Origin of the sequence: Streptomyces sp. NPDC005955 (assembly GCF_042871255.1) — a bacterium.
GTDB lineage: Bacteria > Actinomycetota > Actinomycetes > Streptomycetales > Streptomycetaceae > Streptomyces.
In genome coordinates this window covers 1-56451 of sequence record NZ_JBIAIF010000007.1, presented here as the reverse complement: position 1 = coordinate 56451, position 56451 = coordinate 1, and the positions used below count along the sequence as shown (strand labels likewise).

The 56451-nt window shown below is 72.3% G+C and carries 54 protein-coding genes and 1 pseudogene (1 of these 55 only partly in view); 21 read left to right on the top strand and 34 right to left on the bottom strand.

Going from position 1 to position 56451, the window contains the following annotated elements:
• The 5 genes from ccsB to ACFYOU_RS18630 all read right to left on the bottom strand — a co-directional run.
• On the bottom strand, window positions 1-262 hold the beginning of the coding sequence (gene ccsB, locus ACFYOU_RS18650) for a c-type cytochrome biogenesis protein CcsB (protein WP_385494946.1). It extends 818 nt beyond the left edge of the window; 262 of the gene's 1080 nt are visible here — the first part of the coding sequence; the start codon lies at window positions 260-262; its stop codon lies off the left edge, out of view.
• Window positions 259-2154 carry a cytochrome c biogenesis protein ResB gene (locus ACFYOU_RS18645; RefSeq protein WP_391306889.1) on the bottom strand — a complete coding sequence of 632 codons (1896 nt, stop codon included), beginning with the start codon at window positions 2152-2154 and terminating at the stop codon, window positions 259-261. The genes ccsB and ACFYOU_RS18645 overlap by 4 nt, the downstream gene beginning before the upstream one ends.
• A gap of 4 nt (window positions 2155-2158) precedes the next feature.
• Window positions 2159-2905, bottom strand: a complete 747-nt coding sequence (locus ACFYOU_RS18640; RefSeq protein WP_391307235.1) for a cytochrome c biogenesis protein CcdA — start codon at window positions 2903-2905, stop codon at window positions 2159-2161.
• A gap of 80 nt (window positions 2906-2985) precedes the next feature.
• The gene (locus tag ACFYOU_RS18635) at window positions 2986-3678 is read right to left on the bottom strand and encodes a TlpA family protein disulfide reductase (RefSeq protein WP_389768586.1); all 693 of its coding nucleotides are present in this window, start codon (window positions 3676-3678) and stop codon (window positions 2986-2988) included.
• Between the two features lie 144 nt (window positions 3679-3822).
• Window positions 3823-5145 carry a hypothetical protein gene (locus tag ACFYOU_RS18630; RefSeq protein ID WP_391306887.1) on the bottom strand — a complete coding sequence of 441 codons (1323 nt, stop codon included), beginning with the start codon at window positions 5143-5145 and terminating at the stop codon, window positions 3823-3825.
• 423 nt (window positions 5146-5568) lie between these two features.
• Here ACFYOU_RS18630 and ACFYOU_RS18625 point away from each other — a divergent pair.
• Window positions 5569-5778: pseudogene (locus ACFYOU_RS18625) on the top strand (IS5/IS1182 family transposase); the annotation flags it as partial.
• A gap of 86 nt (window positions 5779-5864) precedes the next feature.
• Here ACFYOU_RS18625 and ACFYOU_RS18620 read toward each other — a convergent pair.
• Both ACFYOU_RS18620 and hemL read right to left on the bottom strand, forming a co-directional pair.
• Window positions 5865-6563, bottom strand: a complete 699-nt coding sequence (locus ACFYOU_RS18620) for a histidine phosphatase family protein (protein ID WP_391306885.1) — start codon at window positions 6561-6563, stop codon at window positions 5865-5867.
• Window positions 6560-7900, bottom strand: a complete 1341-nt coding sequence (gene hemL, locus ACFYOU_RS18615) for a glutamate-1-semialdehyde 2,1-aminomutase (RefSeq protein ID WP_389768592.1) — start codon at window positions 7898-7900, stop codon at window positions 6560-6562. Before hemL ends, ACFYOU_RS18620 begins: the two co-directional genes overlap by 4 nt.
• Before the next feature lie 1425 nt (window positions 7901-9325).
• Between hemL and ACFYOU_RS18610 the strand changes: the two genes are divergently transcribed.
• Both ACFYOU_RS18610 and ACFYOU_RS18605 read left to right on the top strand, forming a co-directional pair.
• The gene (locus tag ACFYOU_RS18610; RefSeq protein WP_389768595.1) at window positions 9326-9943 is read left to right on the top strand and encodes a hypothetical protein; all 618 of its coding nucleotides are present in this window, start codon (window positions 9326-9328) and stop codon (window positions 9941-9943) included.
• A 341-nt stretch (window positions 9944-10284) separates the two neighbouring features.
• On the top strand, window positions 10285-11577 hold the full coding sequence (locus ACFYOU_RS18605; RefSeq protein WP_389768598.1) for a glycosyltransferase family 4 protein: 1293 nt from the start codon (window positions 10285-10287) through the stop codon (window positions 11575-11577).
• A gap of 124 nt (window positions 11578-11701) precedes the next feature.
• Here the strand turns inward: ACFYOU_RS18605 and ACFYOU_RS18600 are convergent, their stop codons facing one another.
• The 3 genes from ACFYOU_RS18600 to ACFYOU_RS18590 all read right to left on the bottom strand — a co-directional run bounded on the left by ACFYOU_RS18600 (window position 11702) and on the right by ACFYOU_RS18590 (window position 14350).
• Window positions 11702-12391 (bottom strand): CE1759 family FMN reductase, encoded by a 690-nt coding sequence (locus ACFYOU_RS18600; protein ID WP_391306883.1) that lies wholly within the window; start codon window positions 12389-12391, stop codon window positions 11702-11704.
• The gene (locus ACFYOU_RS18595) at window positions 12388-13527 is read right to left on the bottom strand and encodes a CE1758 family FMN-dependent luciferase-like monooxygenase (RefSeq protein WP_391306881.1); all 1140 of its coding nucleotides are present in this window, start codon (window positions 13525-13527) and stop codon (window positions 12388-12390) included. Before ACFYOU_RS18595 ends, ACFYOU_RS18600 begins: the two co-directional genes overlap by 4 nt.
• A 181-nt stretch (window positions 13528-13708) precedes the next feature.
• A complete protein-coding gene (locus tag ACFYOU_RS18590) occupies window positions 13709-14350 on the bottom strand; it encodes a TIGR03086 family metal-binding protein (RefSeq protein ID WP_389768605.1) in 642 nt (213 codons plus the stop codon).
• Window positions 14351-14433: 83 nt separating this feature from the next.
• Between ACFYOU_RS18590 and ACFYOU_RS18585 the strand changes: the two genes are divergently transcribed.
• On the top strand, window positions 14434-15270 hold the full coding sequence (locus ACFYOU_RS18585) for a DUF6597 domain-containing transcriptional factor (protein WP_391306880.1): 837 nt from the start codon (window positions 14434-14436) through the stop codon (window positions 15268-15270).
• Between the two features lie 121 nt (window positions 15271-15391).
• Here ACFYOU_RS18585 and ACFYOU_RS18580 read toward each other — a convergent pair whose 3' ends face one another.
• Complete coding sequence (locus ACFYOU_RS18580; RefSeq protein ID WP_391306879.1) at window positions 15392-15994, bottom strand: hypothetical protein; 603 nt, start codon at window positions 15992-15994, stop codon at window positions 15392-15394.
• 177 nt (window positions 15995-16171) lie between these two features.
• Between ACFYOU_RS18580 and ACFYOU_RS18575 the strand changes: the two genes are divergently transcribed.
• The 3 genes from ACFYOU_RS18575 to ACFYOU_RS18565 all read left to right on the top strand — a co-directional run bounded on the left by ACFYOU_RS18575 (window position 16172) and on the right by ACFYOU_RS18565 (window position 17688).
• Window positions 16172-16510 carry a YnfA family protein gene (locus tag ACFYOU_RS18575; RefSeq protein ID WP_389768614.1) on the top strand — a complete coding sequence of 113 codons (339 nt, stop codon included), beginning with the start codon at window positions 16172-16174 and terminating at the stop codon, window positions 16508-16510.
• 141 nt (window positions 16511-16651) lie between these two features.
• Window positions 16652-17449 carry an SDR family NAD(P)-dependent oxidoreductase gene (locus tag ACFYOU_RS18570; RefSeq protein ID WP_391306877.1) on the top strand — a complete coding sequence of 266 codons (798 nt, stop codon included), beginning with the start codon at window positions 16652-16654 and terminating at the stop codon, window positions 17447-17449.
• The gene (locus ACFYOU_RS18565) at window positions 17446-17688 is read left to right on the top strand and encodes a hypothetical protein (RefSeq protein WP_391306875.1); all 243 of its coding nucleotides are present in this window, start codon (window positions 17446-17448) and stop codon (window positions 17686-17688) included. Before ACFYOU_RS18570 ends, ACFYOU_RS18565 begins: the two co-directional genes overlap by 4 nt.
• A gap of 31 nt (window positions 17689-17719) precedes the next feature.
• On the opposite strand, the gene ACFYOU_RS18560 is transcribed toward ACFYOU_RS18565, so the two are convergent.
• Window positions 17720-18913, bottom strand: coding sequence for an RtcB family protein (locus ACFYOU_RS18560; RefSeq protein ID WP_389768622.1), 1194 nt, complete (start codon window positions 18911-18913; stop codon window positions 17720-17722).
• 216 nt (window positions 18914-19129) lie between these two features.
• On the opposite strand from ACFYOU_RS18560, the gene ACFYOU_RS18555 reads away from it, so the two are divergent.
• From ACFYOU_RS18555 to ACFYOU_RS18545, 3 genes are all read left to right on the top strand, one after another.
• Window positions 19130-20008, top strand: coding sequence for a DUF3558 domain-containing protein (locus ACFYOU_RS18555; protein WP_389768624.1), 879 nt, complete (start codon window positions 19130-19132; stop codon window positions 20006-20008).
• Between the two features lie 122 nt (window positions 20009-20130).
• Window positions 20131-21012: a DUF3558 domain-containing protein gene (locus tag ACFYOU_RS18550; RefSeq protein ID WP_391306872.1), complete on the top strand. Its 882-nt coding sequence runs from the start codon at window positions 20131-20133 to the stop codon at window positions 21010-21012.
• Window positions 21013-21157: 145 nt separating this feature from the next.
• Window positions 21158-22738, top strand: a complete 1581-nt coding sequence (locus tag ACFYOU_RS18545) for a DUF2637 domain-containing protein (RefSeq protein ID WP_391306870.1) — start codon at window positions 21158-21160, stop codon at window positions 22736-22738.
• A gap of 14 nt (window positions 22739-22752) precedes the next feature.
• Here ACFYOU_RS18545 and ACFYOU_RS18540 read toward each other — a convergent pair whose 3' ends face one another.
• The gene (locus ACFYOU_RS18540) at window positions 22753-22968 is read right to left on the bottom strand and encodes a hypothetical protein (protein WP_387003779.1); all 216 of its coding nucleotides are present in this window, start codon (window positions 22966-22968) and stop codon (window positions 22753-22755) included.
• Window positions 22969-23106: 138 nt separating this feature from the next.
• On the bottom strand, window positions 23107-24840 hold the full coding sequence (gene lysS, locus ACFYOU_RS18535; protein WP_389768633.1) for a lysine--tRNA ligase: 1734 nt from the start codon (window positions 24838-24840) through the stop codon (window positions 23107-23109).
• 272 nt (window positions 24841-25112) lie between these two features.
• Here lysS and argS point away from each other — a divergent pair, with 272 nt between their 5' ends.
• Together argS and ACFYOU_RS18525 are read left to right on the top strand one after the other, a co-directional pair.
• On the top strand, window positions 25113-26894 hold the full coding sequence (argS, locus tag ACFYOU_RS18530; RefSeq protein WP_391306868.1) for an arginine--tRNA ligase: 1782 nt from the start codon (window positions 25113-25115) through the stop codon (window positions 26892-26894).
• Between the two features lie 385 nt (window positions 26895-27279).
• A complete protein-coding gene (locus ACFYOU_RS18525) occupies window positions 27280-27765 on the top strand; it encodes a beta-class carbonic anhydrase (protein WP_385494918.1) in 486 nt (161 codons plus the stop codon).
• Here the strand turns inward: ACFYOU_RS18525 and ACFYOU_RS18520 are convergent.
• The 7 genes from ACFYOU_RS18520 to ACFYOU_RS18490 all read right to left on the bottom strand — a co-directional run bounded on the left by ACFYOU_RS18520 (window position 27749) and on the right by ACFYOU_RS18490 (window position 34935).
• Window positions 27749-28960, bottom strand: a complete 1212-nt coding sequence (locus ACFYOU_RS18520; RefSeq protein WP_391306866.1) for an aminotransferase class I/II-fold pyridoxal phosphate-dependent enzyme — start codon at window positions 28958-28960, stop codon at window positions 27749-27751. The genes ACFYOU_RS18525 and ACFYOU_RS18520 overlap by 17 nt on opposite strands.
• Window positions 28961-29120: 160 nt before the next feature.
• A complete protein-coding gene (locus tag ACFYOU_RS18515; protein ID WP_391306864.1) occupies window positions 29121-29870 on the bottom strand; it encodes a hypothetical protein in 750 nt (249 codons plus the stop codon).
• A 176-nt stretch (window positions 29871-30046) separates the two neighbouring features.
• A complete protein-coding gene (locus ACFYOU_RS18510; RefSeq protein WP_391306862.1) occupies window positions 30047-30928 on the bottom strand; it encodes a DUF3592 domain-containing protein in 882 nt (293 codons plus the stop codon).
• A gap of 218 nt (window positions 30929-31146) precedes the next feature.
• Window positions 31147-32337: an ABC transporter permease gene (locus ACFYOU_RS18505; RefSeq protein ID WP_389768716.1), complete on the bottom strand. Its 1191-nt coding sequence runs from the start codon at window positions 32335-32337 to the stop codon at window positions 31147-31149.
• 89 nt (window positions 32338-32426) lie between these two features.
• A complete protein-coding gene (locus tag ACFYOU_RS18500) occupies window positions 32427-33125 on the bottom strand; it encodes an ABC transporter ATP-binding protein (protein ID WP_385494913.1) in 699 nt (232 codons plus the stop codon).
• Window positions 33122-34378: a peptidoglycan-binding protein gene (locus ACFYOU_RS18495; protein WP_391306860.1), complete on the bottom strand. Its 1257-nt coding sequence runs from the start codon at window positions 34376-34378 to the stop codon at window positions 33122-33124. The genes ACFYOU_RS18500 and ACFYOU_RS18495 overlap by 4 nt, the downstream gene beginning before the upstream one ends.
• A gap of 20 nt (window positions 34379-34398) precedes the next feature.
• Window positions 34399-34935, bottom strand: coding sequence for a hypothetical protein (locus ACFYOU_RS18490; RefSeq protein WP_391306858.1), 537 nt, complete (start codon window positions 34933-34935; stop codon window positions 34399-34401).
• Between the two features lie 276 nt (window positions 34936-35211).
• On the opposite strand from ACFYOU_RS18490, the gene ACFYOU_RS18485 reads away from it, so the two are divergent.
• The 5 genes from ACFYOU_RS18485 to ACFYOU_RS18465 all read left to right on the top strand — a co-directional run bounded on the left by ACFYOU_RS18485 (window position 35212) and on the right by ACFYOU_RS18465 (window position 38706).
• Window positions 35212-35868, top strand: a complete 657-nt coding sequence (locus ACFYOU_RS18485; protein ID WP_389768655.1) for a response regulator transcription factor — start codon at window positions 35212-35214, stop codon at window positions 35866-35868.
• Window positions 35865-37247 (top strand): ATP-binding protein, encoded by a 1383-nt coding sequence (locus ACFYOU_RS18480; RefSeq protein WP_391306857.1) that lies wholly within the window; start codon window positions 35865-35867, stop codon window positions 37245-37247. Before ACFYOU_RS18485 ends, ACFYOU_RS18480 begins: the two co-directional genes overlap by 4 nt.
• Before the next feature lie 86 nt (window positions 37248-37333).
• A complete protein-coding gene (locus ACFYOU_RS18475) occupies window positions 37334-38227 on the top strand; it encodes an NAD(P)-binding domain-containing protein (RefSeq protein WP_391306855.1) in 894 nt (297 codons plus the stop codon).
• A 63-nt stretch (window positions 38228-38290) separates the two neighbouring features.
• Entirely contained in the window at window positions 38291-38554 is a 264-nt protein-coding gene (locus ACFYOU_RS18470) for a hypothetical protein (RefSeq protein WP_391306853.1), read from the top strand.
• Entirely contained in the window at window positions 38551-38706 is a 156-nt protein-coding gene (locus ACFYOU_RS18465) for a hypothetical protein (protein ID WP_391306851.1), read from the top strand. Before ACFYOU_RS18470 ends, ACFYOU_RS18465 begins: the two co-directional genes overlap by 4 nt.
• 73 nt (window positions 38707-38779) lie before the next feature.
• Here the strand turns inward: ACFYOU_RS18465 and hemB are convergent, their stop codons facing one another.
• From hemB to ACFYOU_RS18435, 6 genes are all read right to left on the bottom strand, one after another.
• The gene (hemB, locus tag ACFYOU_RS18460; protein ID WP_389768665.1) at window positions 38780-39775 is read right to left on the bottom strand and encodes a porphobilinogen synthase; all 996 of its coding nucleotides are present in this window, start codon (window positions 39773-39775) and stop codon (window positions 38780-38782) included.
• Window positions 39776-39961: 186 nt separating this feature from the next.
• Complete coding sequence (locus ACFYOU_RS18455) at window positions 39962-41656, bottom strand: uroporphyrinogen-III synthase (RefSeq protein WP_389768667.1); 1695 nt, start codon at window positions 41654-41656, stop codon at window positions 39962-39964.
• Window positions 41653-42612 (bottom strand): hydroxymethylbilane synthase, encoded by a 960-nt coding sequence (hemC, locus tag ACFYOU_RS18450; protein WP_389768669.1) that lies wholly within the window; start codon window positions 42610-42612, stop codon window positions 41653-41655. The genes ACFYOU_RS18455 and hemC overlap by 4 nt, the downstream gene beginning before the upstream one ends.
• Entirely contained in the window at window positions 42609-44168 is a 1560-nt protein-coding gene (locus tag ACFYOU_RS18445; protein ID WP_391306848.1) for a glutamyl-tRNA reductase, read from the bottom strand. Before ACFYOU_RS18445 ends, hemC begins: the two co-directional genes overlap by 4 nt.
• Window positions 44165-44959, bottom strand: a complete 795-nt coding sequence (locus ACFYOU_RS18440) for a redox-sensing transcriptional repressor Rex (protein ID WP_389768674.1) — start codon at window positions 44957-44959, stop codon at window positions 44165-44167. Before ACFYOU_RS18440 ends, ACFYOU_RS18445 begins: the two co-directional genes overlap by 4 nt.
• 520 nt (window positions 44960-45479) lie before the next feature.
• On the bottom strand, window positions 45480-45767 hold the full coding sequence (locus ACFYOU_RS18435) for a glutaredoxin family protein (RefSeq protein ID WP_389768676.1): 288 nt from the start codon (window positions 45765-45767) through the stop codon (window positions 45480-45482).
• 234 nt (window positions 45768-46001) lie between these two features.
• Here ACFYOU_RS18435 and ACFYOU_RS18430 point away from each other — a divergent pair, with 234 nt between their 5' ends.
• The 3 genes from ACFYOU_RS18430 to ACFYOU_RS18420 all read left to right on the top strand — a co-directional run bounded on the left by ACFYOU_RS18430 (window position 46002) and on the right by ACFYOU_RS18420 (window position 49856).
• Complete coding sequence (locus ACFYOU_RS18430) at window positions 46002-46955, top strand: HAD-IB family hydrolase (RefSeq protein WP_391306846.1); 954 nt, start codon at window positions 46002-46004, stop codon at window positions 46953-46955.
• A 365-nt stretch (window positions 46956-47320) separates the two neighbouring features.
• Complete coding sequence (locus ACFYOU_RS18425; protein ID WP_389768681.1) at window positions 47321-48166, top strand: ECF subfamily RNA polymerase sigma factor, BldN family; 846 nt, start codon at window positions 47321-47323, stop codon at window positions 48164-48166.
• A 328-nt stretch (window positions 48167-48494) separates the two neighbouring features.
• Window positions 48495-49856, top strand: coding sequence for a DUF5667 domain-containing protein (locus ACFYOU_RS18420; RefSeq protein ID WP_391306844.1), 1362 nt, complete (start codon window positions 48495-48497; stop codon window positions 49854-49856).
• Window positions 49857-49917: 61 nt separating this feature from the next.
• Here ACFYOU_RS18420 and ACFYOU_RS18415 read toward each other — a convergent pair whose 3' ends face one another.
• From ACFYOU_RS18415 to ACFYOU_RS18385, 7 genes are all read right to left on the bottom strand, one after another.
• Window positions 49918-50955 (bottom strand): 1-acyl-sn-glycerol-3-phosphate acyltransferase, encoded by a 1038-nt coding sequence (locus tag ACFYOU_RS18415; protein ID WP_391306843.1) that lies wholly within the window; start codon window positions 50953-50955, stop codon window positions 49918-49920.
• A gap of 59 nt (window positions 50956-51014) precedes the next feature.
• Window positions 51015-52067, bottom strand: a complete 1053-nt coding sequence (locus ACFYOU_RS18410) for an NAD-dependent epimerase/dehydratase family protein (protein WP_385494892.1) — start codon at window positions 52065-52067, stop codon at window positions 51015-51017.
• Window positions 52068-52396: 329 nt separating this feature from the next.
• Window positions 52397-52495, bottom strand: a complete 99-nt coding sequence (locus ACFYOU_RS18405; protein WP_003948845.1) for a 30S ribosomal protein bS22 — start codon at window positions 52493-52495, stop codon at window positions 52397-52399.
• Window positions 52496-52634: 139 nt separating this feature from the next.
• Window positions 52635-52844: a helix-turn-helix domain-containing protein gene (locus ACFYOU_RS18400; protein WP_351249121.1), complete on the bottom strand. Its 210-nt coding sequence runs from the start codon at window positions 52842-52844 to the stop codon at window positions 52635-52637.
• A gap of 128 nt (window positions 52845-52972) precedes the next feature.
• On the bottom strand, window positions 52973-53788 hold the full coding sequence (locus tag ACFYOU_RS18395; protein WP_389768691.1) for a phosphatase: 816 nt from the start codon (window positions 53786-53788) through the stop codon (window positions 52973-52975).
• A 107-nt stretch (window positions 53789-53895) separates the two neighbouring features.
• Window positions 53896-55068: an acetoin utilization protein AcuC gene (locus ACFYOU_RS18390; protein WP_391306840.1), complete on the bottom strand. Its 1173-nt coding sequence runs from the start codon at window positions 55066-55068 to the stop codon at window positions 53896-53898.
• 56 nt (window positions 55069-55124) lie between these two features.
• Window positions 55125-55769, bottom strand: a complete 645-nt coding sequence (locus ACFYOU_RS18385; protein ID WP_385494889.1) for an HAD family hydrolase — start codon at window positions 55767-55769, stop codon at window positions 55125-55127.
• Between the two features lie 94 nt (window positions 55770-55863).
• Between ACFYOU_RS18385 and ACFYOU_RS18380 the strand changes: the two genes are divergently transcribed.
• Window positions 55864-56352 carry a hypothetical protein gene (locus tag ACFYOU_RS18380; RefSeq protein WP_391306838.1) on the top strand — a complete coding sequence of 163 codons (489 nt, stop codon included), beginning with the start codon at window positions 55864-55866 and terminating at the stop codon, window positions 56350-56352.
• Window positions 56353-56451: the final 99 nt, after the last annotated feature.

The window sequence follows — 56451 nt, the reverse complement described above, 5'->3', positions numbered from 1 at the left end:
CCCCGGAGACGGCCCGGGTCACGACCTGGGGGCGTTCCAGGGTGGTGGTGCCACCGGCGGACTTCACGGTGACGGCGGGCCCGGCGGACTTGTCCGTGCCCTGGGTGAGCGAGGCAGCGGTACGGCCGACCTTGCTCCGGCTGCCGAAGATCCACTCGGCGATGTAGGCGAAGAAGGCGAGCGTGTAGACGGCCATCGCCGAGTAGATCAGCACGTTGCTGATGCTCGCGAGGTTTTCGTTGGTCGCTGCGGCGAGAGTCACTTCTCTGCCCCTTCGGCAGGAACGGCTGGGGTCTCGGGGGTGGACGGGGCGGGGTCGACGCTACCCGCCCCGGGTTTCCCGCCGTCGGGCCCGTCCGCGGAAGCGGAATCGGAAACGGAGCGCCCGGTGGGCTCGGCGGAACCAATGGGTTCGGCGGAACCGGTGGGCTCGGCGGGGCGGGCGGATGCGGCGGTCGGGGCTTCGGGCTCGGCGGGCGCGGTGGGCGCGGTGGGCGCGGTGGCGTGGAGGGCGGCGGCCAGGTCACCGAGCTCCTCGGCCACCTTCGCGGACTCGCTGCGGCCGAGTCCGGCCATCTCCACCACGGTCACTCCGTCCGCACCGGTCACCGCCCGCACCCAGACCCGGCGGCGCTGGATGAACAGGGAGCCGGCGAGACCGGCGATGGCCGCGATGGCCCCGGTGAGGGCCCAGCCGCTACCGGGCTCCTTGGCGATCTGGAAGCCGGCCCACTCCTGGATCTCCTTCTCGAAGGTGATCGAGCCGGCGCCACCGGGCAGCTTCATGGTCTCGCCCGGCCGCAGCATCTTCTTGAACAGCTCGCCGTCCTCGTTCTTGAACTCCTTCATCTTCCGCTTGTCGAGCTGGTAGACGTTCTGCGGAACGCCCGAGTCGACACCGAGGGAGCCGTGGTACGCGGAGAGCGCCAGGACCGGGAAGTCGAGGGCCGGGAAGGTCGAGATCATCTGGCCGCTGCCCGCACCGGCGAAGGTCGGCACGAAGAAGGCGTTGAAGCCCAGTTGCTCCTTCTTGCCCTTCTTGTCGCGGTAGCCGTCGAGGACCTTGATCGCCCCGGACGAGGTGACGTTGGCGTCCAGCGGCAGCAGCGGCACCGGCTCCCGGAAGATCACCTTGCCCTTGGGGTCGCGCACGGTCACCACGGGCGCGTAGCCGTGGCTGACCAGGTAGACCTTGGTGCCGTCGATCTCCAAGGGCTCGTTGACCTTGATCGTCCGCTTCTTCTCCGGCCCGTCGACGCCCTCGCTGTACGTGACGTCCGCCTTGAACGTGCTCGGGGTGCCGCGGGCCGGACCGGAGCGCTCGTAGGTGCCCTCGAACTTGTCGAAGCGGAAGCTGAAGGGGGTGAGGTCGTCGGTGTGGAAGAGGTTGCCGGACTTGAAGTCGTCGTACTGCGTGAGCGTGTTGGAGAAGCCGCCGCCCGGCAGGATCAGCTTGTTGCCCTCGTGCCGCAGCAACTGGCCGGCGGCGAAGGCGAGCAGCATCACGATCAACGCGATGTGGAAGACCAGGTTGCCGGCCTCGCGCAGATAGCCCTTCTCCGCGGCGACCGCGTCCCCGACGGCGTGTACCCGGAACCGCTTCTTGCGCAGCAGGGCGAGCGCGGCCGAGCGCACCGCCTCCGGCTCGGCCCCGGTGCGCCAGGTCGCGTACGCGGGCAGCCGGGTGAGCCGCTTGGGGGCGCCCGGCGGACGGCCGCGGAGCTGGCCGACGAACTGCCAGGTGCGCGGGAGGATGCAGCCGATCAGCGAGACGAACAGCAGGATGTAGATCGCGGAGAACCACACCGAGCCGTAGACGTTGAAGAGGCCGACCGCGTCGTAGAAGGACGCCAGCTCCGGGCTCTCCTTGCGGAGGTCCTCGATCCGGAAGTCGTCGACGCCGGCCTGCGGGATCAACGAGCCCGGGATCGCGGCGAGCGACAGCAGCAGGAGCAGCAGCAGGGCCACCCGCATCGAGGTGAGCTGGCGCCAGAACCAGCGGAACCAGCCGACCACCCCGAGCGCCGGGAGGTTCGGGGCGTCCTCGCGGGGGGCGGTGGTGAGCTGGGCGCCGGCGGCGCCGAGTTCGTCGCCGTCCGGTGCGGAGGTGCCCCGGCCGGGCGCGCCGCCGGGCTTGGCCTTGGTGTCGCTCATGTGCTCAGATCCCCACCACGAAACCGTTGGACCAGACTTGCATGTGCTGGACCATGGTGTTCCAGACCCCGGTCAGCAGCAGCAGCCCGGTCACGATCATCATTCCGCCGCCGATCCGCATCACCCACACGTAGTGCCGCTTGACCCAGGCGAAGGCGCCCAGCGACTTGCGGAAGGCCACCGCGGCGAGGATGAAGGGCAGCCCGAGCCCCAGGCAGTACGCGATCATCAATATGGCACCGCGGCCCGCGCTGCCCTCGTTCATGGCGAGCGTGTTGACCGCCGACAGCGTCGGCCCCACACAGGGCGTCCAGCCGACCCCGAACATCGCCCCGAGCAGCGGGGCGCCGGCGAGTCCGGCCGCGGGCTTGCGGTGGAAGCGGAACTCGCGCTGGGTCAGCCCGGGGATCATCCCCATGAAGAACAGGCCCATCAGCACCATGAGCCCGCCGAGGACCCGGGTGATGACCTCCTGGTGCTCCAGCAGCTGCTGCCCGAAGTACCCGAACAGGGCGCCGCCGGAGACGAAGACCACGGTGAAGCCGAGGACGAACAGCGCGGCGCCGGCGGTCATCCGGCCGCGCCGGGCGTCGGCGAGGTCGGTGCCGCCGACGCCGGTGACGTAGCTGAGGTAGCCGGGGACCAGGGGCAGCACGCACGGCGAGAAGAACGAGACGAGTCCGGCGAGCAGGGCGACCGGCAGGGCCAGCAGGAGCGCACCGCTCAGGACGGTCGTGCTCGGGCCCTCGATCGCGGCGAGGAACTGCGGTGCGGCGGCGAGTACCTGGGGGTCCGCGAGGGCGGCCCCGTCGGTGGAGGAGGTCACACCGATCACTTCTCCGCGATGACGGGGTCGACCATCTTGCGCAGGTTCTCTTCACTGAGCGGGGTGAGCGCACGGGCGGCCACCCGCCCCTCACGGTCGAGCACGATCGTGGACGGGATCGACTGCGGGTTCAGGGTGCCCTTGGGGAAGCGGAGCATCAGCTTGCCCATCGGGTCGTAGAGGCTGGGGTAGGTCACGCCGAAGTTCTTCTCGAACTCCCGGGCGGGGCCCTTGCTGGAGTCCCGGGTGTTGATGCCGACGAACTCGACGCCCTCGGCCTTGGTCTCCTTGGCCACCTTCTGGAAACCGGGTGCCTCCGCGCGGCAGGGCGGGCACCAGGAGCCCCAGACGTTGAGGACGACGACCTTGCCCTTGAAGTCGGCGACGTCGAGCCGCTCGCCCTCCAGGGTCTCGCCGTCGATCTTCGGTCCGGCCCCGCGCTCGCCCTTCTTGACGGTGGAGACACCGTCGGAGCTGGCCACGAAGTTGGTGCCGTTCGCACCTCCGCTGGTACCGCCGGAACCGCAGGCGGTGAGCAGCAGGGCGGCGCCCGTGACGGCGGCGGTGAGCACCGCGATCCGGCCCCGTCGCCCCCCGGCGGCCCGGACGGCGGCCCCTGGACGGTGGTTCCGGCCCGACCGGCGGTGGGCGCGGGGTGCTGCGGCTGGGCTCTGCGGGGCGCGGCGGACGGCACTCATGTGAAAAGTTTCGCATGCCCGATTCGGGGATCTTCCGCACCCCCCTGACGGGGTCGAACGCCCATTTCAGAGGGGGTGCGGGAAGCTCCGGACGGGATCGCCGACGGCACCGCCCGGAGGCGTACCGGAACCCGTCCCGCCGGTTCAGGTGGTGGGCGTCACGGCGGACTTCCCCAGGTACGCCCGCCAGCCGCCGACGGGGGACTCGCCCACGTCCAGGGCGCGCAGCCGGTCGAGGACCTCGGGCCGTTGGACGTCCAGCCAGTCCACCAGCTGCCGGAAGGAGACGATCCGGATGTCCCGGTCGTGCGCCTCGCCGGACCCACTGGACCTTCCGGACTTCTTGCGCCCGCCTGCGGTGTCGGCGATCCGTCGCAGGGCGTTCTCCACGGCGTCCATGTAGATGCCGCCGTTCCACTGCTCGAAGTGGTTGCCGATGAACAGCGGGGCCCGGTTGGTCTCGTACGCGCGGCGGAAGCCGGCGAGGAGGGCGTCCGTGGCCTGCTCGCGCCAGCGGGCGCGGTGCCGGGTCGGGCCCTGGGTGGCGTTCCCGGACTGGTTGACCATGATGTTGTAGTCCATCGACAGGACCTCGAACGAGCGGCCGGGGAAAGGTATCGCCTGGAGCGGCAGGTCCCACAGGCCGCCGCGCTTGCCGGGCCAGCGCTGGGTGCCGCCGGGCGAGGAGGAGTCGTAGCGCCAGCCCCGTGCGCGGGCCGCGGGCAGCAGCCGGTCCCGACCCAGCAGGCACGGCGTGCGGGCGCCCACCAGTTCCTTCCCGTAGTCGAAGGGGAGCGGGGGCAGGTCGGTCCAGCCGGTGTGGGTGCGCCACTTCGTGACGAACGACTCGGCCTGCTCGATCTCGCTGCGCCACTGCGCGGAGGTCCAGTGCGCCACGGAACCGCTACCGCCGCAGAAGTGGCCGTTGAAGTGCGTGCCCACCTCATGGCCCTCGCGCCAGGCGCGGTCGACGCACCGGAGCGTCGCCCGGATGTTCTCGTCCTTCAGATATCCGATGTCGGACGCCCCGACGGGATTGTTCGGCGGACGGTACAGCCGTTTCTTCGACTCGGGCAGCAGATAGATCCCCGAAAGGAAGAAGGTCATGTGCGCGTCGTGTTCACGGGCGAGATCGAGGAATCGCGGGAACAGTCCGTTGCCGACCTCCCCCGCACCGTCCCAGGAGAAGACCACGAACTGCGGTGGCGTCCGTCCCGGCTCCAGCGGTACCGGGGCGGGGGGTTGGTGCGGCTGCTTTCCGGTGTACGAGGTGGAACCGTCGCCGATGGGCTCGGCCGGCCGGCCGGTCGGGCCGCTCCTGACCGGGCCGGGTTCCTTTCCCCGGCGGGCGTCCGTACCGCCGTTACCGCTCCCGCCGTCGCCGCCCGTGTCGCACCCCGCGAGCCCGAGCGCGGCGAGCGCGCCCGCTCCGGCCCCGATCAGGTTCCGTCGGCCGATGTCCTGCATGGAATCCCCTGAAGATCACTTTGCGTCCCCCCAAAGACGCGTCCACTTGTTCGACGCTTCTTGAGAGCACACAAAGAACCCTGGGGTTCCTTTTCAGAACGTTTCTGATCGGTTCTTTACCGATTCATGATCACTAAAGGCTGTCCCGTAATCCCGTTAATCCCGTGAGGTTGAGGGTCAGATCGAGTCCGGGTCGGCGCCGGCAGCGCCGGCTGAGCGCGGGGGTGTCGCCGCCACCACCGCAGGTCGGGGCCGGGGAGTTGGTGGAACCGGTCGAGTGCGATGCCGTCGTCGTCGACGGTCGCGGCCCCGTACCGGTCGTCCAGGGCTTTGATCTGCGGGGTCCAGAGCTGGACGACATGGTCATCCAACAGGAGCCATGCCGGTCTCGAAGTCGGCAGCGGGCCGCACCCTCGACCGCCTCGGGCCGATGCCCGCGCACGGGAGGGGTCCGGTGCCACGGCCGCCGTCGGCAAGACACTCGCGCTCGCCGACGGCGGCCGTCCGGGCACCGGACTCGTCATGCCCCACCGCCGCCGCGAAGGCGAAGACCCGTCCGACGGGAAGCAGGCGCACCACAAGTCCCACCAGCAGGTCCGGGCTCGCGTCGCGCACGCCTTCGCCCGCATGCAGAACCTCGCTGTCGCCGGACAGACGCGCGGGCCGCACGGCGAACAGCCGCGTCCGCACCAACCCAGAGGTCATGTGCGGGACGACGCTCAGGCCCCGAACGCCTTGTCCTTCCCCTTGACCTTCTTGGCCCCCGCCAGCAGATGGGCGGGCACCAGGTCCCGGGCGGGCTCGGAGTACCCCACCGACACGATCCGGTCACCGACGTAGGTGAAGCTGGTGAGCGAGGCGAGGGTGCACTGCCGCCGCCGCGGGTCGTGCCACAGTCGGCGCCGCTCCACGTAACTGCGCACGATCCAGATCGGCAGTTGGTGACTGACGAGCACGGCCTCGTGCCCCCGTGCGGCCTCCTTCGCCGCGTCCATCGCCCGCATCATCCGCACCACCTGGTCGATGTACGGCTCGCCCCAGGAGGGACGGAACGGGTTGATCAGGTGCTGCCAGTTCTCCGGTCTGCGCAGCGCCCCGTCGCCCACCCCGAAGGTCTTGCCCTGGAAGACGTTGCCCGCCTCGATGAGCCGCACGTCGCTGCCCACGTCGAGGCCGTGGGACTTGGCGACGGGCTCCGCCGTCTCCTGCGCGCGCTCCAGCGGGGAGGCCGCGACATGGGTGACGTCCCGCTCCGCGAGGTGCTCGGCGACCCGGTCGGCCATCCGCTGCCCCAGCTCCGACAGGTGGTACCCGGACAGCCTCCCGTACAGGATGCCCTCCGGGTTGTGGACCTCGCCGTGCCGCACCAGGTGGACGACCGTGCGGTCCGCGACCGTCTCGCGCGCCCCGCCGCTCATGCCGCGCCTCCCGCGGTCCCCGGAGCGACGGCCTCGGCGGCGGCGCGGGCCGCTGCGGGCAGCGCCGCCGCGATCCGCTCGACCGCCTGCTCGTCGTGCGCGGTGGACACGAACCAGGACTCGAAGGCGGAGGGCGGCAGATAGACCCCCTGGGCGAGCATCGAGTGGAAGAACGCGGTGAACCGGAAGGACTCCTGCCGCTTGGCGTCCTCGTAGTCGTGGACCTCGTCCTCCGTGAAGAACACGGAGAACATGTTGGAGGCGCTCTGCACCCGGTGCGCGACGCCCTCCTTGGCGAGCGCCCCGGTGACCAGGGTCCGGATCTGCTCGGCGACCGCGTCGACGGTCGTGTACGCGGCGTCGTCCAGCAGGCGCAGTTGGGCGAGCCCGGCGGCCGTCGCGATCGGGTTCCCGGACAGCGTGCCCGCCTGGTAGACCGGGCCGGCCGGGGCCAGCGCGGCCATCACGTCCGCCCGGCCGCCGAAGGCCGCCGCGGGGAAGCCGCCGCCCATGACCTTGCCGAAGGTCATCAGGTCGGGCGCCACCCCGTCCACCCCGTACCAACCGGCCCGGGAGGTGCGGAACCCGGTCATCACCTCGTCCGAGACGAACAGCGCACCGTTCTCCCGGCACAGGTCGCGCAGCCCCGCGTTGAAGCCCTCGCGCGGCGGGACCACGCCCATGTTGCCGGGGGACGCCTCGGTGATCACGCAGGCGATCTCGCCCGGGTGCGCGGCGAACGCGGCCCGGACGGCGTCGAGGTCGTTGTACGGGAGGACCACGGTGTCCCCGGCCTGCGCACCGGTCACGCCCGGGGTGTCCGGCAGCGCGAAGGTCGCGAGTCCGGACCCGGCGGCGGCCAGCAGGGCGTCCACGTGGCCGTGGTAGCAGCCGGCGAACTTGACCACCTTGGCCCGGCCGGTGAAGCCGCGGGCCAGCCGGATGGCGGACATGGTGGCCTCGGTCCCGCTGGAGACCAGCCGGACCTGGTCCACCGGCGCCACCCGGGCCACGATCTCCTCGGCGAGCGCGACCTCCCCCTCGCCGGGCGTCCCGAAGGACGTGCCGCGGACGACGGCCTCCTGCACGGCGGCGATCACCTCGGGGCGCGCGTGCCCGAGGATCATGGGGCCCCAGGAACACACGAGGTCCACGTACTCGCGGCCGTCGGCGTCGGTCAGGTAGGGCCCACGGCCGGACACCATGAACCGGGGCGTACCGCCCACCGCGCGGAAGGCGCGTACGGGGGAATTCACACCCCCGGGCGTCACCAGGGCCGCGCGGTCGAAAAGCGACTGCGAAGCGGGGGCTTCATACCGATAGGGTAGTTGGCTCATGACCTGCGGTTCCCTAGTGCCGAATGGGGTGGACGCCCCCCAGACTAGAAGAAAGGCCCCGCCCCCATCTCCCGGGGCGGCGCGGTCACCGGGTCTCCGGGGCGGGTACCGGGTACGTGATCTCCGATGCGGTCCCACACGACTGCGCGAGCCGACCGCCGACGGACCGGCGGACGGACCCGCAGGCCGGTGGACGGGCCCGCAGACCGGTGGACGGACGGTGGACCGGTGGACGGACCCGGGCACGGGGACGCGGGGACGTCGGACGCGGGGGCCGACCCAGACCCGGCGGACACGGGGGACGTCGGACGCGACGGACCGACCACGACCCGGCGGCGCGGAGGACTACGGACGCGACGGACCGACCCCGACCCGGCGGACACGGAGCACGGCGAACGCGACGGACCAACCGGGACCCGGGCGGACACGGAGCACGGCGGGCGGGGGCACGGCAGACGCGGAGCACGGCGGGCGCGGCGGACACGCTGGACGTGCGGGGCGGGTCGGCGCGGGGCGACCAGCGTCGGGGGCGCGGCGGGCGGCCGATCGGCGTGCACCCGCACCGGTTCCCCGCATTTCCCTTACCGGTAGCGCACACCCGCATTGCCGGACGGCTCGGACACGTCCATTCCGTACCGCAAACCGGCGCGTCGGTTCCCGCCGTTCGTCGGGTGCTCCCCATCTCGGGCACCGGGAATTCCCCGTGCGTTCAACAACGCGGTGCCGGCCCTTCCCGATACCGCGCGGGGTGTTCCGTTTGCGGGCCGCCGTTTCCCTCTGTTGCGCACGCCCCGGGAACGGAACGCGCAGAACACGAATATCCGGGCCCGCTCCGTAGCGGAGTGTCATCGGCACGGGCCGGCGGAGCGGTCACCGCGGGGCAACACGCAGGAACGCGGGGGCGACCGGGGAACCACCCACGAGGGGGCGGGTTCCGGGCAACCCCGGAAGGTCTGCGGCCACCGATCGGGCGGGTCCCGCGGTTGCGGACGTCCACGGGTGCGTTCTCGGGTTCCCGCGGAAAAGGGCGGGGCCACGGCGAACACGGTGATTTCCCGGCGCACCGTTCCCGGGGGTTCAACGGGCTTTTCCCCGCGCGACTTCACCCCGCGCTTTCGAGCCGGCTCCGCGCTTATCCCCTTTGGACTTTGCCCGACGGGTATATCCTGCTGCCACCCGGAGTACGGTGGCGACCCGCCTCCGGGCGCCCCACCTCATGAGCCGGACCCATGATCCGTAGACTACCCAGACGGCTCGAAGCCGGACATGATACGGACTGCGGCCTTGGTGCCAGAGCCTTCCGACGTCCGGCGTCAGGGTGTTTCACGGCACGTTTCGGCGCGTGGGCGTGGGGGAGGTCACTGACACGATGATCGGGTTGCGCGGCCGGTTCCGCGCGCCTTGGAAAAGCAGTCGGGTGGAGATATGCATCGCGGTGGCGGACTGGGCGAGGGGACCGACGACCTGGGCCCCCGGCGTGCCCGGCGGGGAAGGCACCGGCGCGAAGCGGCGGAGGCGGCGGGAGCCCAGCTTCCCGGCGGGGCGCACGTCCCGGGGGGCCGGGGCGAGACGGAGCGGGCGTACCCGGGAAGCAGGAGCGGGCGGGTGGGGGTGACCTACAAGTACTTCGGCGCTCCCGACGGTGCCACCGCGGCCCGGGTGCCGATCTCGATGCGCCCCGAGGAACTCGGCGGCGACGAGCTGGGCATGGGCGGCATGTTCACCAAGATCAAGCCGGAGACGGTGGCCGCCATGGTCCTCACCGGCATCGAGGGCATACCCCTGCACAAGGTGCCGCCGCTGGAACTCGTCGTCCTCCATCCCGACTACGCCGTCGTGAAGCTCCCCATGACGGTCGTCGACCCGCTGCGCGGCGTCGGCGAGGAGTCGGTGGGCGCGGCGGCGTTCATCTGGTCCACCGTCCCCGACCGGGGCGGTCCGCGTGACGCATTCAACGTCTACCAACTGTTGCACCAGTGGCAGGACTTCAGCCACCGCCTCCACGAGGCCGGTCACCAACCGTACTGTCTAGTATGGCCTTGACCATTGCACTACCGCAGCACCACTGACGTTCCGTCACCACCTCCGGGGCACAGCACGTTCGACCTCGCCGTGCCCGTACTCCCCCGTCCACCATCTGGCTCGCGCTCGTAACCACTTCTCGACACGGGGCGTTCCATTCTGTACACCGCGCGGCCTGGGCCGGGGACGTGAGTCGTGGAGGTGACGTGCGCGCGCGGTGCGCGGGCCAAAAGCTGGAGGAAGCACGTGGAACCGCCAGAGCACGTGAACCAAACCGCTCAAAACGTTCCGACCGGCGGGGGGGTGGGCAGCCGCGCTGACGGCCCTGCTCCCGGGGACCGCCCGGTACGGGGGACTGGCGCATGAAGATCGTTTTCCTGCTGCACAACGGATACGCCATCGGGGGCACCGTCCGGGTGACCCTCAACCTCGCGGGGGCGCTCGCCGAACGGCACGACGTGGAGATCGTGTCGATGATGCGGCACCGCGAGAACCCGCGCTTCGTGACGCCCCCGGGGGTCCGACTGGTCCCGCTGGTGGACATGCGCGAGGCAGGGCCGGACGCAGCCCTTCCGGAATTCGATGAACCCGCCCGCGATTTTCCCGTCGAAGACACGCGTCACCACCAGTACAACCGGCTGATGGACCTGCGCGTACGGGAATATCTGAAGGGCTGTACCGCAGACGTCGTCATCGGCACTCGGCCCGGGATAAATGTGTATCTGGCACGTTTCGGGCCCCCCGGCGCCCTGCGGATCGCCCAGGAGCACCTGCGGCACGACGCCCACCAGAAGCCGTTGCGCGGGGTGCTCGCCCGCCACTACCGCACCCTCGACGCACTGGTGACGATCACGGAGGCGGACGCCGCCGCCTACCGGGCGAAGATGCGGCTGCCGGGCGTCCCGGTGATCGCGGTGCCGAACATCGTGCCGGACACGGACGTGACCCCCTCCGACGGCTCCGCCAAGGTCATCGCCGCGGCCGGGCGGCTCGCCAAGGGGAAACGGTTCGACCTGCTGCTCGACGCGTTCCGGCTGGTCTCCGACAAGCAGCCCGACTGGCGGCTGCGGATCTACGGGGGCGGGGCGCAGCAGGAGCGGTTGCAGCGGCAGATCGACCGGCTGGAGCTGGCCGGCCGGGCCACGTTGATGGGGCCGCACTCGCCGATCGAGCCGGAGTTCGCCAAGGCGTCGCTGCTGGTCAGCGCCTCGGACGCCGAGTCCTTCGGGATGACGCTGGTCGAGGCCATGCGCTGTGGGGTGCCGGTGGTCAGTACGGACTGCCCGCTCGGGCCCGCCGAGATCATCCGCGACGGCGTCAACGGCAGGCTCGTGCCGATGGGGGACGCCCGTGCACTGGCCGAGGCCATGCTCGCCCTGATCGACGACGAGTCGGGCCGTCGGGAGATGGCCGCCGCCGCGCTGGAGAGCGCCCGGCGCTACGACCCGGGACCGATCGTCGACCGCTACGAACTGTTGTTCGACGATCTGGGGGCCAGTCGGGGTCGACGGAACTGGCAGCGCACCCGCGCCCGGTACGTCGCCTCACTGGTGCGCAGACGTCGTGCCCTCATACGACGGGTGCGGCGATGGCGCGCGGCGCGGTGGCTGCGCGATCTGCTGCGGGGGTCGGGACCGGGGCGTTCCCGGGCCTGACTCCGCGCATGCAGCGGTCATGACTGCGTCACCTGCGCGGGGCGCCCCGTGCGGGGCGGGTGCCCGCCGCCCGGGCCGCGGATGCGGCCCGGGCGGCGGGCACGGACCCGGCGCAGGGTTTCCGTCACCGCACCTTCAGGGCGGCGAGCTGCTGCTCGAAGGGCACGACCCGGTCCTTGAGGGAGCCGGTGCCGAGCGGCCGGTCCTCGATCGAGCCGACCGTGCGGGGCGCCCCGCCGGTCGTCCCGGCCGGCCCGTCGCCGCGGTCCTGCGCGGGCACCCCGGCGGAGGCCGCTTCCTCCCGCGGCGCCGTGAGGGCCACGAGTTCCCCGGCGGCCCGCTCGATCCGCTCGGCGAGCCCTTCGGCGCCCCAGTCCTCGGACGCGGCGTAGACGCCGGTCGGCAGGACCACGGCCCGCAGGTACCCGAACAGCGGCCGCAGGGCGTGGTCGAGCACCAGCGAGTGCCGTCCGGTGCCCCCGGTGGCGCCGATGAGCACCGGCTTCCCGGTCAGCGCGTCCTTGTCGATCACGTCGAAGAACGACTTGAACAGTCCGCTGTAGGAGGCGGAGAACACCGGCGACACCACGATCAGCGCGTCCGCCCCCGCCACCGACTCCAGGGCCGACTCCAGGGCGGGCCCCGGGAAGCCGGTGACGAAGTTGTGCGCGATCTCGACGGCGAGGTCCCGCAGTTCGATCACCTCGACGTCCGTACCGGGCGCCCGCCGCACGGTCGACTCGGTGAGCCGGTCGGCGAGCAGCCGGGTGGACGAGGGGACGCTCAGTCCCGCGGAAACGACCACGAGCTTCATGCGGTCGTCACCTCCTGCGTGTCGTTGCTGTCACTGGTGTCACTGGTGTCACTGCCATCGGCTGCGCGCGCCGCGGCGAGCCGGCTGGCGTGGGTGGGCGCGTCCGGCACGTTCGCCGGGCGGTTCTTGGCGAACTCCTTGCGCAGCACCGGGACGACCTCCTCGCCGAGCAGGTCCAGCTGCTCCAGGACCGTCTTGAGCGGCAGTCCCGCGTGGTCGACGAGGAAGAGCTGGCGCTGGTAGTCGCCCGCGTACTCGCGGAAGGACAGCGTCTTCTCGATGACCTCCTGCGGCGAACCCACGGTCAGCGGCGTCTGCTGGGAGAACTCCTCCAGCGACGGACCGTGCCCGTAGACCGGCGCGTTGTCGAAGTACGGCCGGAAGTCCCGGATCGCGTCCTGCGAGTTCTTCCGCAGGAACACGTGCCCGCCGAGTCCGACGACGGCCTGCTCGGCCGTGCCGTGCCCGTAGTGGGCGTACCGGTCGCGGTAGAGCTCCACCATCCGCTGGGTGTGCTGCTTGGGCCAGAAGATGTTGTTGTGGAAGAAGCCGTCACCGTAGTACGCGGCCTGTTCCGCGATCTCCGGGGAGCGGATCGAACCGTGCCACACGAAGGGCGGCACCCCGTCCAGCGGACGCGGGGTCGAGGTGAACGACTGGAGCGGCGTGCGGAACTTGCCCTCCCAGTCGACCACGTCCTCGCGCCACAGACGGTGCAGCAGCGCGTAGTTCTCGATGGCCAGCGGGATGCCCTGCCGGATGTCCTGACCGAACCACGGGTACACCGGGCCGGTGTTGCCGCGGCCCATCATCACGTCGATGCGACCGTTCGCGAGGTGCTGGAGCATCGCGTAGTCCTCGGCGATCTTCACCGGGTCGTTGGTGGTGATGAGGGTGGTGGAGGTGGAGAGGATCAGGTTCTCGGTGCGGGCGGCGATCCAGCCGAGCATGGTCGTCGGCGAGGAGGGGACGAACGGCGGGTTGTGGTGCTCACCCATCGCGAAGACGTCGAGCCCGACCTCTTCGGCCTTCAGCGCGATGGACGTCATCGCGTTGATCCGCTCGTGCTCGGTGGGGAGACGGCCGGTCGTCGGATCCGGCGTGACGTCCCCGACGGAGAAGATTCCGAACTGCATGGCTGCTCACCCTTCGAAGTGGTTGATTGTTCAACTACATCAGTCCGAACCGTACCCCACCCCTAGGTATTCCCGCACCCCCGCCCCCGACCACCGCACGCACGAGGGCCCGGCGGGCGGTCCACCGCCCCACCGGACCCTCATCACGTTCCGTGACACCCCGCCTGCCGAGGGGCGCCGCCTACGACTCCCCCGGCGCCGCCCCCTCGCCCGGCGGGGTCCACCGCGGGTCACGCCCCGTCGCGGCCAGCAGCCGCTCGAACGCCCCGGCCCCCTCCGGCACGGCCACCGGCTCCCCCATCATCCCCATCCGGCGCGCCGTCGGCCCCAGCTCCGCCACCGCCCGCTCCAGCACCGGCACCACGCCCGTGCCGTCCGGATCGGGCCGGTACGGCACCCCCAGGGCCCGGGCGAGGTCCCAGGCGTGCACCGTGAGGTCGAGCAGCGCCATGCACCCCACCGTCCGCGCCGGCAGGTCCATCGCCCCCGTGGTGCCCTCCTCCGCGCCGGGCAGCGACCACGCCCCGACCAGCTCCGTCACCGCCGCGGCGAACCCCTCGCGCCAGTCGGCCCCCACCGCCACCCGCTCGGGCGTGGCGCTGAAGTCGGACGGCCGCTTCAGCGCCAGCTCCCGGAACTGGACCACCACGTGGAAGAGGTGGTCCAGCAGGGCCCGCACGTCGTAGTCGGCGCACGGGGTGCGGTGGGTCAGCGAGGCGTCGGGCAGCGCCCGGACCAGGTCCACCGCAAGGCGGCCGGAGGCGTCGAGGAGCACGCCCAGCGCGGGGGCACCGGACTCCGGCGCAGTACGAAGATCACTCATACGTTCACCGTAAGAACGCGCCACGGCCGCGGCTTGAACAAACGCGACAGCTCTTCGCGAGCACCCCCGCTTACGATTCCCCCATGTCAGCGCCACGCCGTGACACCCGGGGCATCGTGAACGCCGCCGACCTGCTGAACCACGTACGTTTCCGCCGCCACGAACCCGCCGCCGACCTACGCCCCTACCTGGAGCACTACTGGCTGATCGACTGGGACCTGCCACGGCCCTACGCGACGCATGTCGTCCCCCACCCCTGCGTCAACATCGTCTTCCAGCACTACGCGGGCCAGCAGCCGTTCTGCGAGGTGGCGGGCGTCGGACTCGACCTGTTCACCCAGGAGCTGGCGGCCACCGGACGCGTCTGCGGCATCCAGTTCCGTCCGGGCGGCTTCCGCCCCTTCGCCCCGCACGCGCCCGCCGCCGAGTGGACCGGACGCCGTCTCGCCCCGCCCGCGGTCTTCGACGAGCCCGCGCACGCACCCGCGCTCGCCACCGCCCTGCACGCCGTCCTCACCCCCGAGGACGACCGGGCACGCGTGGCGGCGCTCGACGCCTTCCTCCGGGGGCTCGGCCCGCACGGCCGGGGCCCCGAAGCCGACCCGCAGGCCGCCCTGGCCACCGACCTGGTCGACCTCATCCGCCGGGACCGGTCGATCCGCCGGGTCGGCGACTTCGCCCGCGACCAGGACATGCCGGTCCGCACGATGCAACGGCTGTTCGCCGCGTACGTCGGGGTCGGACCCAAGTGGGTCATCCTCCGCTACCGCATCCACGAGGCCCTGGAGCGCGCCGAGGACGAGCGGGCGGTGGACTGGGCGGGACTCGCGGCCGACCTCGGCTACGCGGACCAGGCCCATCTGGTCCGCGACTTCACCGCGACGGTCGGCGTCCCGCCGACCGCGCACGCGGCGCGCTGACGGAGGCGCGTTCACCTGGCGGTGCGCTGTCGGGTGCGGGTGCGCTGTCGTTCTGCGCAGTTCCCCGCGCCCCTGAAGGGCTCCCGGCCGGGCCGGTGCGCACCGGACGGGCCGGTGCGCATCAGAAGTGGTAGACGTCGCCCGTCTCCAGCACCAGCACCTCGTGCCGGTGGTTGTCCGGGTTGTCGTCCCGTGCGCCGCCGTTCCACAGGGTGTCGATCCGTAGCGACACCTCCGTCGGCGCGCCCGCCAGCCGGACCGCCAGCTCGACGGGGTCACCGAGGCCGCCCGCCGTCAGCCCGCCGGTCCGGCACACCAGCGCGGCCCGGCCCGCGCGCACGCACCGCGCCGGGAGGACCTGCTCGTCGGCGAGCGGCACCGACCAGTCGAGTCGGGTCGTCGCGTCGCTGATGTCGGAGGGCCCGAAGTTCTGCGGGGTGAACCGCAGGCTCACCCGGCCCTGCGCCATCGACACGCTGCCGTGCTGCGCCAGGTCGGCCTCCGACACCGACGCCTCCGGTTCGTCCCCGGGGGCCGCCCCCGTCGGCAACGGTCCCGTCGGCAGTGGTCCCGCGGCGGCCGTGCCGAGCGCCACGGCGCCCACCAGGCACGCCGCCAGCACGCCGCGGACGGGACGCCACCCGGCCCCACGGCGGCCGCGGCCGTACTCGTGGCCGTGTCCGTGGCCGTACTCGCGCCCGTGTCCGTAGCCGTGTCCGCGCACCGCGCCCGCTCCTCACCGTCGCATCGGTCCGGTCCGGTCGGGTCAGGTCCCGTCGGGTCAGATCCGGTCAGGTCCGGTCATACGATCCGATGCATCACGGGGATGTATCCCCCGCCACGCAGGCCCCAGGCGCCACCCAACAGGTGACGCGTCCCGGCGACGTGGCAGCCTCTCCCCATGCTCACCGCCCGCTCCGTGCTGCTCTTCGTCGTCGCCGCCCTCTTCGAGATCGGCGGTGCCTGGCTCGTCTGGCAGGGGGTGCGGGAGCACCGGGGCTGGGTGTGGATCGGTGCCGGGATCATCGCCCTCGGCGCGTACGGGTTCGTCGCCACCCTCCAGCCCGACGCCGAGTTCGGCCGCGTCCTCGCCGCCTACGGGGGTGTCTTCGTCGCCGGTTCGATCGTCTGGGGCATGGTCGCGGACGGCTACCGGCCGGACCGGTGGGACGTGACGGGCGCCCTGATCTGCCTCGCCGGCATGGCCGTGATCATGTACGCGCCCCGCAGCGGCAGCTGAGGCGAACGGGACGTCCGCACTGGTCAGCGGGGTGTCGCCGAAAGTTGTCCACAGGCCCGAACGGTGTCCGCCGGACCCGCCTATCCTGAATCCCGGCGACGCAGCCGCGCCACCAGCCGCCCCAGGCCGAGGAGTCCCGTCATGACCCGCCCGGACGCCAGTACCCTCCCCCACGGCGCGCCCCCGCCGGCGCGCACGGCGGTCGTGACCGGAGCGAGCAGCGGCATCGGCGCGGCCACCGCCCGCCGGCTCGCCGCCGAGGGGTTCCGGGTGGTGCTCACCGCCCGCCGCAAGGACCGGATAGCGGACCTGGCGGCGGAGCTGACGACAGCCGGCCACCAGGCCACGGCCCACCCGCTGGACGTCACCGACCGCGCCGCCGTGGAGTCCTTCGCGGCGACCCTGGAGCACTGCGCGGTCCTGGTGAACAACGCCGGCGGAGCCCTCGGCGCCGACCCGGTGGCGACGGCCGACCCGGCGGACTGGCGCCAGATGTACGAGACCAACGTCCTCGGCACCCTGCACGTCACCCAGTGCCTCCTCCCGGCGCTGGAGGCGAGCGGCGACGGCACGGTGGTGATCGTGTCGTCCACCGCGGGCCACGCCGCGTACGAGGGCGGCGGCGGGTACGTCGCGGCGAAGCACGCCGAGCACGTCCTCGCCGAGACCCTCCGGCTGGAGATCGTGGGGCGCCCGGTGCGGGTCGTCGAGGTGGCGCCCGGCATGGTCCGCACGGACGAGTTCGCGAAGACCCGGTTCCGGGGCGACGAGGAGAAGGCCGCGAAGGTCTACGAAGGGGTGGCCGAGCCCCTCACGGCGGACGACGTGGCCGACACCATCGCCTGGACGGTCACCCGCCCGAGCCACGTCAACATCGACCTGCTGGTGGTGCGCCCCCGCGCCCAGGCGTCCAACACGAAGGTCCACCGCGTCCGATGACCACCGGCCCGGACGACCCCGGCCCCGACCAGCCCGCCGCCCACCCGGCCCCGCCCACCGACACCAGTGCCGGCACCGGCACCGGCACCGGCACCGGCACCGGCACCGACGCGGACGTGCGCCGCCGCGCCGAGGAGAAACGCACCGAGCGCTACGTCTGGTGGTACCTGGCCTACTTCCTCTTCGGCATCCACCTGGTCGCCTTCGTCATGATCTACGCAGTCCGCCACGGCAAGTAGCCCGCCGGGGCGGGCCGGCCGTCCCGACGGCTCAGCCCTTCACACAGACGACCTGCTTCAGCTTCGCCACCACCTGCACCAGGTCCTGCTGCTGCTCGATGACGTGCTCGATCGGCTTGTACGCGCCGGGGATCTCGTCCACCACGCCGGCGTCCTTGCGGCACTCGACGCCCCGGGTCTGGTCCGCCAGGTCCTGGACGGAGAACCGCCGCTTCGCCGCGTTGCGGCTCATCCGCCGGCCCGCCCCGTGGGAGGCCGAGTTGAACGACTTCTCGTTGCCGAGCCCGCGCACGATGTACGAGCCGGTGCCCATGGACCCCGGGATGATCCCGTAGTCCCCGGACCCGGCGCGGATCGCGCCCTTGCGGGTGACCAACAGGTCCATGCCGTCGTACCGCTCCTCGGCCACGTAGTTGTGGTGGCAGGAGATCTCCGGTTCGAACCCGACCTTGGCCTTGCGGAACTCCTTGCGGACCACGTCCCGCAGCAGCGACATCATCAGCGCACGGTTGTACTTCGCGTACTCCTGCGCCCAGAAGAGGTCATTGCGGTAGGCGGCCATCTGCGGGGTGTCCGCGACGAAGACCGCGAGGTCACGGTCGACGATGCCCTGGTTGTGCGGGAGGGACTGCGCGATGCCGATGTGGTGCTCGGCGAGCTCCTTGCCGATGTTGCGCGAACCCGAGTGCAGCATCAGCCACACCGCGCCCTCCGTGTCGATGCACACCTCGACGAAGTGGTTGCCGCCCCCGAGCGTCCCCATCTGTTTGCTCGCCCGGTCCTGGCGGAAGTGCACCGCCTCGGCGATCCCGCCGAACCGGGTCCAGAAGTCGTTCCAGCCCGCGGTGGCGAAGCCGTGGAACCGTCCGGGGTCCACCGCCTCGTCGTGCATGGCGCGGCCGACCGGGATGGCCTCCTCGATCTTCGAGCGCAGCCGGGACAGGTCGCCCGGCAGGTCGCCCGCCGTCAACGAGGTCCGGACCGCCGACATCCCGCAGCCGATGTCCACCCCGACCGCGGCCGGACACACCGCGTCCCGCATCGCGATCACCGAGCCGACCGTGGCGCCCTTGCCGTAGTGGACGTCCGGCATCACGGCGAGACCCTTGATCCAGGGCAGCGTCGCCACGTTCTGGAGCTGTCGCAGTGCCCCGTCCTCGACGGTCGCCGGGTCCGCCCACATCCGGATCGGTACCCGGGCCCCCGGAAGCTCCACGTACGACATAACGCCCTCTTAACCCCGTAGTTAGACAAATGCCCGAAAACGCAAATACCGGTGCCAAGGTCAAGGAAAAGGATGCTGGACCGGCATTCACGGCCGTGCGTGCGATACACATTGTGTCGGCCGGACCGTCCCCTGCGGCAAGCGATTAAGCCCTCCCAGGGACCCGGCCGCGCCCCCGCGCCTGTCCGGCGCACCCCCGTCGAGAGGAACACCACCGTGCAGCGGAAGGCGTACGTACCGGGCGTCGCCGTACTCCTCACGGCCCTGCTCGCGGGCTGCACCAGCGGCTCCGAAGCGGACGGCTCGGCCGGTGACGCCAAGCAGGGCGGGCCCGGCGCCTCCGTGCCCGCCGCCGAACCCGGCCGCTACCGCACCCTGCCCGAACCCTGCGGCGCCCTCAACCGCAGCACCCTGGACTCCCTGCTCCCCGGGATCAAGGAGATCGCCGACGAGGAGCAGCGGAACAAGGCGTACGAGGGCACGGCGACCGCCACCTACGACACCGACCGCCGGGTCGGCTGCCGTTGGAAGGCCGAGTCCGTCGACGCCACCCACCACCTGCTGATCGACCTGGACCGGGTGGTGTCCTACGACGGGGAGGTCAGCGACGAGGAGCGCGCCCAGGAGGTGTACGAGGCGAAGAAGTCCGACGCCGACATCCCGGAGCCCGCCCGTTCCTCCGCGGACACGCCGTCGAACTCCGGTTCCTCTTCCGGCAGCACGTCCCCGGACGCCTCCGGCACCCCCGACGGCGGGACGGGTTCGCAGCCCGCGGCCTCGGACGACCCCACGGCCGACGCGGACACCGACACCGACACCGACAGCAGTGGCGACACCGACGCCGACTCGGCGGACGAGTTGCTCCCCCGCGTCCTCGACGACCTCGGCGACGCCGCCTTCATCGACGACGCCGCCACCTCCTCGGGCTCCGCCCAGCACCGCGAGGTGACTGTGGTGTTCCGCACGTCGAACGTGATCGTGACCATCGGTTACGAGGCCCAGCCGACGCTCGCCGGCGAGCAGCCCGACAGCAAGGACATGCAGGACAGGGCGCGGAACCTCGCCGCCCGGCTGGCCGACCGACTGAGCAACTGACGGCGGTCCGGCCCGTCCCCGCAGGGGGTGTTGCGGACCCGCCCATCACCCGTTCGGCGTACCGTGACCCCTCGGACCACCCGCAAGGCCCACTGATCCACCGCGTCACGAGTGAAGGAACCATGCACCGACCAGCACAGCGACTCACCCGCGTCCTCGTCTGCGCGGCCACCGCGACGGTGATCATCGGCGCGGCCGGCTGCTCGTCCGACTCCGGCTCCGACTCCGGTTCCGACGACGCGAAGAAGGGCGGCGCGTCCAGCGCCCCGGCGTCCGGCTCCGCCACCCCGGACTCCGCGCCCCCGCCCGTCGAGGAAGCCGCCTACACGAAGCTGCCCGACCCGTGCGAGACGCTGTCGAAGACGACCCGCGGGGAACTCGCCCCGAAGGCCGGGGCGGGCAAGGCCAGCACCTCCGACGACACGGCGACGCGCGGCACCTGCTCGTGGAGCAGCCTCGACAACAACGGGGTCAAGGGCTCGCAGTTCCGGTGGTTGAACGTCTCGCTGCTGCGCTTCGAGTCCGACCAGAACCGCGGTTCCGGCGCGAAGCTCGCCAAGGAGTACCTGGGCAAGCAGATCACGGACGCCCAGGGCACGAGCGGGGCGCAGAAGCTCGCCACCGCCCCGCTCAACGGCACGGGCGACGAGGCGCAGCGGGTCGCGTACGACCTGAAGAAGAAGGAAGGCACCTTCAAGCAGAACACGGTCGTGGCGCGCGTCGAGAACGTCGTCGTGACGGTCGACTACAACGGTGCGGGCCTCGCCGGTGACGCGACCCCGAGCGCCGAAACGCTGACGAAGGCGGCCCAGAAGGCGGCCAAGGAAGCGGTGGCCGCGGTCATCGCGGCCAACGAGCAGTCCGCCGACGAGGACGGCGACAGCAAGAACAAGAAGAAGAACAACAAGGGCGACAAGGGCTCCGAAGAGGGCAAGACCGGCGGCGGTTCGGGCAGCGGCATCTCGCGGTCCCCCGACAAGAGCAAGCCGCAGAAGGCCGCTTAGCCCACGTCCGGCCCTGGTCAGGGGAGGCCGGGGAGGGCACCGCGTCGCCGACCACCCGCACAGGTGTGCCACTCTGTTGCGCGCAACAGCCTCACACGGCAGGGCGAGGGCGCGGCAACACAGGCGGCGCAGGGAGGGGGCGACGGTGGCCGAACCACTTGAGCTGACGCGGACCCACCGCATTCTCATCGGGCTGGTCGTCGCCGGCGCGGTCATCATCGCCGGCATCGGCTTCGCCGGTTCCTACGCGGCGGTGCGCGAACTCGCCCTGGCCAAGGGCTTCGGGAACTTCAGCTACGTGTTCCCGATCGGCATCGACGCGGGCATCTGCGTACTGCTCGCGCTGGACCTGCTGTTGACGTGGATACGCATCCCGTTCCCGTTGCTGCGGCAGACGGCGTGGCTGCTGACCCTGGCGACGATCGCGTTCAACGGCGCGGCGGCCTGGCCCGATCCGCTGGGCGTGGGCATGCACTCCGTGATCCCGGTGCTGTTCGTCGTCTCCGTGGAGGCGGCCCGGCACGCGGTGGGCCGGATCGCGGACATCACCGCGGACAAGCACATGGAGGGCGTCCGGCTGACCCGGTGGCTGCTGTCGCCGCTGCCGACGTTCCTGCTGTGGCGCCGGATGAAGCTGTGGGAGCTGCGCAGTTACGACCAGGTGATCCGGTTGGAACAGGACCGGCTCGTCTACCAGGCGCGGTTGCGCTCCCGCTTCGGTCGCTCGTGGCGGCGCAAGGCCCCGGTGGAGTCCCTGATGCCGCTGCGGCTCGCGCGCTACGGGGTCCCGCTCGCCGAAACCGCCCCCGCGGGTCTCGCCGCCGCGGGCATCGAACCGGCCGTGCTCCCCGCGGCCGAGGTCAAGAGCACCCCGATCGCACCCAGCGCACCGGCCCCGGCGCCGGCCCTCGACCACGAGCCGGAACGCCAACTCGCGCCCGCCACCGGCGCCGCACCCCCGCAGCACCGGGGCCCGGACCGACCGGCCCCCGCGAACCGGCGCCAGGTGCCGGCCCAGGCGCAGGCGCAGAGGGTCGACGAACACGGCAACCCGTGGTTCAAGGACCCGCAGCCGCAGAAGCCCTACGCGGGCGGCTACGACCCCACGTACGAACCGGACGAGCGGTACGAACAGTGGTACGCGGAGCAGCGCCACGAAGACGTGTACGAAGACGCAGGCGTGGACGGGCACCAGGCCCCGCGGCGCGCGGAGGGCATGCGGTCCGAGGACCTGTGGCGCGACGACCTGTGGCCCGAGGACCCCGAGGCGGCCCTGCCCGACGACATGCCGCCCCCGTACCCGGACGCCGAGTTCCCGGCGGAGTACGTGCGGCCCGAGCCCCCGCGGCCGGGGTTCCACGTGCCGGCGGGGCCGAACCAGACCCGTCCGCTCGGGCACGGCACGGTGCCCGGACCGCGGACGGGGGACGTCATCGAGCAGGCGCCGGACGACGCCGTCTTGCCGCATCCGGAAGGGGAGCCGGCCGGGGGCGCGGGCGACGAGGAGCGTTCCGGGTTCCCGGAGGGCATGTCCCGGCAGGACGCGTACTACCAGGTCTTCCGCCAGAGCTTCAAGGCCCAGGGGAGCATGCCGACCCCGGGGAGCTTCGGCGCGGACCTCCAGTCGACGTACGGCGTCCAGGAGAGTGACGCCGCACTCAAGCGCTATGTGAAGTCCTTCGGGGAGCGGTTCAACACCGAGTTGGCCGAGGACCACATCGCGTAGGAGCTCGTGGAGGACTAGCGCGCAGCCCGCGCCCGGTCCCGTTTGCGGGAGACGTCCGCCCACACGCCCAACGCCAGCCCGCCGACCAGCAGTACGGCGTACACGGCGGCGGGCAGGTCGAACCAGAGGTGGAGCAGTCCCATGGGCTGGTCCCCGAAGACCGGCCCGAACAGTCCGAGCCCGCCCTGGATTCCGACGACCCATCCGACGATGGCGAGGATTTCCTTCATGCCTCCACCCTCCTCCCGGCAATGGCCCGTTTCGTCCTGCGCGGGGCGGAACCGGCACTACACCCAAAGATGCAGCGACGACCAGGGAGCCCCCGGCACGTGCCGGGGGCTCCCTGGTCGTCCTAGCGGTCCCGGGCGTCAGCCGCCGAGCAGCTTGCGCACCCGGTCGGCACCCACCGCGAGCAGCAGGGTGGGCAGTCGCGGACCGGTGTCCCGGCCGACGAGCAGCCGGTAGAGCAGCACGAAGAACTCGCGCTGGGCGACCTTCAGCTCGGCCGTCGGCTTGGCGTCCGGCTCCAGTCCGGCGAGGACCTTCGGCACCCCGTAGACCAGCGTGGTCAGCCCGTCGAGCGACCAGTGGGCGTCCAGCCCGTCGAGCAGCAGCCGCAGCGAGTCGCGGCCCCGGTCGTCGAGCGAGGACAGCAGTTCGGCGTCGGCGTCGGCCCGGACCACGGTCCGGGCGTCGGCGGGCACGTACCGCAGGATCCACGCCTCGGCCCGGTCGAGTCGGGGCCGGACCTCGTCCAGCGAGGTCAGCGGGCTCTGCGGGTCCAGCTCGCCGAGGATGCGCAGCGCCTGGTCCGCGTGGCCGCCGGTGATGTCGGCGACGGACGCGAGGGTGCGGTAGGGCAGCGGGCGCGGCGTCGTCGGCAGCGGACCCGCGGCGGTGCCCACGGCGCGGGCGTGCGCGGCGGCGTCGGCCGGCAGCACCGACCCGTCGGCGACCTTCGCGCCGAGCTTGTCCCACTCGTCGTAGAGCCGCTGGATCTCCTGGTCGAACGCGATCTTGAACGACTGGTTGGGCCGCCGCCGTGCGTAGAGCCAGCGCAGCAGCTGGGGCTCCATGATCTCCAGCGCGTCGGCCGGGGTGGGCACCCCGCCCTTGCTGGACGACATCTTCGCCATGCCGGAGATCCCGACGAACGCGTACATCGGTCCGATCGGCTGCTTCCCGCCGAAGATGGGCCCGACGATCTGCCCGCCGACCTGGAACGACGAGCCGGGCGACGAGTGGTCCACGCCCGAGGGCTCGAAGATCACGCCCTCGTAGGCCCAGCGCATCGGCCAGTCGACCTTCCACACCAGCTTGCCGCGGTTGAACTCGTTCAGCCGCACGGTCTCCGCGAAGCCGCAGCCCGCGCAGGTGTAGGAGAGCTCGGTGGTGTCGTCGTCGTACGCGGTGATGGTGGTGAGGTCCTTCTCGCAGCCGCCGCAGTACGGCTTGTACGGGAAGTACCCGGTGGCGCCGGAGGACCCGTCGTCCTCGGCGGCGGCGCCGGAGCCCTCGGCCGCCTCGATCTCGGCCTCGTCCAGCGGCTTCTGCTGCTTCTTGGGCGCACCCTTCTTGGTGCGGTACTGGGCGAGGATGGCGTCGATGTCGCCGCGGTGCCGCACGGCGTGCAGCACCTGCTCGCGGTAGGTGCCCGCGGTGTACTGCTCGGTCTGGCTGATGCCGTCGTACGCGACGCCGAGGTCGGCGAGCGCTCCGGTCATGGCGGCCTTGAAGTGTTCGGCCCAGTTCGGGTGCGCGGAGCCCGCCGGGGCGGGCACCGAGGTCAGCGGCTTGCCGATGTGCTCGGCCCAGGAGCCGTCCACGCCGTCGATGCCGGCGGGCACCTTGCGGTAGCGGTCGTAGTCGTCCCACGACAGCACGTGGCGGACCTCGCGGCCCCGGCGGCGGATCTCGTCCGCGACCAGGTGCGGGGTCATGACCTCGCGCAGGTTGCCGAGGTGGATCGGGCCGGACGGGGACAGGCCGGACGCGACGACGACGGGTTTCCCGGGGGCGCGGCGCTCCGACTCCTCGATGACCTCGTCCGCGAAACGGGAGACCCAGTCGGTGGTCTCGTTGCTCTGAGCCACGATCGGCACGTCCTTCTTTCCCAGTGTTCCCAGTGGTTCCCTGTGGCGGCGCCCGGGAGCGCTCCGTCCTCAGCCGACCGCCCCGCACGGGCGTGCGCGGGCCGTCCGTGCCATTCTCCCAGTTCCCCCCGCATGGGCGAAAACGCCTTATCAGTGGGCGCGGGGCGCGTGGGATACTTCGGTGCGGGCCCTCCGTGCGGTCGCGGTGAGCGCGGGCGTACGGGAGCGGCCCCGGAACCACCTCAGACAGCTCCGGAACCCGAGCAGAACGGCACCCACCCATGGCCTCGGTCACGTCCCTTTCCGCTTCCGTCCACCAGCGCCTCGCGACGGCCCTCCAGGCAGCCCTGCCGGAGGCCGGCGCCGCGGACCCGCTGCTGCGACGGAGCGACCGGGCCGACTTCCAGGCCAACGGCATCCTGGCCCTGGCGAAGAAGGCGAAGGCCAACCCGCGCGAGCTGGCCGGCAAGGTCACCGACGCGCTCCCCGCCGGCGGGGTGATCGGCGAGATCGAGGTGTCGGGCCCCGGCTTCCTCAACATCACGGTCACCGACCGGGCGATCACCGAGAACCTGGCCGCGCGGCTCGCCGACGGGGAGGGCCGCCTCGGCGTGCCGCTCGCCGCGGACCCGGGCACCACGGTCGTCGACTACGCGCAGCCGAACGTGGCCAAGGAGATGCACGTCGGGCACCTGCGGTCGGCGGTGATCGGCGACGCCGTGGTCCGGCTGATGGAGTTCGCGGGCGAGACGGTCGTGCGCCGGCACCACATCGGCGACTGGGGCACCCAGTTCGGGATGCTCATCGAGTACCTGATCGACCACCCGCACGAGCTGGACCGGGACAAGGACGACGACGGCGCCGCCGCCGAGGGCACCACCGCCATGTCGAACCTCAACCGCCTCTACAAGGCGGCGCGGACGCTGTTCGACGCGGACGAGGACTTCAAGGCGCGGGCCCGCCGCCGGGTGGTGGCGCTCCAGTCCGGCGATCCGCTCACCCGTGAGCTGTGGCAGCGGTTCGTCGACGAGTCGAAGGTCTACTTCCACTCGGTCTTCGACAAGCTGGACATGGAGGTCCGCGACCCGGACGTGGTCGGCGAGTCCGGCTACAACGACATGCTGGAGGAGACCTGCCGGCTGTTGGAGGAGTCGGGCGTGGCGGTCCGCTCGGAGGGCGCGCTGTGCGTGTTCTTTGACGACGTCAAGGGCGCCGACGGCAATCCGACGCCGCTGATCGTCCGCAAGTCCGACGGCGGCTACGGCTACGCGGCCACCGACCTGTCGGCGATCCGTGACCGGGTCTTCCACCTGAAGGCGTCCACCCTGCTGTACGTGGTGGACGCACGCCAGGCACTGCACTTCCGGATGGTCTTCGAGACGGCCCGTCGCGCGGGCTGGCTCGACGACGAGGTCCGGGCCGTGCAGCTGGCGTTCGGCACGGTGCTCGGCGCCGACGGCAAGCCGTTCAAGACCCGTGAGGGCGAGACGGTGCGGCTGGAGGACCTGCTGGACGAGGCGGTGCAGCGGGCCACGGCGGTCGTCCGGGAGAAGGACCACCTGGGGCAGCTGACCGAGGAGGAGATCCTCCAGCGGGGCACCCAGGTCGGCATCGGCGCGGTGAAGTACGCGGACCTGTCGACGTCCGCGAGCCGTGACTACAAGTTCGACCTGGACCAGATGGTGTCGCTGCACGGCGACACCAGCGTGTACCTCCAGTACGCGTACGCCCGCATCCGCTCGATCCTGCGCAAGGCGGGCGAGGCGCGGGCGGTGGCCCACCCGGAGCTGGCCCTCGAAGACGCCGAGCGGGCGCTGGGCCTGCATCTGGACCAATTCGGCGACACGGTGGCGGAGGCGGCGGCCGAGTACGCCCCGCACAAGGTGACCGCGTACCTGTACCAGGTGGCCTCGCTGTTCACCACGTTCTACGACAAGTGCTCGGTGTTGAAGGCGGACACGGACGAGCAGCGCGAGAACCGGCTGTTCCTGTGCGAGGTCACCGCGGCGACCCTGCGCCGGGGCATGGACCTGTTGGGCATCCGGACGCCTGAGCGGCTCTGAGTTCGGGCGGCCGCCCGTCGGGGTGTGCGGGGGCGTGGCCGTGGCCGGCTGCGCCCCCGTCCCTGTGGGGTCCCCCGTCCGGGGCGTGGTCGCGTGCGGGTGCGTTGGGGCTGGGCGCGCAGTTCCTCGCGCCCCTTTCAGGTGCGTCCCGGACGACGTGTGCGGTGCTGCACCGTGCGGCGCGGGTTGCGCAGTTCCCCGCGCGCCTGTCGGGGCGCGTCCGGGCGGGGTGTGGGTGTTTCCGGGGCGTTGCTTTCTTGTTTCTCTGTTGACGGAATTCCTGGTGCGTACGCAATTCGCCGCTACTGTTTCCCCGCCATAGCGGTACGGCGCCCGACCGTACGGACACGGGCGCCGATCTTCATATGAATGCGAGGTCCTGAACATGTCAGTGACCGATGAGTTCCTGGAGAACAACGCGACGTTCGCGACGACGTTCTCCGGACCCCTCTCCCTCCCCCCGAAAAGGCGGCTCGCCGTCGTCGCGTGCATGGACGCGCGCATGGACATCTTCTCGATCCTGGGCCTGCGCCCGGGAGACGCGCACGTCATCCGCAATGCGGGCGGGGTCATCACCGAGGACGTGATCCGTTCCCTGGTGATCAGTCAGCGTCTGCTCGGCACCCGCACCGTCATGCTCATCCACCACACGGATTGCGGAATGCTCACCTTCACCGACGATGAATTCAAACACGAGATCGAAGAGGAAACGCTGATCCGTCCGGCCTGGTCCCCGGAATCCTTCAAGAGTCTGGACGACGACGTCCGGCAATCGATCCGTCGCATCGAGACGAGCCCCTTCGTCCCGTACACGCGCATTCGCGGATTCGTGTTCGACGTGGCGACGGGGAACCTCAACGAGGTGAAGTGACCGCCGGATTCCGCAGCACCCGGGCGAGGCGTTCCAGTCCGAGTCGGATCTCGTCCGGGGTGTGGGTGACGAAGCACAGGCGCAGGGTCGCCGGGTCCGGGGCGTCGCAGTGGAAGGGCGCCCCGGGCACGTAGGCCACGCCCTCGGCGACCGCCTCCCGCAGCAGCGCCCCGGTGTCGTGGCCGTCGGGCAGCCGGGCCCACACGAACATGCCGCCCTCCGGACGGGTCCACGTCGACCCCGGGGGCAGGGCCTCGGCGAGCCCCGCGAGCAGCGCGTCCCGCCGCTGCCCGTAGGCGGCGGCCACGGTCCGCACATGGGCGTCGAGGTCCCGGTCGGCGAGGTAGCGGGCGGCGGCGAGCTGGTTGACGGTCGGCGTGTGCAGGTCGGCGGCCTGCTTGGCGACCGCGCAGGCGCGCAGCAGTGCGGCGGGCGCCCGCAGCCAACCGAGCCGCAGCCCCGGCGCCATCACCTTGGAGAAGCTGCCGAGCAGCGCGGTGCGGTCACGGGCGCCGTCGAGCGAGGCGATCCAGGGCACCCGCCGCCCCTCGAACCGCAGCTCCCCGTACGGGTCGTCCTCCACCAACCACAGTCCGCGGCGCGCGGCCACCTCCGCGACGGCGGTCCGCCGCTCCAGCGGCACGGTCCGCCCGGTGGGGTTCTGGAAGGTCGGCACCGAGTAGAACAGCTTGGGCCGCAACTGGACGGTGAGCCGGTCCAGTTCCTCGGGGTCCACCCCGTCGGCGTCCCCCGGCACGGCGACGACCCGGGCGCCGGCGAAGGAGAACGCCTGTATGGCCGCGAGGTAGCAGGGCCGCTCCACCAGGACGGTGTCCCCGGGGTCCACGAGCGCCTGCGCCAGCAGGGACAGCGCCTGCTGCGACCCGGTGGTGACGAGGACGTCGTCCGCGTCGGTGGGCAGCCCCCGGTCGGCGGTCCGCCGGGCGAGCGCCTCGCGCAGGACGGGTTCGCCCTCGGTGGTGGCGTACTGGAGCGCCCGTGCGGGGGTGCCCTCCAGCACCTCCCGGAAGGCGGCGGCGACCCCCGCGGCGTCGAACAGTTCGGGCGCGGGCAGCCCACCCGCGAAGTTGATCATCCCGGAGCGGCCCACGACGGACAGGATGTCCCGGACCGGCGACCCGCCCACGGCAGTGGCGCGGGCGGCGAACGGAGGGGGTGCCACGGCAGTGCTCACAAGGACTCCTGGAGGACGGGGCCCGACCGGGCCCGGCGGCTGTGGCCGCACCCTAGCGAGACGCATGCCGTGTACACCCACCGTTCCGCGATCCGGACAGCGGGCCCGGTCGTCCCGCGACCCCGGCGCCGGACAGGTGCACCACGGTGCCGGCGCCGGCTCACCCCACCGCGCCGGTCCGGGCCGTCGACCAGCGCATCCCGTCCGTGAGGTGCTCCAGGTACCCGGCGTCGGTGACCTTGACGACGACCTCCGCGTACGGCTGCTCCTCGAAGGGACGGCCGTCCAACAGCCGCCAGGTGCGCCAGTAGTCGAGGTCGGCGGACTCCGTCCAGGTCGCCATCTCCTCCAGGCCCGGCTCCCACTCGTCGGGCTCGACGGCGGCCACCTCGCTCCACAACGGCACGTTGCGCAGCGGCCCGATCTCGTACCCGGTGACGATGGCGGCCGCCCGACGGGCGAGTTCGTCGGTGTCCCGCAGGGTGCGGACGTACGGGGAGACGGCATCGCGCCCGGAACCCCCCAGGTCGTACACCTCGGCGGCCCGGCGCCGGGGTTCGAGGAGGGTGCTGCCGTCGTCGGACAGCAGGAAGCCCTCGTCCGTCACCCGCAGCAACCGCCCCGCGAGACAGGCGTGCAGATCGTGGAACTCCCCGGCGAGCCGCATGCCCGCCGCGATCTGCCGACCGCGCTCCGCGGAGAACGGGTACCGGTCGACGGGCCGCGTCACCGCCTCCTCCTCGTCGCCCAACCGACCGCGGTCCAGCCGGGCCCACGCATCGGCCAACAGCGCGACGGGGAAGGAGTTCTCGCGGGGCACCCGGACGGCGTCGGCGCCGAGGAGGTGTATCCGACCGCGGAAGGCCGGCCCCTCGACGCCGTCGACGGACACGGTGAACAGATCGGTCATGGAGAGTCCATTTCGCCCAGGCCACGGGTGATCACCGCCGACCACCACAGCCCAGACATTAACCGGCCCGACGCCCCGTCAGATCCACGGTGCTCCGGCCCCGTTCACGCGCGGTGGCCGACCCCGACCCGTCCGTCATCGCGACGGCCGTCGACCCCGGCGATCCGGACCACGCCTCACAGGTACGGGAGTTCACCCCGCTGCAAGGACTCCTCCACGTCCTCCCCCCGGTCGCACAGCGCGACCGGGATCGCCCGCTGGTCACCGGGGGCCAGCGGATCGACCCACACCACGGCCCGGTCCCCCGCCCGGGGCAACCGCCCGGCGTCGGCACCGACGTACGCCCGTTTGGTCACCCAACGCACCCTGCCCTCGTGGTCGGTGAACCGGACGACGACGTCCAGCCGCGGCCGCCCGGCGCCCTCGACCCCCGTCTGCGACACGTCGGTCACCTCGCCGGACACCCGACGCCCGGTACGGATGACCTCCCGTGCGCGGGCCTCGCGCCGCTGCCGCGCCCGGTGCCCCCGCACCGCCCGCGCCCACCGCAGGAGGAACACCGCCAGGAGCAGCGCGGGCACCCACCACCGCGCGGTCCAGGCGATCCACGGCCCGACGCCCCAGGACCCGACGACCACCCCCGCGGCATCGACGAACTCCCCCTCGCCGGGCGGTCGCACCCACTGCCGGCGGGCCCCGTACAGCAGTCCCGCAGCGCCGCCCAGATGGGCGAACCCGGCGGCGTACGAAGGGCCGTGGCGCGCGGTGCACCGACCGCCGCCGGACGGGCCTAGGAGCAGCGCCGCGATCAGCCCGCCGAAGAGGGCCCACAGGAACGCGGGGGTGTCGTTCACCGGGTACCGGTCCTCGGTGAGGTACGCCGACGCCACCGGGTAGGACGCCGCATCGGCCGCCCCGAACCCGCACAGCGCCCACAGCCCCCCGTACCCCACCAGGGCCGCCCACGTCCCGAACCCCGGCGGCGCCCCCGGACGGCCCGGCGCGGCCGCGCGCCGCGCCTCCTCGCGCCGTGCGGCGACCGGATCGACGGTACTCACCGACCACTCCCCCGACCTCGCCCGGCGGCACGCCCCAGCGGGCGCCGTCGCCCCAGGATCACGGTCGACGGGTCCCGTGTACAGCCCCGGGAATCACGCTCCGCACAGCGGAACGGGGCGGGAGGGCCCGCCGGTCCGGCATCCCCGCCGTACCCGCCGCCCGGGTCGCCCCGGGCGCCCTCCCGCCCCGCTCCGTCGCCGGCCGGCGACCCGTCACCTCAGGTCGCGGCCAGCGCCTCCGTCGGCGCCAGCCGCGAGGCCCGCACCGCCGGGTAGAGGCCCGCGATCCCCCCGATGACCAGGGTCGCCCCCACGCCGCCGGCGACCGCCCACAGCGGAACGACCGTCGGCCAACCCTGGTAGACCGCGAACCCGGTGGTCACCCCGGAGCCGAGGACGGCCCCGCCCAACCCGCCGAGCGCCGACAGCAACAGCGACTCCGCGAGGAACTGCGTACGGATCTGCCCCCGCGTCGCGCCCAACGAGCGCCGCAGACCGATCTCGGCCCGCCGCTCCAACACCGAGATCACCATGGTGTTGGCCACGCCGACCCCGCCGACCAGCAGCGCCACCCCGCCGAGCCCGAGCAGCAGCCCGGTGAACGCCTCGCCGGCGGCCTTCTGCGCGGTCAGCGCGTCGGACGGCCGGGACACGTTGACCTCGTCGGGCTGCTCCGGGTTGGCGGTCGCGCCGAGCACCGACTGCACCTGGGGCACCGCCGACTCCTTCGACCGCGTGTAGATGGTGGTCGCGTGCCCGTCGAACCCGAGGTACGAGGTCGCCCCCTTCCACCCGACCAGCGCCGCCACGTCCAACTCCGGTGCGAGCGGGGACTCTTCGAGGACCCCGACGACCGTGAACCAGCGCTTGCCGATCAGGACCCGGGTGTCCGGGTCGACCTTCCCGATGCCGAGCCGGTCCGCCGCGTCCGAGCCGAGGACGACCGCCGGGTACCGCCCGGTCGCCCCGTTCAGCCAGGACCCGGAGCGCAGCCCCGCACCGACCGCGGTCCGCAGGTCCTCGCGCGCCGCGAAGACCGAGATGCCGTTGGTCTCCGCCTTGGGGATGCGGTCGTTGCGGTACACATTGGCGTCCGCGACCTCCCCGATCGCCGAGACCGACTCCACCGGACCGATCCGCGACACCATGCGCTCCGCCGTCAACGGCAGCGTGGCCTGCTTGCCCATCATCGTGTTGCCGGGGCTGACGGTCAGCAGATTGGTGCCCAACGCGTCCAGGGTGCGGTCGAGTCCGGCGCGCGAGGAGGACGAGATGCCGACCACGCCCACCATCGCGGCGATGCCGATCGCGATGCCGAGCGCCGACAGGAACGCCCGCAGCGGACGGGTGCGCAGCCCCACCGCGCCGACCTTCAGCACGTCCCCCGCGGACAACCGCGCGGGCTTCAGCCGCGGCCGGGCCCCCGCCCCGCCGTCCGGGCGCCGGGCACGCCGCCCGGTGCCGTTGCCCGCGGCGGCCCTCGTCGCGGAACCCGCGCTCACAGCAGCGCCCCGTCCCGGCCCGGCGCGACGGCACGGACCTCGTCCGCGACCATCCGGCCGTCCCGCATCCGCACCTGCCGGGGCAGCGACTCGGCGATCTCCCGCTCGTGCGTGATCACCACGACGGTGGTCCCGGCGGCGTTCAGCTCCCACAACAGGTCCATCACCCCGGCGCCCGACTGGGAGTCGAGGGCACCCGTCGGCTCGTCGGCGAGCAGCAGCGCGGGCTCCCCGGCGACGGCCCGCGCGATCGCGACCCGCTGCCGCTCGCCCCCGGACAGCTCCTGGGGCTCGTGGTCGAGCCGGTGGCCGAGGCCGACCCGCTCCAGCACCTCCGCGGCCCGGCGGCGCCGCTGCCCGGACCGCAGACCGGTGTACAGCAACCCGTCGGCGACGTTGTCCAGGGCGGTGGTCCCGGCCGCCAGGTGGAAGCTCTGGAACACGAACCCGATCCGGGACGCCCGCAGCGCCGACAACTGCGCGTCGTTCAGCTCCCCGACCGCGTAGCCGTCGATGTGGACGTGCCCGGAGGTGGGCCGGTCCAGGGTGCCCAGCAGGTTCAGCATGGTCGACTTCCCGGAGCCCGACGGGCCGACGATGGCGACGAGTTCCCCCGGGGCGACGTACAGGGACACCCCGTCCAGCGCGCGCACCCCGCCGGGGTAGGTCCGGGTCACCCGATCCAGCTCGATCACTCCGGGATCCCCACCTTCGTGCCCTCGGTGAGGCCCTCGCCGGTGATCTCGACCCGGCCGTCGGCGAACAGTCCCGGTTCCACCGCCACGTAGCGGGAGGTGCCGCCCTCCACGACCTCGACGCCGAAACCGCCCTCGGAGAGGGCCAGCAGCGCGGCGACCGGGACGGTGAGCACGTCCTTGCGGGTGCCGGAGGAGAACTCCACGTCGACCGCGGCCAGCACGTAGCGGTCGGCGGCCTTGCGGCCCTTGGCGTCGGTCAGGCCGATGACGACCTCGACGGTGGTCTGGGCGTCCTCGCCGTCGGTACCGGGAGTGATGACCGTACTGACCTCGTTCACCACGCCCTTGGCGACGGTGTCGTCCGGCAGCACCACGTCGACCTTGGTGCCCTCCTTCGCCAACTCCTGGTCCGACGGGTCGAGTTCGACGGTGACCGCCTTGTCGATGCCGGTGTAGCTGAGGACCTTCCCGCCGGGGGTGAGCGCGGCGCCCTCCTCCGACTCGACGCTGTCCACCCGGACCTGACCGGAGGCGAACACGACCCGCCCCAGGTCCACGGTGCCGGTCTCCTTCACCCCCAGGTCCTCCTGCCACTCCTCGACGGCCGCGGCGGTCTTGTCGCTGAACTCGTCGTCGACGGTGAACCCGCCGCCGTACCCGAGCGCCACGAGGTTGCGCTCCAACTGCCGCACGTCCTCGCCCTCCACGCCCGAACGCAACGCCCGGTAGGCGGGCTTCGCCCCGTACAGCAACGTCACCGGCGCGCCGTCCACCTCGTACAGCGCCCCGCCCCGTTTGACGGTCGCACCGGCCTTCGGCACGTCGGTCAACGTGCCGCCGACCCGCGCGGTGGCCGTCCGGGAGGCGCCGAAGCCCAACGAACCGTCCTCGCTCTGCGCGTCCTTCAGGTCCCGTCGGTCCACCTCGGCGGTCTTCGGCGGCAGTGCGGAGTCGTCACGGGTCTCCGCGTCCGCCCCGCCCAGCCCGAGGGTGGCCGCCGCCACGGCCCCGCCCGCGACCAGCACCGCGATCCCGGCGAACAGCCCGCCGCGGCGGGTCCGCCGCTTGCGGCGGGCCGCCCGGGGCCCGGCGGACCCGGCCGCCGGGGCGTTCTCCGGGTCCTCCCGCACCTGCTCCGGGGCGGCCCCCTCCACGGGAGCGGCAGCGGCAGCGGTCCGTTCGGTCGCGGTCGGGTCGGTCGCCGTCGGCTCGGCAGCGGTCGGTCCGGTCGCGGCGGGTCGATCGGCCACCGGCCGCCCGTCCCCCGCCATCAGCCCTTGCCCTGACGCGTCAGTCCGCCGCCCTTGCCCAGCTTGGACTTGCACTCCTTGTCGGCCGCCTCGAAGTCAGGGTCCTCGGCGATGCTCCGGTCCAACCGCATCGACCCCTTCTCCGGGTCGGGGAACTCGTCCACCCCGTTCTCGCGCATGCACTTGGCGTAGTCGCGCATCCCGTTCATCGCCTTGGGGTCGCCGTTCTTCGCCAGGCCCTGCGGAGCCCACTTGCGGCACGCGGCCATCGCCTTGTCGGCCTTCGCCCGGTCCGTCTTCTTGTTGCTGCCCCCGCCGATCAGCACTCCGCCGTCGGGCCTCGGGTCCTCGACGTCGAGGCCGTTCTTGCGCAGGCACTCGGTCAACTTCAGGGCCCGCTGCTCCGGGCTCAGGCTCTCGGCGGCGCCGGGCCCCTTCGACTTCCCGCCGTCCGCCGAAGCAACCTTGTCGCCGCTGCCGCCGCTCCCGCATCCGGTGAGCAGCAGGGCGAGGGCCACGGGCACCGCAGCCAGCGCGCCCCGCGTCCTGGATCGCATCGTGTCGTCTCCTCTGGTCGTCTGGTCCACGGGGCGGGCCCGCCGTCAGCACGTCGCCCCGGCGGGCCGCCCCGTGGCACCGAGGGAACGCCATCGACTGTTTCTCCGGTGTTTCCGTCAACCCGCCGCAGATACAGGCCGGTTGATGGTTAACGGGGAAGAAACACGGCAGCCGGGACGATGTCCTGACAGCGGGCCCGCACCGGCCCGCCCCACCCCGCCGCGGACGACACCCCGGGCGGACCACGGACGGCGAGGAACGGCGGAGGACACGGCATGCGGGTACTCGTGGTGGAGGACGAACCCCTGCTCGCGGACGCCATCGCGGAATGGCTGCGCGGGGAGACCCACGCGGTCGACATCGCGTACGACGGAGCGGCGGCCCTGGAGCGGCTGACGGTCCACGCCTACGACGTGGTCGTCCTCGACCGGGACATCCCGGCCGTCCACGGCGACGAGGTGTGCCGCGAGCTGGTCGGCTGGGGCGCCGCCGCCCGCGTGCTGATGCTGACGGCGGCGGCCCAGGTCGCCGACCGGGTGGCCGGGCTGTCCCTGGGCGCGGACGACTATCTGACGAAGCCGTTCGCGTTCCCGGAACTAGCCGCCCGCGTCCACTCGCTGGGCCGCCGCTCCCGCCCCGCCGCACCCCCCGTGCTGCGCCGCTCCGGCATCACCCTGGACCCCGCCCGCCGCGAGGTGTACCGCGACGGACGGTACGTACCGCTGTCCCCCAAGGAGTTCGCCGTCCTGGCGGAGCTGCTGCGCGCCGACGGAGCACCCGTATCGGCGGAGACCCTGTTGGAGAAGGCATGGGACGAACACGCCGATCCGTTCTCCGGGGTGGTGCGACTGACCATCCTGAAGCTCCGCCGCAAACTCGACGCGCCCCAGGCCGTCGAAACGGTCACCGGCGTCGGGTACCGCATCCCGTGACCGCCACCCGCGACCGCCGCAGCCCGCGCAGCACCCGCCCCGACCGCACCCGCCGCGCCCTGCGGCTGCTGCCCCGCCGACTGGCCCCGCGCAGACTGACCCTGCGGGCCCGCCTCACCCTCCTGTACGGCGGACTGTTCCTGGTCGCCGGACTGGTCCTGCTGACCGTCACCTACGTCCTGTTCGACCAGCGGGCCGAGGAGACCGGGCCCAAGCTGATGCCCGACCCGAGCTCCGTCACGGTCAGCGGCTCCGTCACCGGTCCCGACGGGCCGGTGCCGGACCGCACCGCCCGCACCCGGGTCTACCTGATGAAGAACGGGGCGGTCCTCCAGGGCCAGGAGGCCGCCGCGGAGTTCCTCTCCGACGAACGCAAGCGGCTGCGGTCGGCCGCCGGAACGGCCCTGCTCACCCAGAGCAGCATCGCCCTGGTCGTGGTCGGCGGGGCGGCGGCCGGCCTCGGCTGGCTCGTCACGGGCCGGGTGCTGACCCCGCTGCGCCGGGTCACCGACACCGCCCGGCGGATCGCCGTGGCGCCCGCCGCCGACCGGGGCCTGCACGAACGCATCGCGCTGCACGGCCCCGACGACGAGGTGAAGGACCTGGCGGACACCTTCGACACCATGGTGGAACGCCTCGACCGGTCCTTCGACGGACAGCGCCGCTTCGTCGCGAACGCCTCCCACGAACTGCGCACCCCCCTGACCCTGGGCCGGGCCCTGGTCGAGGTGGCGATGCACCGACGGGACGCCTCCGAGGACGTCCAGCAGCTGGGCGAGAACCTGTTGGCGATCAACGTCCGGCACGAACGGCTCATCAACGGACTGCTGATGCTCGCGTCCTCCGAGAACGCGATCACCGAACGGGCCCCCGTGGACCTCGCGGACGTGGTGGAACACGTCGTCGCCCAGAGCGCCGCGGAGGCCGCCGCGGCGGAGGTCACCGTCGAGCACACCACCCAAGAAGCCCTCACCACGGGGGACGCGCTGCTCCTGGAACGCCTGGTGCACAACCTGGTGGAGAACGCGGTGCGCCACAACCACGGGCCCGGCGGGCGGCTGGAGATCACCACCGGCCCCGACGCCGCCGAACCCGGCAACGTCCAGGTGACCGTCAGCAACACGGGCCCCGTGATCCCCGCGTACGAGGTCCCGACCCTGTTCGAACCGTTCCGCCGCCGGGGCGCCGAACGACTCGTCAGCGCGAAGGGCGCGGGGCTCGGGCTGTCCATCGTCCGGTCGATCGCCCACGCGCACGACGGCGGGGTCACCGCCCGACCCCGCGAGGGCGGCGGCCTGACGATCACGGTGACGCTCCCGGCCGCCGAAGAACCCGACGGGTTCGCGGACCTCGACACTGACCATTCGGTGGGTATCTGACGAAGAAGTCAGTACTTGTGGGCTCCCACTCCCTGGAAGAGAATTTAGCCAACCACAAGTCGACGCGCTTTCAGAGGAATTCCACGATGTCCGAGTTCACCGCCACCCCCGCTTCCGCTCCCGCCCGCGTTTCCGTTATCGGACTTGGCTTGATGGGCTCGGCCCTCGCCGCCGCCCTCCTCAAAGCGGGCCATCAAGTGACGGTGTGGAACCGAAGTCAGGCGAAGGTCGGAATACTCGCCGCCCAGGGGGCGATTCCCGCGGATTCCCCGGCCGCGGCGATAGCAGCCAGCGACCTGACCATCCTGTGCCTCACCACCTACGACAACGTCAGCGAACTCCTGGAGCCGATCGCCGACTCCCTCGCCGGCCGCGTCCTCGCCAACCTCACCAACGGCACCCCCGACCAGGCCCGCACCCTCGCCGCCTGGGTCGGGGCACAGGGCGCCGCCTACCTCGACGGCGGCATCATGGCCGTCCCCCAGATGATCGCCACGCCCGCCGGATACGTCCTCTACAGCGGCGACGAGCAGGCCTACGAGACGCACCGCGCCACCCTGGCCGCGCTCGGCGGCACCCGCTGGACCGGCACCGACCCCGGATTCGCCGCCCTGTACGACATGTCCCTGCTCACCGGCATGTACGGCATGATCACGGGCATCAGCCAGGCGTTCGCCGTGATGCGCTCGGCGGACGTCCCCGCGGCCGAGTTCGGCCCCCTGCTGGAGAGCTGGGTCATCGCGATGACCCAGGGCCTCGTCGCCGACTACTCCCAGGCCCTCGACTCCGGTGACCACCTCACCGACGTCGCCAGCCTCGGCATGCAGGCACCCGCCTTCGACAACCTCATGGACCTCTACCGCGCCCAGGGCATCAGCACCGAGCTCTTCGAACCCCTGGCCGCACTCCTCAAGCGCTCCGTCGAAGAAGGCCACGCAGCCGACGGACTGTCCCGCCTCGCGGAACTCGTCCGAAAGTAACTCCCCCAACGACAAACGAATTCCCAGAGGGCGGGCGCGAATACGTCAACAGCAACTCAATGCATGGCGAAACAGAGCCGCCTAGTGGTCCACTCTCCTTCTCGCGGCCGGCGCACCGGCAGCCACCGCCACCATGACGATCGGTTCGAATACGGGAACAGCCGGTACGGACCGACCATCACCGCCAAGGTGAACGGCGCCGTCGCCGCACAGGGAACCTGGATCGTCGATCCGATCGACGGGCACCCAGGGGACACCATCGACGTGACGGACCTCAGGACGGACGGCCAGCACATCACCGGCTGCCTCACCGGACGAACTACGTGATCGAGCGCACCGCCACGACCAAGGGGAAGCCCGCCCCCAGCAACACCCGGGCGAGCGGGGACCTGATCGAGGGCAGCAAGGGGAAGTTCTACCTCTGCTACGGGACCGACGCCCACGACGTCTGCTCCCTCGCCATCGACGTCCACGCCTGATCCCCCCACACGGGTCGGGCCCGGCGACACCGTGGTGTCGCCGGGCCCGACCCGGTCAGCGCCCCGCGCGACCTCAGCCCCGCAACCCCCGCGCCACCTCCGTGGCCCAGTACGTGAGGATCACGCTCGCGCCGGCCCGCTTGATGCCGAGCAGCGACTCCAGGATCGCCCGCTCCCGGTCGATCCACCCCTTCTCCGCCGCCGCCTCGATCATCGCGTACTCACCGGAGATCTGGTACGCGGCCACCGGCACGTCCACCGCGCCCGCGACCCGCGCCAACACGTCCAGGTACGGACCCGCCGGCTTGACCATCACCAGGTCCGCGCCCTCCGCCAGGTCCAGCGCCAACTCCCGCATCGACTCACGGACGTTCGCCGGGTCCTGCTGGTACGTCTTGCGGTCACCGGTCAGCGAGGAACCGACCGCCTCCCGGAACGGACCGTAGAACGCGGACGCGTACTTCGCCGTGTACGCGAGGACCGCCACGTCGTCCCGGTCGATCTGGTCGAGCGCGTCGCGCACCACCCCGACCTGACCGTCCATCATCCCGCTGGGCCCCACCACATGGGCCCCCGCGTCCGCCTGCACCTGCGCCATCTCGGCGTAGCGCTCCAACGTCGCGTCGTTGTCGACCCGGCCCTGCGCGTCGAGCACCCCGCAGTGACCGTGGTCGGTGACCTCGTCCAGACACAGGTCCGACATCACCAGCAGGTCGTCCCCGACTTCGGAGCGCACGGCGCGCAGCGCCACCTGGAGGATGCCGTCCGGGTCGGTCCCCGGGGTCCCCAGCGCGTCCTTCTTGCCCTCCTCGGGCACCCCGAACAGCATGATCCCGGACACCCCGGCCCCCACCGCGTCCACCGCGGCCTTGCGCAGGCTGTCCAGGGTGTGCTGGTACACCCCGGGCATCGACCGGATCGCCACCGGCTCGTTGACGCCCTCCCGCACGAACGCGGGCAGCACCAGGTCCGCGGGGTCCAACCGGGTCTCGGCGACCATCCGGCGCATCACCGCGGTCGACCGCAGCCGCCGGGGACGCACCCCGGGGAAAGAACCGTACTCACTCACGACAACACCAGCTCCGTACCGTCACGGCCCGGGGCGTGTGCCCCGGGTCCCGGATCGGCCCCGGTCGAACGCGGCCCGCCCCCGCCACGGCCGACGGGCCCGGCGACCGCCGCTGGGGGCGGGCCGGGCCCGCCCCTGGCGGTTCGGGCGGACCCCCGCCACGGGGCGTCCGCACTGCACTCCAACCTACGGGGTGGCGCGCCTGCGCCGCGCCCCGGGCCGCCGCTCGCTGGGCCGGGTCACGTGTTCGCCCGCCTCCACCGCGGCGTCCCGCCGGGCCGCACCGAAGTCGGCCAGCGCGGCGGCCAACTTGTGCACGGACGGCTCCGGAGCCATCACGTCCACCCGCAAGCCGTGCTCCTCCGCCGTCTTCGCGGTGGCGGGGCCGATGCAAGCGATGACGGTGACGTTGTGCGGCTTCCCGGCGATGCCGACCAGGTTCCGCACCGTCGAGGACGAGGTGAACAGCACCGCGTCGAAGCCGCCGCCCTTGATCGCCTCCCGGGTGTCCGCCGGCGGCGGCGACGCCCGCACGGTCCGGTAGGCCGTGACGTCGTCCACCTCCCAACCGAGCTCGATCAGCCCGGCCACCAGCGTCTCGGTGGCGATGTCGGCCCGCGGCAGGAACACCCGGTCGATCGGGTCGAACACCGGGTCGTACGGCGGCCAGTCCTCCAGCAGACCGGCGGCCGACTGCTCGCCGCTCGGCACCAGGTCCGGCTTGACGCCGAACGCGACCAGCGCGGCGGCGGTCTGCTCGCCGACCGCGGCGACCTTGATCCCCGCGAACGCCCGCGCGTCGAGCCCGTACTCCTCGAACTTCTCCCGGACCGCCTTCACCGCGTTGACGGAGGTGAACGCGATCCACTCGTAGCGGCCGGTGACCAGGCCCTTGACGGCCCGCTCCATCTGCTGCGGGGTCCGCGGCGGCTCCACCGCGATGGTGGGCACCTCGTGCGGCACCGCACCGTAGGAACGCAACTGGTCGGAGAGCGACGCCGCCTGCTCCTTGGTCCGCGGCACCAGCACCCGCCAGCCGAACAGCGGCTTGGACTCGAACCACGACAGACGGTCCCGCTGGGCCGCGGCCGAACACTCGCCGACCACGGCTATCACCGGGCGGCCCCCGTCCGGCGCGGGCAGCACCTTCGCCTGCTTCAGGGCCTGCGCGATCGTCCCGAGCGTCGCCGACCAGGTCCGCTGGCGGGTCGTCGTCCCGCCCACGGTCACCGTCAACGGGGTGTCCGGCTTGCGGCCCGCCGCGACGAGTTCGCCCGCCGCCGCGGCCACCGTCTCCAACGTCGCCGAGACCACCAGGGTCCCGTCCGACGCCCCGACCTCGGACCAACAGCGCTCGGACGCGGTCCGCGCGTCCACGAACCGCACGTCGGTGCCCTGCTCGTCACGCAACGGCACCCCCGCGTACGCGGGCACCCCGACGGCGGCGGCGATCCCGGGCACCACTTCGAAGGGCACCCCGCCGGACGCGCAGACCAGCATCTCGCCGGCCGCGTACGTGTCGAGGCCGGGGTCACCCGACACCGCGCGCACGACCCGCTTGCCGCCCCGGGCGGCCTCCATGACAAGATTGGCCGTGTCCCTCAACACGGGACCACCGACGGCAGTTGACGCCCCGTCAGCAGCCTGGTCCGGTGCGCCCGAGGGCGACCGGGGCGAGGCCGCGTCCAGGACGGTGACACCCACCCTGGCGTGCGCCCGGACCACGTCGAGCACATCGGGCTCGGCGATCAGTACGTCCGCACCCGCGAGCGCCTCCACGGCGCGCAGGGTCAGCAGCCCCGGATCACCCGGTCCGGCACCCAGGAAGGTGACGTGCCCGTGTGCGGGAACGGCGAAATGGTTCGAGGCGGTGGGGCTCAAAGTGCTCGCTCCCCCATCAGACCGGCCGCGCCCTTGGCCAGCATCTCGGTCGCGAGTTCGCGACCGAGCGCCATGGCCTGCTCCTGCGTGGAGGGCACGGGACCGGTGGTGGACAGCTGCACCAGCGTCGAGCCGTCGGTCGTACCGACGACACCGCGCAGGCGCATCTCCTTGACAATCTGCCCGTCGGCCAACAGGTCGGCCAGCGCCCCGACAGGGGCACTGCAACCGGCCTCCAGGGCGGCGAGCAGGGAACGCTCGGCGGTCACGGCGGCCCGCGTCAACGGGTCGTCCAGTTCCGCGAGCACGGCGACGAGCGACGCGTCCTGCGCGGCACACTCGATCGCCAGGGCCCCCTGGCCGGGGGCGGGCAGCACCGTGTCGACGGACAGGAAGTCGGTGACCTCACCGATCCGGCCGATCCGGTGCAGTCCGGCGGCGGCGAGCACGACGGCGTCGAGCTCCCCGTCCCGTACGTATCCGATGCGCGTGTCCACGTTCCCGCGGATCGCGACCGTCTCGACGGTCATCCCGTGATCCCGGGCGTACGCGTTGAGCTGCGCCATCCGACGCGGCGAACCGGTACCGATCCGCGCCCCGCTCGGCAGCTCGGGGAAGGTGAGCCCGTCGCGGGCCACCAACACGTCCCGCGGGTCCTCGCGCTCCGGCACGGCCGCCAGCACGAGCCCCTCGGCGGGAGCCGTCGGCAGGTCCTTCAGCGAGTGCACCGCGAAGTCCACCTCGCCGCGCAACAGCGCCTCGCGCAGCGTCGCCACGAACACGCCGGTGCCACCGATCTGCGCCAGGTGCTCGCGCGAGGTGTCGCCGTACGTGGTGATCTCGACCAGTTCGACGTCCCGGCCGGTCAACTCCCGGACGGCCCGGGCCACGAGTCCGGACTGGGCGGTGGCGAGCTTGCTGCGCCTGGTCCCCAGCCTCAGTGCCTTCTCAGTCATGCGCGTCCTCGGTTCCTGCCGTTCGTGACGTTCGGGGGGACACCGGTGACGTCCAGGGGTACGCCAGCGATGCCCTGGGGGGCGCCCGTGCGGCCGGGTACTTCGGCGAGCCGGGCGAGGTGGGCCGCGCCCGACACCTCGATTCCCGACTCACCGCGCGGGTCGGTGTCGTTCCACCGGGGCCGCTCGGCGCGCGAAACGGAGGCGACGGCCTCCGGGTCCAGGTCGAACAGGGTGCGCAGCGCGTCCGCGTACCCCGCGCCACCGGGTTCGGCGGCGAGCTGCTTGATCCGTACGGTCGGCGCGTGCAACAGCTTGTCGACCACGCGCTTGACGGTCTGGGTGATCTCCGCGCGTTCCTTGTCGGCGAGATCGGGCAGCCGCCCTTCCAGGCGGGCGATCTCCCCGGCGACGACGTCGGCGGCCATGGTGCGCAGCGCGACCACGGTGGGGGTGATGTGCGCGGCCCGCTGGGCGGCGCCGAAGGTCTCGACCTCGGCGGAGACGATCGTGCGGACCTGGTCGACGTCGGCGGCCATCGGAGCGTCCGCGGACGCCTCGGCCAGCGACTCGATGTCGACGAGCCGGACCCCTTCGAGGTCGTGCACCGCCGCGTCGACGTCCCGGGGCATCGCCAGGTCGAGCAGCACCGGCGAGGTGGCGGGCGCTCCGGACACGGCGTCCTCGACGGCGCGCCCGGCGATGGCGTCGGCCACGTCCTGTGCCGTCAGCACCAGCCCGGCCGCCCCGGTGCAGGACACCACGACGTCTGCACGTGTCAGCTCCGCGGCCACCTTGTCCATCGGGACGGCCCGGGCGGACACGCCCGTGCCTCCGGGTTCGCCGAGGATCGCCACCAGGCGCTCGGCGCGGTCCAGGGTCCGGTTGGCGACGACGACCTCGGCGACGCCCGCGCGCGCCAGGGTCGCGGCGGCCAGCGAGGACATCGAACCGGCCCCGATGACCAGGGCCCGCTTGCCCTGCGCCCAGGCGGTGAGCGACGCGGCGGCGTCCCCCGCCACCGGGTCGGTGTCGGCGAACTGCTGGAGCCCGAAGGTGACGAGCGACTGCCCGGCCCGGTCGATCCCGGTCTCGGAGTGGGCGCGCTTGCCGACCCGCAGCGACTGCTGGAAGAGGTCGTTGAGCAGCCGCCCGGCGGTGTGCAGGTCCTGGGAGACGGCGAGGGCGTCCTTGATCTGCGCGAGGATCTGCCCCTCCCCGACGACCATCGAGTCGAGTCCGCAGGCCACCGAGAACAGGTGGTGAACGGCCCGGTCCTCGTAGTGGACGTACAGGTGGGGGGTCAGCTCGTCCAGCCCGACGCCGCTGTGCCGGGCGAGCAGGGTGGACAGCTCGGCGACGCCCGCGTGGAACTTGTCGACGTCCGCGTACAGCTCGATGCGGTTGCAGGTGGCGAGGACGGCGGCCTCGGCCGTGGGTTCGGTGGCCAGGGCGTCGTGCAGCAGCTCGCCCTGGCGCTGCCGGGACAGCGTGGCGCGCTCCAGCACGCTCACGGGCGCGGTGCGGTGACTCAGCCCGACGACGAGGAGACTCATGCCGGCATCACGGCGGGTACGTCCCCGTCGGGTCCCTTGCGCGGGGCGCGGGCGCCCTCGGCCACCGCGTCGGTGCCCTTGGCGGGCTCCTCGGCGGCGTCGGCCGCCTCGGCCGCTTCGGTCAGTTCCTCCCCGGCCTTGCGCTGCTCGTGGAAGGCGAGGATCTGGAGTTCGATGGAGAGGTCGACCTTGCGCACGTCGACGCCGTCCGGAACGCTCAGGACGGTCGGCGCGAAGTTGAGGATGGACGTCACCCCGGCGGCGACGAGGCGCTCGCACACCTGCTGCGCGGCCCCGGCGGGCGTGGCGATGACCCCGATGGAGACCCCGTTCTCATCGATGATCTTCTCCAGCTCATCGGTGTGCTGGACGGGGATGCCGGCGACCGGCTTGCCCGCCATCGCCGGATCGGCGTCGATGAGCGCGGCGACCCGGAACCCGCGGGAGGCGAACCCGCCGTAGTTGGCGAGCGCGGCGCCGAGGTTGCCGATGCCGACGATGACCACGGGCCAGTCCTGGGTCAGCCCCAGCTCGCGGGAGATCTGGTAGACGAGGTACTCGACGTCGTAGCCGACCCCGCGGGTGCCGTAGGAGCCGAGGTACGAGAAGTCCTTGCGGAGCTTGGCGGAGTTGACGCCCGCCGCCGCCGCCAACTCCTCCGAGGAAACCGTGGGAACCGAGCGCTCGGACAGCCCGTTGAGGGCACGGAGGTACAGCGGAAGCCGGGCGACGGTGGCCTCGGGAATCCCTCGGCTACGGGTCGCCGGTCGGTGTGTTCGGCCAGTTGCCACGGTGCTCCTGCGGGTAGAGCGGGGCTGTGGGCGGCCGAGTGTGCCGGGACCGCCCCGTCGACAGAAGGCTATGTCTTTGTGAACGCGTGCACAAAGATGGTGTCCGATTTGCCCGGCCAACGTGACCGGGGTCACGCACTCTCGACGCACGTTCCGGGAACCGACGCACGGACACCCAGAACGCTCACCTGAAGGGGGCAAAGCGGAACACACTCCTCAACACAACCCCGCCCCCCGAAGTCGAACCGAAGCCAAGCGGCATCCGAACAGCCACGATCGTAACCCGTCCTTTAGCCCTAAAGTGCCCACTCGGTCCCGAATCGCCCCGTGACGGACACCCGTTTCCGGCCAACCCCCGCCCGCCCCACGGGAATCACCCTCCACACCCGCCCCGAGCACCCCACATCACACCGGACGCACCCGCCCCCGCCGGCACCTCGACACCGGACCCGCCCGACCGGAACGCGCACAGCACCCCCGCAGCCCCGCAGTCCCGCCCTCCGGCCAGCCGATCAGCCCGTCAGCCCGTCAGCGCTCGGCGCAACCGGTCCTCGCGGACCCGCCAGAAGTCGTGCTGCGCACCGTCCACGAGCACCACCGGGATCTGCTCCGCGTACAAACGGTGCAGCTCCTCGTCCTGGGTGATGTCCTTCGACTCCCAGGTGGCCCCCAGCTCCCCGCACACCTTCTCGATCACGGCCTGCGCGTCCTCGCACAGATGGCACCCGGGCTTGCCGATCAGCGTCACGACACGCTCGGCGGGCGGCTTCTTCTGGGTACGTCGAAAGAGCGGACTCATAGGGGCCATTCTCACCCCGCGCCCCGACACCCGACCCCCGCCCGGGCCACCCGCATGCGGGCCACCCGCGGGCGGAGCCGGTCCGCCGCCCCGCACCGAACCGGAACCGACGGCGGCACCGGGAACGCGGCGCCGAACCCCACCCCCACCACCCGCGGCGCCGAACGCCCCGGCCACCCGCGGTTCACCGCCCCGCCCCCGGGCGGGCGGGGCGCCTCCGAACAAACTGGCTATGCTCACGGCATGGCCGCTCTTCGATGGCTCACCCCCCGTAGGCGCTCCGCCACGGCACGGAGCGTGCTGGCAGGCGAGGCGTCGGCGGAGGCCGCCCGCAAGTCCTCGACCGACCTCGAACCCACCCCGGACGCGCCCTCCGAGGAGACCGCCGGGACGGCCCCCGAGGCGGAGTTCCCCGTCGTGGGCGACCAGCGCGCCGCCGCCTTCTTCGACCTCGACAACACCGTGATGCAGGGCGCCGCCCTCTTCCACTTCGGCCGCGGACTGTACAAGCGGAAGTTCTTCGACACCCGCGAACTGACCCGGTTCGCCTGGCAGCAGACGTGGTTCCGGCTCGCCGGCGTCGAGGACCCCGAGCACATGCAGGACGCCCGCGACTCCGCACTGTCCATCGTCAAGGGCCACCGGGTCGCCGAGCTGATGTCGATCGGCGAGGAGATCTACGACGAGTACATGGCCGACCGCATCTGGCCGGGCACCCGCGCCCTCGCCCAGGCCCACCTGGACGCCGGCCAGAAGGTGTGGCTCGTCACCGCCGCCCCGGTCGAGATCGCCACGGTGATCGCCCGCCGGCTGGGCCTGACCGGTGCGCTCGGCACGGTCGCCGAGTCCGTCGGCGGGGTCTACACCGGCAAGCTCGTCGGCGAACCCCTGCACGGCCCGGCCAAGGCCGAAGCGGTGCGCGCGCTCGCCGGCGCCGAGGGCCTCGACCTGGGCCGGTGCGCCGCGTACAGCGACTCGCACAACGACATCCCCATGCTGTCCCTGGTCGGCCACCCCTACGCGATCAACCCGGACAGCAAGCTCCGCAAGCACGCCCGGGCCCGCGAATGGCGGCTGCGCGACTACCGCACGGGCCGCAAGGCGGCGAAGGTCGGCATCCCCGCGGCGGCCGGCGTGGGCGCCGTGGCGGGCGGCACCGCAGCGGCGATCGCCCTGCACCGCAAGACGCGCCGCTGACCCGACCCCGCGCCGCCCGCCGCCTGCGGCCCGTGGCCCGTGTCGGTGGGATCGCCCGTACCGCCACCCCTGCCACGGGCCCGCCCGGCAGGTGCACGAGGACGGCCCACCGACAGAATCCGCCACAACACACCCGGCTCTCACCCTCAAAGCGATCCATCTCGATCAACAATTGCTCACTCTCAGCTAGTTAATCGGACACGAAGCGAAACCAGAACCGCCGTATTCGATGATTTGAGCAACTGGGTGTAGCACCGCCTGTACGAAGCGTTATTCTCCTCAGACGCAACCGGTACCCACACGTCGCCACGACGGGTGAACGGTCCCGCACAGCACGTGATGCAAGCTCTGCCTCTGGGAGTCCCGTGTACCCACACGTCGGGGTTGACGCCTCGGGCCTGGCTACGCTGCGCGCAACGGTCCTCGACCACCTGCGCGGCTTCGTCCCCACCGCGTACGCCGTCCCCGCATACGCAGTCCCCGCACCACCCGCGCCATCCGTCCGTCGTCCGACCGACTGCCCCCGTCCCTCCGTCCGTCCGCCCCGGGCCCCCGGCCCGACCGGCCGCTGCTACGCCCTGGCCGACGGCAGCCCGACCGCCGTCACCCGCCGGGGTCGCGGCGGCACCACGACCACCGTCCGCCGCCCGGCGGCGGACAGCGACAGCGCCCGCATGATGGAGCTGGTCGAACGCGCCCAGTCCGGCGAGGCCGAGGCCTTCGGCCGGCTGTACGACCAGTACAGCGACACCGTCTACCGCTACATCTACTACCGCGTCGGCAGCAAGGCCACCGCCGAGGACCTCACCAGCGAGACCTTCCTGCGCGCCCTGCGCCGGATCGGCACGTTCACCTGGCAGGGCCGCGACTTCGGCGCCTGGCTGGTCACCATCGCCCGCAACCTCGTCGCCGACCACTTCAAGAGCAGCCGCTTCCGCCTCGAAGTGACCACCGGGGAGATGCTCGACGCCAACGAGGTCGAGCGCAGCCCCGAGGACTCCGTCCTGGAGGCCCTGTCCAACGCGGCGCTGCTCGAAGCAGTCCGCCGCCTCAACCCCCAGCAGCAGGAGTGCGTGACCCTCCGGTTCCTCCAGGGACTGTCGGTCGCCGAGACCGCCCGGGTCATGGGCAAGAACGAGGGCGCGATCAAGACCCTCCAGTACCGGGCGGTCCGCACCCTCGCCCGACTCCTCCCGGACGACGCCCGCTGAACCGGGGGTCACCTCCGCGGAGGACCTCCACGGAGAACGCCCCCGTACGCACCGCCCCGGCCGCCCCACCGGCCCCACCTGATCCGGGAAACCGATCCCGACACGGTACGCGACGATCAACTCACCATGCGTAAGCGACATTTGGCCGGCACGTCCGGTCGTCGCGCGTCCGTAACCGAAGTGCCGCGCCACTCGTTGTCCGGGATACAGGCTCCCCGTGGTCAACCCCGACCATCTCCGCTCCCTCGAACGGGTGGAAGCCCTCGGGGATTGGAACCCTCAGGACCCCCTGGGGAGTCGACCGTCATGACGAGAGGAGGTGCCGCCAGTGATCGCGAACGTATCGGCGCACCGGCGGGCGAACGCCTTCGCCCAGGCCCTGGAGGATTCGGGCCCGGGTACGCCCGGCCAGGCGGCCGAGCAGTCCGAGCCGCCGTACGAGCCGCAGTCCGAGCCACCCGGCCAGACCGGCCAGTCCGGCGAATCCGGGCGGCCCGAGCGGTCCGCCCGGGCGAACGACCAGCGGACCGAAGCCGCCCGCATGCTCACCCTGGCGAACGGCCTCACCGCCGTCCCCAGAGCCACCCTGGACCCCGAGGTCAAGGTCGTCCAGCGCGCCCAGCTCGTGGCCGCCATGGAGGCCATGCTGAGGGAGGGCGCAGGCGGTGGGGCCACGGACCCTTCGGTGCCCGAGCAGCGGACCCGCAAGGGGACGAAGGGCGCCCACCGGGCCGGACCGCTGCGAAAACTGCGCCCCCGCACCCGGCTGAGCAAGGGCCTCGCCGCCGGCGGCCTCACCATCAGCGTTGCTGCGGGCGCCCTGGGGGGCGTGGCCGCAGCGAGCGGCGACGCCCTGCCCGGTGACACCCTCTACGGCCTCAAACGGGGCATGGAGGACGTCAAGCGGGGCCTCGCCGACAGCGACACCGACCGCGGCGAGCTCTACCTCGACCAAGCGTCCACCCGGCTCCACGAAGCCCGCAGGCTCATGGACCGCGGACGCGGCGGCCACCTCGACCACGAGTCCGTCACCGAGGTCCGCCGCACCCTGAACGGCATGCGGCACGACGCCGCCGAGGGCCACCGCCTCCTGCTCGCCGCCTACGAACGCGACGGCTCGCTCGGACCCATCCAGGCGCTCTCCGCCTTCTCGCGCTCCCACCGCGACAGCTGGAGCACCCTCCGCGAAACCCTCCCCGTCCAACTCGGCGACGTCAGCGAACAGGTCAGCTCCGTCTTCGACGCCCTGGAACAGGAGGTCGAACCCCTGCGCTCCCTGCTGCCCCGACCCCCCGCACCCAGCGGCACCCCGGGCGGCCAAGGCCCCACCGCCGACCGCACCCCGACCGGCCCGCCCCCCGGCGGCGCCGAACGCACCGCACCCGCCCGCCCCAGCGGCGGCGAGAGCGGCGACACCCGGGAACGCGGCACCGGCGGCACCGGCGACCGCCCCGCACCCTCCGCGTCGAGCCCCGGCAAGGACGGCAAGAGCGGTGCGGACGGCAAGGACGGCGCCCTCATCGGCGGCGGCACCGGCGGACTGCTCGACCCGCCCCAAGGCCGCGACCCCGGCAACCCGACCGCGTCCGACAAGCCCTCCGCGGACCCCGAGCCGGACGTCACCCTCCCGCCGCTCCTCCCCGGTCTCCTCCCGGACCTCGGCATCGACGCCAAGGACACCCGCCCGTAAGCCACGGGGGTGGGTGGGGGCACCCTCGGGACACGCCCCCACCCACCGGAACACCGACCGCCTAGAAGAACACCGACCGCCGCTGCACCAACAGCTTGTACAGCGTGTGCTGGATCTGCTCCCGCACCTGATCGGTCAGATCGAACATCAACATCGGGTCCTCCGCCGCCTCCGGCGGATACCCGTCCGTCGGGATCGGCTCCCCGAACTGGATCGTCCACTTCGTCGGCAACGGCAACGCGCCCAGCGGACCCAGCCACGGGAACGTCGGCGTCAGCGGGAAGTACGGCACCCCCAGCAACCGCGCCAGCGTCTTCGCGTTCCCCAACATCGGGTAGATCTCCTCCGCCCCGACGATCGAGCACGGCACGATCGGCTTCCCCGCCCGCAACGCCGTCGACACGAACCCGCCCCGCCCGAACCGCTGGAGCTTGTACCGCTCCCCGAACGGCTTGCCGATGCCCTTGAACCCCTCCGGCATCACCCCGACCAACTCGTCGCGACGCAACAGCGCTTCCGCGTCCTGAGCACACGCCAAGGTGTGCCCGGCCTTCCGCGCCAACTCGTTGACCACCGGCAGCATGAACACCAGGTCCGCCGCCAACAGCCGCAGGTGCCGCCCCCGCGGATGGTGGTCGTGGACGGCCACCTGCATCATCAACCCGTCCAACGGCAACGTCCCCGAGTGGTTCGCGACGATCAGCGCACCCCCCTCGTCCGGGATGTTCTCGACACCGCGCACCTCGACCCGGAAGTACTTCTCGTACACCGGCCGCAGCAGCGACATCAGCACCTGATCGGTCAACTCCGCGTCGAACCCGAAGTCGTCGACCTCGTACTCACCGGTCAACCGTCGCCGCAGGAACGCCAACCCGCCGCTGATCCGCTCCTCCCAACCACCCGGCCGCCGCTCCTGCGCCCCGGCGCCCTCCCCTTCGTCACCGCGCGGACCGGGCTCCGCACCGGGCAGCGCCGTCACCTCCGCGGGCTCCTCCGGCGGGCCGGGGCGCCGCGCGGCGGGGGCCCGGCGCCGGGCCGCGCGCTGCGCACCGGTGCGCGACCGGTCGTCGTCGAACGGGATGACCTTGGCGTCCGCCATATCGTGCTGCACTCCTCCATCGGCACCCCCGCCACGGCCGTGGGCGTGGGCGCGCTGCGTCAGGTCCGGATGCCGCTCACCGGATCGGGCACCGTACGTCGCGCGACCCGGTCGACCACCCGGGCCAAGGCCGCGGGCGGCAGCAGTCCGGGCCCCCGGCTGCGCACGAAGTCCGCGAAGGTCTCCGCGGTCGTGTACCGGGGACGGTAGCCGAGGGTCTCGTGCAGTTGGCGCGTCGCCACGACCCGCCCGTGCGTCAGCAGCCGCACCTGCTCCGGCGAGAAGTCCGACAGGTTCAGCGCCCGCAGCGCCGACCCCGCCCACGTCACCGCCGGCAGCAGCGTCGGCACCGTGGGCCGCCCGAGCCGGCGCGCGCACTGCGACAACAGCAGCACCCCGTCACCGGCCACGTTGAACGTCCCGCTGTTCAGCGTCCCCGGCACCGGGTCGCCCGCGGCGATCCGCAGCACCTCGACCACGTCGTCCTCGTGCACGAACTGGAGCCGCGGGTCGTACCCGAACACCGTCGGCAGCACCGGCAGCGAGAAGTACCCGGTGAGCGGGGTGTCCAGCCGCGGCCCCAGGATGTTGGCGAACCGCAGCACGCACACCGCGACGTCCGGGCGACGCCGTGCGAAACCCCGTACGTACCCCTCGACCTCGACGGCGTCCTTGGCGAACCCGCCGCTCGGCAGGGACTTGGGGGGCGTCGTCTCGTCGAACACCGCCGGATCGCGCGGCGCCGAGCCGTACACGTTCGTCGACGACTTCACGACCAGCCGCCGCACCGTCGGCGACTTCTGGCACGCCCCGAGGAGCTGCATCGTCCCGATGACGTTGGTCTCCTTGAGCGCGGCCCGACCGCCACCGCCCGGCGGGGTGCCGGTGACGTCCAGGTGGACCACCGTGTCCACGGCGTGCTCGGCGAGGACCCGCCCGATCGCCGGCCGCCGGATGTCGGCGCGCACGAACACGGCGCCCTCCAGCGGGCTCGCCGGTTCCACGGCGTCCACCGCCACCACCCGCTCGACCTCCGGGTCCCCCAGGACGCGTCGGACGAACGCACCGCCCAACTGCCGGGCCGCCCCGGTCACGAGCACGACCTCGCCCACGTTCCGCGCCTGCCTTCCCCGCCTCCGCCGCACCACCGTGCCGCGTGCGGCCCGCCGTGCCCGGTCGTGACCCGACCGGTCCCTGGCCGCCACGTTAGCGGGTCGCCACCGGAGGCGGAGCTCCGTCCTGCCCCGGGACGACGGAAAGCGGACACCGCACGGAACGACTGTGGCCCTCCCACCGAAGTGGGAGGGCCACAGAGCGCCGTCGCGGCGCGACACGAAGCAGTTCCCGGAGGGGGCCCGCCGACGACCGCCACCGACACCCCGGGAGCAGTGCTCCCGGACCACCGGACGACCTGGGCCGACCGCTCCTCCGTGAAGGGGAACTACTTCTTGTTGCGACGCTGCACGCGAGTGCGCTTCAGCAGCTTGCGGTGCTTCTTCTTCGCCATCCGCTTGCGCCGCTTCTTGATTACAGAGCCCACGTCAACCCTCGCTCACTTCTGGGACAACCCCTGCTCAGCAGGGACAATCACTCGGTGCGGGGCTGCATTGGGGCCCACACGACCTACGAGGGGCTAGCCTACCCCGCCCGAGCTCCCAGTCTGTAATCGAGGGTGACGATCAGGCGGTGTCCACCCCCACATAGGAGTCGCGCAGGTACTCGTGAACGGCGTTCTCCGGAACTCGGAAGGACCTCCCCACCCTGATCGCGGGCAGATGACCGCTGTGCACCAACCGGTACACGGTCATCTTGGACACTCGCATCACCGAGGCGACTTCCGCCACGGTCAAGAACTGGACCTCGCTCAGAGGCCGATCGGCAGCAGCCATGACACACCTGAACCTTCCACACATGACGGGCACCGGCTTCCCCTCCGGTGACTCCTCGTCGCTGTGCGCTCACTCCCCAGACTAGGGGCGGGTGATGCGAGTGGGGAAGAGGAGCAGCGATCGGCGGCCTACTGTGACAGACACGCCCGTTTGAGTACATAGCGAGTGAGCGGCCGGTAGTAAACAGAGCGCGCAGCGTCATCGAGCGGCACCGCCACGGATACCTTCCCCTCCGCCTCCCCCACGAACAGCGCGGGATCGTCGGAATCCCCCAGGCCGATCGCGTCGAACCCCAGCTGACCTGCCCCGCAGACCCAACCGTGGTCCCCGACGACCAACCCGGGCAGCGGCCCTCCGGACGCCGCACAGGCCGCCAGCGCCACCCTCACGGGCAGCGGGGAATGGGTGTGCGCGCCGGTCTCACGCCCGGCGCACGGGGCATCGCGTTCCCGAACCAGTGCAACGCCCCGTACGTAGTCGAGACGATGCCCGCGTAGGCCGAACCGGGTCGTTATGTCGACAGAGTCACCGGCACCGGGGGTGAGGACTTCACATCCAGCCGCCGACAGGGCACCGGCCAAACTGGCGTAGAACTCCAACAGCCGGTCCGGGTGTCCGGTGCCCAACAGAACGGCCTCGCGCCGCCCGACCGCCACCGCGATCCGCTCCGCGAACCCGTCGAGCGCCGCGACCGTCCGCCGCGGGTCGATCACGTCCCGCCCGGTCCGGCACCCCGGGTCCCGCGACACCCCGCACCGGTCGGCCATCAGCGCCATCACCTGCGCCGCGTTCCACTCGCCGAGCGGGTCGAGACCGAGCAGCGCCCGCGGGTCCCGCTCGGCGAAGAGCCGGTACCTGCGCAGGCTCCCCTCCCGCGAGGTGCTGACCTCGCCGGCGAGCCCCGCCCCCACCACGTAGCCCCGTAGCCATCCCGCGCCCGTCATTCCGTCATGGTCCGTCACCCGGGGCCGTCGCGTACCCGGAACGCCCCCGCCCCCCTCGAACGGCCGAACCGACCGACCGCACCGCCGGACCGGGTACGGCCGGGCGGTCAGGCCAGCAGCCCGCGCAGCGGGAACGCGGCCCGCCGCGCGGCGAGCACGGCTTGGTCGAGCCGGTCGGCGGGGTCGTACCCGGCGTCCCAGTCGGCCCAACCGACGGGCCACCGACCGTCGGTCATCCGTCGCGGCCCCGGCGTCCTGGTCTTCGCGAAGACCTCCTGCCGCCACTCCTGCGGCACCTCGGCGGTCGGCTCCACGGGCGCCCCCGCGGCGATCCCCACCAGGTGCGTCCACGACCGCGGCACCACCTCGACCACCGCGTACCCGCCGCCCCCGAGGGCCACCCAGCGCCCGTCGGCGTAGGCGTGCGCCAGGTCGTGGCAGGCCAGCTGTACGGCCCGTTGGGCGTCCAGGGAGACGGCGAGGTGCGCCAGCGGGTCCTCGAAGTGCGTGTCGGCCCCGTGCTGGGTCACGAGGACCTGCGGACGGAACTCCGCGAGCAGTTCGGGCACCACCGCGTGGAAGGCCCGCAGCCACCCCCCGTCGCCGGTCCCCGCGGGCAGCGCGACGTTCACCGCCGACCCCGGGGCCGCGTCCCCGCCCGTCTCCTGGGGCCACCCGGTGCCCGGGAACAGCGTCCGCGGGTGTTCGTGCAGCGAGACGGTCAGCACCCGGGGGTCGTCCCAGAACGCGGTCTGGACGCCGTCCCCGTGGTGCACGTCCACGTCCACGTACGCGACCCGCTCGGCGCCCAGCTCCAGCAGCCGGGCGATCGCCAACGACGCGTCGTTGTACACGCAGAACCCCGCGGCGGCGCCCGGCATGGCGTGGTGCAGTCCGCCCGCGAAGTTCACCGCGTGCAGCGCGTCGCCCCGCCACACCGCCTCGGCCGCCCCCACCGACTGTCCGGCGATCAGCGCGGACACCTCGTGCATGCCCGCGAACGCCGGATCGTCCATGGTGCCGAGGCCGTACGAGCCGTCCGCGGAACCCGGGTCGGCGGAGACCGCCCGCACGGCGTCGATGTAGTCCTGACGGTGCACGAGCCGCAGCGTGGAGTCCCCGGCCCGCCCGGCGGCGACCGTCTCGATCCGCCGGTCCAGTGCGAAGGCCCGCACCAGGCTGCGCGTCAGATCCAGTCGCACCGGGTTCATCGGGTGATCCGGTCCGAAGTCGTAGCCCGTCACCGCTTCGTCCCACATCAACTGTGCGTGCCCGCTCATGCCGATCACCGTATCGGTCCGGCCGCGACGCCGACCGCAGGGGCGGCCCCCGGTGCTCAGTCCAGCAGCGCGTACAACTCCCGCATGTCCCCGAACAGCCCGGTGACGTCGCCGAGTCGTTCGGCGGGCATCATCGCGGTGAACCCGTACACGTCCATGCCGGCCGAGACCGCCGCCCGGACCCCGAGCGGGCTGTCCTCGATCACCACGCAGCGCTCGGGGGCCACGCCCATCTGCCGGGCCGCGTGCAGGAACAGGTCCGGCGCGGGCTTCCCCCGCCCCACGTCCTCCGCGCTGAAGACCCGCTCCGGGCCGAACCACCGGTCCAGCCCCGTCGTACGGTGGCCCACGCCGATCCGCTCGTGGCTGCCGGAGGAGGCGAGGCAGTAGGGGACGCCGTCGGCCACCAGCCGCTCCAGCACGTCGACGACCCCGGGTACGGGTTTCAGCTCCCGTACGAAGCCGGCCGCCGTCCGCGCCTGGATCTCGCGGTCGAAGTCCGCCGGCAGCCGCTGTCCGGTGCGCTCCTCGACCAGGTCGTGCACCCGGTGCACCGCGGCTCCCATGTAGTCCCGCAGCGAGTCCTCGTACGTGGTCGGGTGCCCCAGTTCGGTGAGGTAGGCCGCGAGGATGCGGTTGGCGAGCGGTTCGCTGTCCACGAGGACACCGTCGTTGTCGAAGACCACCAGTTCGTAGCGCATGCCTCCGAGCCTAAGGGTCGTCCGCAACTCCCCCCGCGTGGACGGCCCGTGGGGAGCACGGCCCGCTCGGCCGACGAGTTGGGATACTCCGGTCATGGGATCTTGGGGAACTTTAGGGCCGGCGTTGTTGTCGCTGGCGGGTGTGGCGCTCGGCGCGGGCGGGTCGCTGTTCGGCCAGTACATGGTGACGCGGGCGAGCACCCGGCAGCTCGACGTACAGGAGTCGGCTGCGCACCGGGCGGAGCTGAAGAACGTGATCCTCAAGTTCCTGAGCATCGCGTCGCAGGTGGAGAAGGCCGCGCTCACGCGCCCTGCTGCGGCCAGGACCGCGGCCGACCCCGTGCTCGACCAGCTCGTCGACGACTTGTGGCTCGCGCAGGCGGAGATCGACCTGGCGGCCAGGAGTGAACCCCTGCGGGGCGCCACGTTCCGCTTCGCGGCCCGCCTCGCTGAGGTCGCCCGGGGCGAGACGGCCGATGCCTCGGCACTGCGCGGGCCGCAGGTGCAGTTCATGGACGCCGCTTACGACGACCTGTGGCCCGGCCAGCGACGCGCGACCGGAGGTTCCCGTACGCCTCGGTAAGAGGGCAACAAAAAAGGAGTGGTTCCCCGACCCTAAGGTCGGGGAACCACTCCTTCTCATTCAAAATTTGTTCGGCGGCGTCCTACTCTCCCACAGGGT

Excerpts from the sequence above, each read along its gene's own strand:
- ACFYOU_RS18470 (WP_391306853.1), top strand. The coding sequence starts at position 38,291 with ATGGCGAAACAGAGCCGCCTAGTGGTCCACTCTCCTTCTCGCGGCCGG.
- ACFYOU_RS18475 (WP_391306855.1), top strand. The coding sequence starts at position 37,334 with ATGTCCGAGTTCACCGCCACCCCCGCTTCCGCTCCCGCCCGCGTTTCC.
- ACFYOU_RS18395 (WP_389768691.1), bottom strand. The coding sequence starts at position 53,788 with ATGACGGGCGCGGGATGGCTACGGGGCTACGTGGTGGGGGCGGGGCTC.
- ACFYOU_RS18635 (WP_389768586.1), bottom strand. The coding sequence starts at position 3,678 with ATGAGTGCCGTCCGCCGCGCCCCGCAGAGCCCAGCCGCAGCACCCCGC.
- ACFYOU_RS18390 (WP_391306840.1), bottom strand. The coding sequence starts at position 55,068 with ATGAGCGGGCACGCACAGTTGATGTGGGACGAAGCGGTGACGGGCTAC.
- ACFYOU_RS18415 (WP_391306843.1), bottom strand. The coding sequence starts at position 50,955 with ATGGCGGACGCCAAGGTCATCCCGTTCGACGACGACCGGTCGCGCACC.
- argS (WP_391306868.1), top strand. The coding sequence starts at position 25,113 with ATGGCCTCGGTCACGTCCCTTTCCGCTTCCGTCCACCAGCGCCTCGCG.
- ACFYOU_RS18515 (WP_391306864.1), bottom strand. The coding sequence starts at position 29,870 with ATGACCGATCTGTTCACCGTGTCCGTCGACGGCGTCGAGGGGCCGGCC.
- ACFYOU_RS18400 (WP_351249121.1), bottom strand. The coding sequence starts at position 52,844 with ATGGCTGCTGCCGATCGGCCTCTGAGCGAGGTCCAGTTCTTGACCGTG.
- ACFYOU_RS18570 (WP_391306877.1), top strand. The coding sequence starts at position 16,652 with ATGACCCGCCCGGACGCCAGTACCCTCCCCCACGGCGCGCCCCCGCCG.
- ACFYOU_RS18590 (WP_389768605.1), bottom strand. The coding sequence starts at position 14,350 with ATGAGTGATCTTCGTACTGCGCCGGAGTCCGGTGCCCCCGCGCTGGGC.
- ACFYOU_RS18550 (WP_391306872.1), top strand. The coding sequence starts at position 20,131 with ATGCACCGACCAGCACAGCGACTCACCCGCGTCCTCGTCTGCGCGGCC.
- ACFYOU_RS18385 (WP_385494889.1), bottom strand. The coding sequence starts at position 55,769 with ATGCGCTACGAACTGGTGGTCTTCGACAACGACGGTGTCCTCGTGGAC.
- ACFYOU_RS18445 (WP_391306848.1), bottom strand. The coding sequence starts at position 44,168 with ATGAGTCTCCTCGTCGTCGGGCTGAGTCACCGCACCGCGCCCGTGAGC.
- hemC (WP_389768669.1), bottom strand. The coding sequence starts at position 42,612 with ATGACTGAGAAGGCACTGAGGCTGGGGACCAGGCGCAGCAAGCTCGCC.
- ACFYOU_RS18560 (WP_389768622.1), bottom strand. The coding sequence starts at position 18,913 with ATGTCGTACGTGGAGCTTCCGGGGGCCCGGGTACCGATCCGGATGTGG.
- ACFYOU_RS18605 (WP_389768598.1), top strand. The coding sequence starts at position 10,285 with ATGAAGATCGTTTTCCTGCTGCACAACGGATACGCCATCGGGGGCACC.
- ACFYOU_RS18380 (WP_391306838.1), top strand. The coding sequence starts at position 55,864 with ATGGGATCTTGGGGAACTTTAGGGCCGGCGTTGTTGTCGCTGGCGGGT.
- ACFYOU_RS18575 (WP_389768614.1), top strand. The coding sequence starts at position 16,172 with ATGCTCACCGCCCGCTCCGTGCTGCTCTTCGTCGTCGCCGCCCTCTTC.
- ACFYOU_RS18565 (WP_391306875.1), top strand. The coding sequence starts at position 17,446 with ATGACCACCGGCCCGGACGACCCCGGCCCCGACCAGCCCGCCGCCCAC.
- ACFYOU_RS18610 (WP_389768595.1), top strand. The coding sequence starts at position 9,326 with ATGCATCGCGGTGGCGGACTGGGCGAGGGGACCGACGACCTGGGCCCC.
- ACFYOU_RS18435 (WP_389768676.1), bottom strand. The coding sequence starts at position 45,767 with ATGGCCCCTATGAGTCCGCTCTTTCGACGTACCCAGAAGAAGCCGCCC.
- ACFYOU_RS18490 (WP_391306858.1), bottom strand. The coding sequence starts at position 34,935 with ATGCGATCCAGGACGCGGGGCGCGCTGGCTGCGGTGCCCGTGGCCCTC.
- ACFYOU_RS18630 (WP_391306887.1), bottom strand. The coding sequence starts at position 5,145 with ATGCAGGACATCGGCCGACGGAACCTGATCGGGGCCGGAGCGGGCGCG.
- ACFYOU_RS18485 (WP_389768655.1), top strand. The coding sequence starts at position 35,212 with ATGCGGGTACTCGTGGTGGAGGACGAACCCCTGCTCGCGGACGCCATC.
- ACFYOU_RS18430 (WP_391306846.1), top strand. The coding sequence starts at position 46,002 with ATGGCCGCTCTTCGATGGCTCACCCCCCGTAGGCGCTCCGCCACGGCA.
- ACFYOU_RS18525 (WP_385494918.1), top strand. The coding sequence starts at position 27,280 with ATGTCAGTGACCGATGAGTTCCTGGAGAACAACGCGACGTTCGCGACG.
- ACFYOU_RS18585 (WP_391306880.1), top strand. The coding sequence starts at position 14,434 with ATGTCAGCGCCACGCCGTGACACCCGGGGCATCGTGAACGCCGCCGAC.
- ACFYOU_RS18595 (WP_391306881.1), bottom strand. The coding sequence starts at position 13,527 with ATGCAGTTCGGAATCTTCTCCGTCGGGGACGTCACGCCGGATCCGACG.
- hemL (WP_389768592.1), bottom strand. The coding sequence starts at position 7,900 with ATGAGCCAACTACCCTATCGGTATGAAGCCCCCGCTTCGCAGTCGCTT.
- ACFYOU_RS18620 (WP_391306885.1), bottom strand. The coding sequence starts at position 6,563 with ATGAGCGGCGGGGCGCGCGAGACGGTCGCGGACCGCACGGTCGTCCAC.
- ACFYOU_RS18645 (WP_391306889.1), bottom strand. The coding sequence starts at position 2,154 with ATGAGCGACACCAAGGCCAAGCCCGGCGGCGCGCCCGGCCGGGGCACC.
- ACFYOU_RS18600 (WP_391306883.1), bottom strand. The coding sequence starts at position 12,391 with ATGAAGCTCGTGGTCGTTTCCGCGGGACTGAGCGTCCCCTCGTCCACC.
- ACFYOU_RS18540 (WP_387003779.1), bottom strand. The coding sequence starts at position 22,968 with ATGAAGGAAATCCTCGCCATCGTCGGATGGGTCGTCGGAATCCAGGGC.